The sequence below is a fragment of the Actinocorallia populi genome (assembly GCF_002995495.1).
GTDB lineage: Bacteria > Actinomycetota > Actinomycetes > Streptosporangiales > Streptosporangiaceae > Actinocorallia > Actinocorallia populi.
Window position 1 is genome coordinate 570,931 of record NZ_PVZV01000003.1, and the last position, 57,671, is coordinate 628,601.

At 72.6% G+C, this 57,671-nt stretch carries 50 protein-coding genes (2 of these 50 only partly in view); 28 read left to right on the forward strand and 22 right to left on the reverse strand.

Annotated features, from left to right (window positions below; all coding sequences use genetic code 11):
* Positions 1-511, forward strand: the final stretch of a protein-coding gene (locus tag C2865_RS15705; RefSeq protein WP_106399181.1) for a phosphoenolpyruvate carboxykinase (GTP). The gene continues 1,325 nt to the left of window position 1, outside the view; only the last 511 of its 1,836 coding nucleotides appear in the window; the start codon falls outside the window, past its left edge; the stop codon is at positions 509-511.
* A 152-nt stretch (positions 512-663) separates the two neighbouring features.
* Complete coding sequence (locus C2865_RS15710; RefSeq protein WP_157963739.1) at positions 664-1,626, forward strand: superoxide dismutase family protein; 963 nt, start codon at positions 664-666, stop codon at positions 1,624-1,626.
* Here C2865_RS15710 and C2865_RS15715 read toward each other — a convergent pair.
* The 13 genes from C2865_RS15715 to C2865_RS15775 all read right to left on the reverse strand — a co-directional run bounded on the left by C2865_RS15715 (position 1,623) and on the right by C2865_RS15775 (position 14,643).
* A complete protein-coding gene (locus tag C2865_RS15715; RefSeq protein WP_106399183.1) occupies positions 1,623-3,449 on the reverse strand; it encodes a substrate-binding and VWA domain-containing protein in 1,827 nt (608 codons plus the stop codon). The two genes, C2865_RS15710 and C2865_RS15715, sit on opposite strands and share 4 nt — an antisense overlap.
* A 131-nt stretch (positions 3,450-3,580) precedes the next feature.
* Entirely contained in the window at positions 3,581-4,720 is a 1,140-nt protein-coding gene (locus C2865_RS15720; protein WP_106399184.1) for a CaiB/BaiF CoA transferase family protein, read from the reverse strand.
* 72 nt (positions 4,721-4,792) lie between these two features.
* Positions 4,793-5,737, reverse strand: a complete 945-nt coding sequence (locus C2865_RS15725) for a hypothetical protein (protein WP_106399185.1) — start codon at positions 5,735-5,737, stop codon at positions 4,793-4,795.
* 80 nt (positions 5,738-5,817) lie between these two features.
* Positions 5,818-6,543, reverse strand: coding sequence for a response regulator transcription factor (locus C2865_RS15730; protein WP_106399186.1), 726 nt, complete (start codon positions 6,541-6,543; stop codon positions 5,818-5,820).
* Positions 6,544-6,660: 117 nt separating this feature from the next.
* Entirely contained in the window at positions 6,661-7,572 is a 912-nt protein-coding gene (locus C2865_RS15735; protein ID WP_106399187.1) for a type II secretion system F family protein, read from the reverse strand.
* Between the two features lies 1 nt (position 7,573).
* Positions 7,574-9,253, reverse strand: coding sequence for a type II secretion system F family protein (locus tag C2865_RS15740; protein ID WP_106399188.1), 1,680 nt, complete (start codon positions 9,251-9,253; stop codon positions 7,574-7,576).
* Positions 9,247-10,662 (reverse strand): TadA family conjugal transfer-associated ATPase, encoded by a 1,416-nt coding sequence (locus tag C2865_RS15745; protein WP_106399189.1) that lies wholly within the window; start codon positions 10,660-10,662, stop codon positions 9,247-9,249. Before C2865_RS15745 ends, C2865_RS15740 begins: the two co-directional genes overlap by 7 nt.
* On the reverse strand, positions 10,659-11,843 hold the full coding sequence (locus C2865_RS15750) for a CpaE/TadZ family protein (protein WP_106399190.1): 1,185 nt from the start codon (positions 11,841-11,843) through the stop codon (positions 10,659-10,661). The genes C2865_RS15745 and C2865_RS15750 overlap by 4 nt, the downstream gene beginning before the upstream one ends.
* Positions 11,844-11,855: 12 nt before the next feature.
* Positions 11,856-12,608 (reverse strand): Flp pilus assembly protein CpaB, encoded by a 753-nt coding sequence (gene cpaB, locus C2865_RS15755; RefSeq protein WP_106399191.1) that lies wholly within the window; start codon positions 12,606-12,608, stop codon positions 11,856-11,858.
* Positions 12,609-12,626: 18 nt separating this feature from the next.
* Positions 12,627-13,793, reverse strand: a complete 1,167-nt coding sequence (locus C2865_RS15760; protein ID WP_106399192.1) for a pilus assembly protein TadG-related protein — start codon at positions 13,791-13,793, stop codon at positions 12,627-12,629.
* Positions 13,781-14,182: a TadE family protein gene (locus C2865_RS15765; protein ID WP_106399193.1), complete on the reverse strand. Its 402-nt coding sequence runs from the start codon at positions 14,180-14,182 to the stop codon at positions 13,781-13,783. The genes C2865_RS15760 and C2865_RS15765 overlap by 13 nt, the downstream gene beginning before the upstream one ends.
* Positions 14,183-14,218: 36 nt before the next feature.
* Positions 14,219-14,401, reverse strand: coding sequence for a Flp family type IVb pilin (locus C2865_RS15770; protein WP_198653348.1), 183 nt, complete (start codon positions 14,399-14,401; stop codon positions 14,219-14,221).
* A 2-nt stretch (positions 14,402-14,403) separates the two neighbouring features.
* Positions 14,404-14,643 (reverse strand): Flp family type IVb pilin, encoded by a 240-nt coding sequence (locus tag C2865_RS15775; RefSeq protein ID WP_106399194.1) that lies wholly within the window; start codon positions 14,641-14,643, stop codon positions 14,404-14,406.
* 319 nt (positions 14,644-14,962) lie between these two features.
* Here C2865_RS15775 and C2865_RS15780 point away from each other — a divergent pair, with 319 nt between their 5' ends.
* The 4 genes from C2865_RS15780 (at position 14,963) to C2865_RS15795 (ending at position 18,913) form a co-directional block, all read left to right on the forward strand.
* The gene (locus tag C2865_RS15780; RefSeq protein WP_232835649.1) at positions 14,963-15,628 is read left to right on the forward strand and encodes a response regulator transcription factor; all 666 of its coding nucleotides are present in this window, start codon (positions 14,963-14,965) and stop codon (positions 15,626-15,628) included.
* Positions 15,625-17,130 carry an alpha/beta hydrolase gene (locus C2865_RS15785; protein ID WP_157963740.1) on the forward strand — a complete coding sequence of 502 codons (1,506 nt, stop codon included), beginning with the start codon at positions 15,625-15,627 and terminating at the stop codon, positions 17,128-17,130. Before C2865_RS15780 ends, C2865_RS15785 begins: the two co-directional genes overlap by 4 nt.
* Before the next feature lie 88 nt (positions 17,131-17,218).
* On the forward strand, positions 17,219-18,118 hold the full coding sequence (locus tag C2865_RS15790) for a phosphorothioated DNA-binding restriction endonuclease (protein ID WP_106399196.1): 900 nt from the start codon (positions 17,219-17,221) through the stop codon (positions 18,116-18,118).
* Positions 18,119-18,175: 57 nt separating this feature from the next.
* The gene (locus tag C2865_RS15795) at positions 18,176-18,913 is read left to right on the forward strand and encodes a M50 family metallopeptidase (RefSeq protein WP_106399197.1); all 738 of its coding nucleotides are present in this window, start codon (positions 18,176-18,178) and stop codon (positions 18,911-18,913) included.
* Between the two features lie 3 nt (positions 18,914-18,916).
* Here the strand turns inward: C2865_RS15795 and C2865_RS15800 are convergent, their stop codons facing one another.
* Positions 18,917-20,146, reverse strand: coding sequence for a DUF6777 domain-containing protein (locus C2865_RS15800; RefSeq protein WP_106399198.1), 1,230 nt, complete (start codon positions 20,144-20,146; stop codon positions 18,917-18,919).
* 101 nt (positions 20,147-20,247) lie between these two features.
* On the opposite strand from C2865_RS15800, the gene C2865_RS40005 reads away from it, so the two are divergent.
* Positions 20,248-21,609, forward strand: a complete 1,362-nt coding sequence (locus tag C2865_RS40005; RefSeq protein ID WP_198653349.1) for a serine/threonine-protein kinase — start codon at positions 20,248-20,250, stop codon at positions 21,607-21,609.
* On the opposite strand, the gene C2865_RS15810 is transcribed toward C2865_RS40005, so the two are convergent.
* The gene (locus C2865_RS15810; protein WP_106399199.1) at positions 21,606-22,595 is read right to left on the reverse strand and encodes a cation diffusion facilitator family transporter; all 990 of its coding nucleotides are present in this window, start codon (positions 22,593-22,595) and stop codon (positions 21,606-21,608) included. The genes C2865_RS40005 and C2865_RS15810 overlap by 4 nt on opposite strands.
* Positions 22,596-22,777: 182 nt before the next feature.
* Between C2865_RS15810 and C2865_RS15815 the strand changes: the two genes are divergently transcribed.
* The 17 genes from C2865_RS15815 (at position 22,778) to C2865_RS15890 (ending at position 42,405) form a co-directional block, all read left to right on the forward strand.
* On the forward strand, positions 22,778-23,749 hold the full coding sequence (locus tag C2865_RS15815) for a hypothetical protein (protein WP_106399200.1): 972 nt from the start codon (positions 22,778-22,780) through the stop codon (positions 23,747-23,749).
* Positions 23,746-23,967 (forward strand): hypothetical protein, encoded by a 222-nt coding sequence (locus C2865_RS39420; protein ID WP_157963741.1) that lies wholly within the window; start codon positions 23,746-23,748, stop codon positions 23,965-23,967. Before C2865_RS15815 ends, C2865_RS39420 begins: the two co-directional genes overlap by 4 nt.
* Entirely contained in the window at positions 23,964-25,472 is a 1,509-nt protein-coding gene (locus C2865_RS15820) for a DUF5691 domain-containing protein (protein ID WP_157963742.1), read from the forward strand. Before C2865_RS39420 ends, C2865_RS15820 begins: the two co-directional genes overlap by 4 nt.
* A 55-nt stretch (positions 25,473-25,527) precedes the next feature.
* A complete protein-coding gene (locus tag C2865_RS15825; protein ID WP_106399202.1) occupies positions 25,528-26,634 on the forward strand; it encodes an ATP-binding protein in 1,107 nt (368 codons plus the stop codon).
* Positions 26,635-26,689: 55 nt separating this feature from the next.
* Complete coding sequence (locus C2865_RS39425) at positions 26,690-29,149, forward strand: DUF5682 family protein (RefSeq protein WP_157963743.1); 2,460 nt, start codon at positions 26,690-26,692, stop codon at positions 29,147-29,149.
* A 572-nt stretch (positions 29,150-29,721) separates the two neighbouring features.
* Positions 29,722-30,810 (forward strand): VWA domain-containing protein, encoded by a 1,089-nt coding sequence (locus C2865_RS40010; protein WP_232835623.1) that lies wholly within the window; start codon positions 29,722-29,724, stop codon positions 30,808-30,810.
* 452 nt (positions 30,811-31,262) lie between these two features.
* The gene (locus tag C2865_RS15840; protein ID WP_106399204.1) at positions 31,263-32,210 is read left to right on the forward strand and encodes a diacylglycerol/lipid kinase family protein; all 948 of its coding nucleotides are present in this window, start codon (positions 31,263-31,265) and stop codon (positions 32,208-32,210) included.
* Between the two features lie 96 nt (positions 32,211-32,306).
* Entirely contained in the window at positions 32,307-33,713 is a 1,407-nt protein-coding gene (locus C2865_RS15845; protein ID WP_232835624.1) for a flavin-containing monooxygenase, read from the forward strand.
* A 9-nt stretch (positions 33,714-33,722) separates the two neighbouring features.
* On the forward strand, positions 33,723-34,481 hold the full coding sequence (locus C2865_RS15850) for an SDR family NAD(P)-dependent oxidoreductase (protein WP_106399206.1): 759 nt from the start codon (positions 33,723-33,725) through the stop codon (positions 34,479-34,481).
* A 5-nt stretch (positions 34,482-34,486) separates the two neighbouring features.
* A complete protein-coding gene (locus tag C2865_RS15855; protein ID WP_106399207.1) occupies positions 34,487-35,293 on the forward strand; it encodes a S1 family peptidase in 807 nt (268 codons plus the stop codon).
* A 26-nt stretch (positions 35,294-35,319) separates the two neighbouring features.
* Positions 35,320-35,637, forward strand: a complete 318-nt coding sequence (locus tag C2865_RS15860; protein ID WP_198653350.1) for a GroES family chaperonin — start codon at positions 35,320-35,322, stop codon at positions 35,635-35,637.
* A 162-nt stretch (positions 35,638-35,799) separates the two neighbouring features.
* On the forward strand, positions 35,800-36,585 hold the full coding sequence (locus tag C2865_RS15865; protein WP_106399208.1) for an ABC transporter ATP-binding protein: 786 nt from the start codon (positions 35,800-35,802) through the stop codon (positions 36,583-36,585).
* A complete protein-coding gene (locus C2865_RS15870) occupies positions 36,582-37,346 on the forward strand; it encodes an ABC transporter ATP-binding protein (RefSeq protein ID WP_106399209.1) in 765 nt (254 codons plus the stop codon). Before C2865_RS15865 ends, C2865_RS15870 begins: the two co-directional genes overlap by 4 nt.
* Positions 37,343-39,151 carry an AMP-dependent synthetase/ligase gene (locus C2865_RS15875; RefSeq protein ID WP_106399210.1) on the forward strand — a complete coding sequence of 603 codons (1,809 nt, stop codon included), beginning with the start codon at positions 37,343-37,345 and terminating at the stop codon, positions 39,149-39,151. Before C2865_RS15870 ends, C2865_RS15875 begins: the two co-directional genes overlap by 4 nt.
* A 29-nt stretch (positions 39,152-39,180) precedes the next feature.
* A complete protein-coding gene (locus C2865_RS15880) occupies positions 39,181-40,035 on the forward strand; it encodes a branched-chain amino acid ABC transporter permease (protein WP_269802721.1) in 855 nt (284 codons plus the stop codon).
* The gene (locus tag C2865_RS15885; protein WP_106399212.1) at positions 40,032-41,126 is read left to right on the forward strand and encodes a branched-chain amino acid ABC transporter permease; all 1,095 of its coding nucleotides are present in this window, start codon (positions 40,032-40,034) and stop codon (positions 41,124-41,126) included. Before C2865_RS15880 ends, C2865_RS15885 begins: the two co-directional genes overlap by 4 nt.
* Before the next feature lie 25 nt (positions 41,127-41,151).
* Positions 41,152-42,405 carry an ABC transporter substrate-binding protein gene (locus C2865_RS15890; protein ID WP_106399213.1) on the forward strand — a complete coding sequence of 418 codons (1,254 nt, stop codon included), beginning with the start codon at positions 41,152-41,154 and terminating at the stop codon, positions 42,403-42,405.
* 54 nt (positions 42,406-42,459) lie between these two features.
* On the opposite strand, the gene C2865_RS15895 is transcribed toward C2865_RS15890, so the two are convergent.
* The 5 genes from C2865_RS15895 to C2865_RS15915 all read right to left on the reverse strand — a co-directional run bounded on the left by C2865_RS15895 (position 42,460) and on the right by C2865_RS15915 (position 48,476).
* Positions 42,460-43,893: an aldehyde dehydrogenase gene (locus tag C2865_RS15895; protein ID WP_106399214.1), complete on the reverse strand. Its 1,434-nt coding sequence runs from the start codon at positions 43,891-43,893 to the stop codon at positions 42,460-42,462.
* 139 nt (positions 43,894-44,032) lie between these two features.
* Entirely contained in the window at positions 44,033-44,488 is a 456-nt protein-coding gene (locus C2865_RS15900) for a cytidine/deoxycytidylate deaminase family protein (RefSeq protein WP_106399215.1), read from the reverse strand.
* A complete protein-coding gene (locus C2865_RS15905; RefSeq protein ID WP_106399216.1) occupies positions 44,485-45,165 on the reverse strand; it encodes a RibD family protein in 681 nt (226 codons plus the stop codon). The genes C2865_RS15900 and C2865_RS15905 overlap by 4 nt, the downstream gene beginning before the upstream one ends.
* 37 nt (positions 45,166-45,202) lie before the next feature.
* Positions 45,203-45,862, reverse strand: coding sequence for an esterase/lipase family protein (locus C2865_RS15910; RefSeq protein ID WP_106399217.1), 660 nt, complete (start codon positions 45,860-45,862; stop codon positions 45,203-45,205).
* A 49-nt stretch (positions 45,863-45,911) separates the two neighbouring features.
* Positions 45,912-48,476: a LuxR C-terminal-related transcriptional regulator gene (locus C2865_RS15915; RefSeq protein WP_157963744.1), complete on the reverse strand. Its 2,565-nt coding sequence runs from the start codon at positions 48,474-48,476 to the stop codon at positions 45,912-45,914.
* Positions 48,477-48,685: 209 nt separating this feature from the next.
* Here C2865_RS15915 and C2865_RS15920 point away from each other — a divergent pair, with 209 nt between their 5' ends.
* From C2865_RS15920 to C2865_RS15930, 3 genes are all read left to right on the forward strand, one after another.
* Positions 48,686-49,861 carry an exonuclease SbcCD subunit D gene (locus tag C2865_RS15920; protein WP_106399390.1) on the forward strand — a complete coding sequence of 392 codons (1,176 nt, stop codon included), beginning with the start codon at positions 48,686-48,688 and terminating at the stop codon, positions 49,859-49,861.
* The gene (locus C2865_RS41425; RefSeq protein ID WP_106399219.1) at positions 49,858-52,998 is read left to right on the forward strand and encodes an AAA family ATPase; all 3,141 of its coding nucleotides are present in this window, start codon (positions 49,858-49,860) and stop codon (positions 52,996-52,998) included. Before C2865_RS15920 ends, C2865_RS41425 begins: the two co-directional genes overlap by 4 nt.
* Before the next feature lie 96 nt (positions 52,999-53,094).
* On the forward strand, positions 53,095-53,586 hold the full coding sequence (locus tag C2865_RS15930) for a nitroreductase family deazaflavin-dependent oxidoreductase (protein WP_106399220.1): 492 nt from the start codon (positions 53,095-53,097) through the stop codon (positions 53,584-53,586).
* Between the two features lie 56 nt (positions 53,587-53,642).
* On the opposite strand, the gene lon is transcribed toward C2865_RS15930, so the two are convergent.
* Positions 53,643-56,012, reverse strand: a complete 2,370-nt coding sequence (gene lon, locus C2865_RS15935; RefSeq protein WP_106399221.1) for an endopeptidase La — start codon at positions 56,010-56,012, stop codon at positions 53,643-53,645.
* A gap of 87 nt (positions 56,013-56,099) precedes the next feature.
* A complete protein-coding gene (locus tag C2865_RS15940) occupies positions 56,100-57,137 on the reverse strand; it encodes a helix-turn-helix transcriptional regulator (protein WP_106399222.1) in 1,038 nt (345 codons plus the stop codon).
* Between the two features lie 89 nt (positions 57,138-57,226).
* Here C2865_RS15940 and C2865_RS15945 point away from each other — a divergent pair, with 89 nt between their 5' ends.
* Positions 57,227-57,671, forward strand: the 5' end (the start) of a protein-coding gene (locus C2865_RS15945) for an epoxide hydrolase family protein (protein WP_106399223.1). The gene runs 692 nt beyond the window's last position; only the first 445 of its 1,137 coding nucleotides appear in the window; the start codon lies at positions 57,227-57,229; the stop codon falls past the right edge of the window.

Sequence of the window (57,671 nt, forward strand, 5' to 3'; positions counted from 1 at the left end):
CGCGTCCGAGAAGACCGCCGCCGCCGAGGGCACCGTCGGCGAGCTGCGCTACGACCCGTTCGCGATGCTCCCGTTCTGCGGCTACAACATGGGCGACTACTTCGCCCACTGGCTGAAGATGGGATCTGCCGCTGCCGCCGCCGGAAACGCTGAGAAGCTGCCGCGCATCTACTACGTCAACTGGTTCCGCAAGGACGAGGACGGCAAGTGGCTGTGGCCGGGCTTCGGCGACAACAGCCGCGTCCTCAAGTGGATCGTGGAGCGCCTCGAGGGCAAGTCCGACGCCACGAAGACCGCGATCGGCCACGTCCCGACCGCCGCCGCGCTCGACCTCGAGGGCCTGCAGATCGACGGCAAGGACCTCGACGTCCTGCTGTCGGCCGACAAGGAGACCTGGAAGCGCGAGGCCTCCCTCATGCCGGCGCACCTGGAGTCCTTCGGCGACCACCTGCCCAAGGAGCTGTGGGACGAGTACAACGCCCTGATCGCGCGTCTCAACGACGACTTCTGACCATCAGGGCCGTATAGACGGGGTCTCCGCCGACGATGCCGGAGGCCCTTTCGTCTTTGGGGAATCGATGGACGTATCCGGGTGCTGACATGGCCGCCCGGTGGAGAGATCAGTAGCGCACACCTGATCATCTTCATCCGGGAGCGAGAAACATGAAAGCACTCTGCGGCGCGGCCACGGCTCTGACCTGCGTGGGGGCGGTGGTCTCCCTGGCCGCCTCCCCCGCTGCCGCCGGGCCCGAACCGCGGACCCTCGGGCCCTCGTTCATCTACGACGACAGCTACTCCGAAGTACTGACCGCGGTGACCGTGCACGCCACCGAACGCTCCACCGGCGTGACCCTGGAGGCGTCGAACTTCCCGCCCAGCGCGTACGGCCGGACCTTCGGCGCCCACGTGCACGTCGACCGGTGCGGGCCCAGGCCCACGGACGCCGGCGCGCACTACCAGCGCAAGGGCAAGGGCTCGCTGCGGGACCGGGAGCTGTGGCTCGACTTCACCGTCGACGAACACGGCCGTGCCCATGTCCGCACCGACCGCCCCTGGGCGATCACGCCCGGCACCGCGAACGCGGTCGTCGTGCACAGCAGGCCGACCGACAAGGGCGGCGACGCCGGAGACCCCATCATGTGCACCACCGTCCCCTTCCACGGCTCCGGCCACAAGGACACGGCGGCCAAGGAGCCGAAGAAGGCGGTCGAGAAGCACACCAAGAAGGCTTCTGAGCACACGAAGAAGGCCAAGACCGCCAAGGTCGCCAAGGCCGTCAAGAAGACCGACCTCAGGACCGACAAGAAGGCACCCGCCTCGCCCGAGCCGAAGGCGGAGCACCACGCCCACGAGCACCGCGGCCACCACCAGCACGGACGCGACCACCACCACGAGGCCCGTGGCCACCACGAGCACGGCCGGGAGCACCACGAGGGCCGTGAGCACCACGAGGGCCGCGGCCACCACGAGCACGGGCGCGACCACCACGAAGGCCGCGACCACGACGACCGTGACCACGGCCACCACGGCCACTACCAGCAGTGGAACCCGGTGCGCTGGTCGCCGCTGGACGTGGTCCGCGGCCACCACGACGACCGGCGGGACCACCGGTCGTACGGCCGTTAGAAGTTCGCGGTCACGTTCGCGATGACCTCGTCGATGTCGGCGGCGTCGCTGGCGTCGTAGGAGTGGGCGTCCGTCGCCTCGGCGATCCGCTTGAGGCCCGCGTGGTCGGCTCCGCTGGAGAAGCCCACGGTGAACAGGCGGACGCCGCTCTCCTTGTCCAGCCCGCCGAGCAGGGTCTCCAGCGAGATCGAGCCGGGGTCGTCGTTGACCCCGTCGGTGAGCAGGACGACCGAGTTGATGGCTCCGTTGACCCGCTGGTCGCGGACCGTCTCGAAAGCGGCCAAGGCGGTGTCGTGCAGCCCGGTGTCGGACACCGGCTGCAGGGCGCCGACCTTGGCCTTCAGCCGTTCGCGGTTCTGCGAGACCGGCCCGATCGGCACCAGCTCCCGGTGGTCGCGCTCACCGTCGAGCCGGGTCGCGAACTCCCACAGGCCGACCCGGTCGACGCCGATGAACTGGTCCATGGCCGAGGCCAGCGAGTCCTTCGCCAGCTCCATGCGGGTCCGCCCGGTGCCGGGCACCTGCTCCTTCATCGAGCCGGAGACGTCCACCACCCACAACACGTTGGAGCGCTTGCGCAGCGACTCCCAGCCGGCCAGCGCCTTGGCCAGCACGTCGGGCGCGGGCGGGGCGATCATCCTGGCGGGCTGGTCGGGCAGCAGCCCGTTCTCCCGGGTGATGGCGGGGGCCACCCGGTTGGCGTAGCCGCGGAAGGCGTCGCGGGCGAACCGCTCCTGGGCGCCGGTGCCGCGCAGGTACTGCAGGAAGTCGGTGGCCAGGGCCCGCTTGCGCGGCTCCATGGTCTCGAGCGCGACGTAGGGGTGGTCGGAGACGATCGACCCCTCCTTGGGGTAGATCGCCACCAGCGGCACCTTGGGCGGCGCGTGCTCGCCCTCGGCGGCGGGGTCGCCCGTCGGGTTGCCCTGGTTGTAGTACCGGACGGACATCTCCTCGACGGCGACGGCCGACACGTAGTTCAGCGCCTGCCCGGCGTCGTCCGCGCGCTGCAGGCCGGACAGGAACGTCAGCGTGGTGTCGCCGTAGTGGACGATGCTGCTCTCCACGTCGCGGACGAAGGAGCGCACGTCGGGGCGGTCGAGGTCCGCGGCGGTGAGCCCGTCGTTCTCGCCGGTGGCGGCGAAGTAGGCGCCGGCCGTGGCGTTCAGCCCGGACGTCGAGTAGTTCGGGTTGGTCTTGCCGAGCTTGAACCTGCCCCATTCGGGGTGCCCGTACAGGCCCCAGCCCTTGGGGTCGCGGGCGAGCTTGAGGATGTCGGCCCAGCCGATCTGCGCCGACGGCCAGCCCATCGCCTCGGCCATCGGCCGGGGCATCGCGATGACCAGCGGGGAGACCGCCACACCGGGCGTCTCGTCGGGCACGATCCCGGTCCTGCCCGCCTCCTGGAGGCGCTGGCGCAGCAGCGCGACCCAGGTGCCGGCCGCCGGGCTCCACACGTCGGGCTGGGCCGAGCCGTCGGCTGCCGGGTTCCAGCCGCGGGCCAGCGCGGTCATCGCCTCGCCGGACGACTTGGAGACCACCGCGACCTCGACGCAGACGCCGTCGACGGTGCGGCCGCCGTACTCGGCCGCGAGGTCCTTCATCACCCCGTACTTCTCCGGCGACGACACGACGTTGAGCCGCACGCCGTCCGGGCCGCACGAGCCCGCCTTCCCCCACGGGTCCAGCACCAGCACCACGGCGCCCACCCCGATCGCGATGCCCGCCAGCAGCGCCACCAGGGCGAGGACCAGCGGCCTGCGGCGGCGCGGGGCGGGCGGGGCCGGAGGGTGGTACGGGGAGGGGGCGGGCGGGGGAGTGTACAACGGAGGCCTCCAGACCGAGGAGCGCGACGCCGGGACCTTATCGGGCTTTCCGGAGTCTGACGCCCAAAGTTATACAGCCGGTTCCCCGGAGGCTCACCTGAAACCCGCGGATCGTCCCCCCGCCCGCCCGCTCAGCGTTCGGCGACCGCCCCGGACGCCAGGAGCTCCTCCACGTCCTTGAAGCCCAGGTCGGTCAGCACCGCGCGGGTGTCCCGGCCGGGCAGGGACGGCGGTCCGGTGATCTCGCCGGGCGTACGGGAGAAGCGCGGCGCCGGAGCGGGCTGCTTGGCCCCGTAGCCGGTGTCGACGAACACCTCGCGCTCGGTGTTCCACGGGTGCTCGGTGGCCTCGAGCATGCTGAGCACCGGTGCGACGCACGCGTCGGACGGCACGAAGATCTCCGCCCACTCGTCGCGGGTCTTCGTCTTGAACCGCTCGGCGAACAGGGCGCGGTTGCGCTCCCAGTTGGCGAAGTCGTAGTGGCCCGCGTCCTCGGGCGAGACGCCGAGGCGCTCGAGGAGCACCGCGTAGAACTGCGGCTCGATCGCGCCGACGGCCATGTGCTTGCCGTCGGCGGTCTCGTACACGTCGTAGAACGGAGCGCCGGTGTCGAGGGTGTTGACGCCGCGCCGGTCCTGCCAGCTCCCCGAGGCCAGGAAGGCGTGGATGAAGGTGCTCAGGTGCGCGGTGCCGTCCACGATGGCGGCGTCGACGACCTGCCCCCTGCCGCTGGTCTTGGACTCCAGCAGCGCGGCCAGCACGCCGACGATCAGGTACATGCTGCCGCCGGCGAAGTCGCCGAGCAGGTTCAGCGGCACCTGCGGCGGGCCGCCGGCCCGGCCGATGGCGTGCAGCGCCCCGGTGATGGCGATGTAGCCGATGTCGTGGCCCGCGGTGTGGCTGAGCGGGCCCTCCTGGCCCCAGCCGGTCATCCGCCCGTACACCAGCCGCGGGTTGCGCTCCAGGCACTGCTCGGGGCCGATCCCCAGGCGCTCGGTGACGCCGGGCCGGAAGCCCTCGATCAGCACGTCGGCCTGCTCGACCAGGCGCAGGACCACCTCGCGGCCACCCTCGCTCTTGAGGTCGACCGCGACCGAGCGCTTGGACCGGTTGGTCATGTCCTTCTCCAGGGCGGGCCCCCCGGGGCCGGCGCCCGGCCTGTCGATCCGGATCACCTCGGCCCCCAGATCGGCCAGCAGCATCCCCGCGAACGGGCCGGGACCGATCCCGGCCAGCTCGACCACTCGCACTCCGGACAGCGGACCGGCCATGCGCACCCTCCTCGACTCGTCAGCTGACGAGGACAGTGTGCCATGCCGCGTAAGTGGGGACTGACATCGGGCTCAGCCCTTCAGCAGGGGGATCTCGCGCTCCGGCGCCCGTTCGCCGCGGGGGCCGCGCACCGTCCACAGGCCGTCCCTGCGGCGCCCGTCCGTCACGGACAGCTCCGTGCCCGGCTCGGCCGCGGCCAGGTAGAACCAGCGCCCGGCGGGCGAACGCCACCACAGGCCGGTCCTGCCGTCGGCGCAGTCGCGGGCCGGGAGGCTCTCCCCGCGCCACACCAGCAGGCCCTGCCGGTCGAAGCCGCCGCCGGGCAGCGGGTCGTGCCGGCACAGCAGCTCGCCGGTGCCGGCCCCGCCGGGCATCCGGCCCCGCCAGTAGCGCACCTCGTCCGGCCGGGGCGCCGGCGCGGGCGTCGCAGCGGGCGCCGCGGCGGAGGGCTCGGGGCTGCGGACGGCCGCCACGGGCACGTCGCTCTCCTGGACCACCGCGACGCCGACCAGCACGCAGGTGGCGGCGCAGGCGGCCAGGACCGGCAGCCCGGAGCGGCGGCGCCGCCCGACCCGCACGGCCGCGGCCGGCGCGACCACGCGCAGGTCCTCCATGGCGTCGATCCGCTCCAGCAGCTCCCGGCTGCCGGGGACGCCGAGGTCGGCCAGCAGCTCGCGCACCACGTGGCGGCGCATCCCGGCCACCCTGCTCAGCACGTAGGCCACCCGCTCCTCCGGCGTCAGCGCCGCCAGCGCCGCGTTCCCCGGCGGGGCCCCCCTGCGCAGCCGCGCCGCGGCCCGCAGCCGCAACCGCCGCGGCGGGCGCATCGACTGGCGGAAGACCCGGACCCGGGCCTCGGAGTGGGCCTGCGGTCCCTGGGGGCGGCGGGGGAGGTTGCGCTCGACGATCCGCCGTGCCAGGACCAGCCGTGCCTCCTGGGAACCCCCTCCGGGGAGGATCAGGTACGAGAGCCGCACCAGTTCCCGGTGGCGCCTGTGGGCTGTGCTGTCCGTCATCGTGACCTCTCTGGACTCTGCCGAATCGACGGTCAGGCTAGGAAGAGGCCAGGCGGAGGCGTGCCGAATTGGCAGTTCGTTTACCCGGCGCGGTGGCTGTCCACGGCGAAAGGTCTGGTCTTCGTGGGATTTGTGGGTCGGCTCGTCGTGTCCCGGCCCGCGGGCCTTGCCACCGGGCCGGCGGGTTCCTCGACCAGGCCCAGGCGCAGCGCGGCCATCAGCGCCTGCGCCCGGTTGGCGGCGCCGAGCTTGTCGTAGATGCGGGCGGTGTAGGTCTTGGCGGTCGAGTGGCTCAGGTGCATGCGGCGGGCCATCTCGGCGATGGACAGGCCGTGCATCATCAGCTGCAGCGTCTGCAGCTCGCGCGGGCTGAGCAGCTGCTCGCGCTCGCCGCGCCGGGCCAGCACGCCGGCCAGGCCGCTGGCGGTGAAGGAGGCGGGGGCGACGGCGGCGTGCCGGATGGCCGACAACAGCTCGGGCAGCCCGGCCGAGCGGGGGACGTGCGCGCTGGCCTTGGCGTCCATGGCGCGGAACAGCGGCGCGTCGCCGTCCGAGGAGGCCATCACCACCACGCCGGTCCCGGGGTGGCGCTCGCGGATCTCCCGGCACAGCGCGAGCCCGTCGCCGTCGGGCAGCGCGGCGGCCAGCACCACGGCGTCCGGCCGGTGCGCCGCGACCTGGGCGCGGCCCTCGGCGAGGGAGGACGCCTCGCCGACGAGTTCGAGGTCGGGGTGGTGCTCGACCACCCCGGCCAGCCCGTGACGGCAGAGCGTGCGGCCGTCGACCACGGTCAGCCGGAAACCCATCGGACCCCTTCGATCACCTTCCACGATGACAATTTCAAGATTAAACATTTCATTCGCCCGGAACGGTAGGGAATGCACCGCCGGTGATCCATCCGTGATCCCGCCGCGACCCCGCGTTCACCGCAGGCCCGAGCCGGACAGGTAGGCGATGATCCCCGGGCCCAGCAGCACCAGGAAGATCGCCGGGAACAGGCAGAAGACCACCGGGACGGTGATCTTCACCGCCAGTTTCTGCGCCCGCTCCTCGGCCCGCTGCCGCCGCTTCGTCCGCATCTCGCCGGCCTGCTCGCGCAGCACCTTGCCGATCGGGATGCCCAGGTCCGAGGCCTGCACCAGCGCGCCGACGAACGTGCGCAGCTCCGGCACCGACGAGCGGTGCGACATGGCCCGCAGCGCCTCCTCGCGGGACTTGCCGATCTGCACCTCCTGCATCACCCGGACCAGTTCGGAGGCGAGCGGCCCGGTGGTGTTCTGGCCCACCCGGGCCAGCGCCGCGTCGAAGCCCAGCCCGCTCTCCACGCTGACCACCAGCAGGTCGAGGATGTCGGGCAGGGTGCGGCCGATGCTCTCCTGCCGCTTCAGGCCCTCGTTGTACAGCAGCACGTCGGGCAGGAAGAAGCCGCCGGCGCCCAGGGACAGCACCAGCAGCGGCCCGTAGCCGGGGGTGCGGAGCATCAGCAGCAGGCCGACCGCCGCCCCGGCGACCAGCCCGCAGCCCTTGAACGACAGCAGGCGCTCGGGCGTCCAGCCGCCGGGGTTGCCCGCGCGGTCCAGCCGCTCCTGCATCCGCCCGGCCACCCCCGCCGGGGACAGCCGCAGCGCCAGCGCGCGGAACCGCCGCATCAGCGAGGACTCGCCGCCCGCCCCCGCCGGGGCCCGCCCCCGGCCGGCGTAGTCGCGCTCGATCGCGCGGACCGCGCCCGACACGCCCTTCTCCTCGTCCCGCCTGCCCGGGACCAGGGCCGTCACCAGCAGCACGAGGCCGAGGAACACCCCGGCCAGCCCGCCGTAGAGCACGCCCTCGCCCATGTCAGGCCTCGATCTTGATCATGCGGCTGATCCAGAACCAGCCGACGGCCACCGAGGCCGCACCGAACACCAGCATCAGCACTCCCATCGGGGACTCGAGCATGGGCGCCAGGTAGTCGGGCCGAAAGAGCAGCAGCCCGACGGCGAGCAGGATCGGCAGCGCGATGAGCACCTGCGCCGACATCCTGCCCTCGGCCGACAGCGCCCGGATGTGGCGGCGCAGCCGGGTGCGCTCGCGCATCGTCTCCATCGTGGTCTCGATGACGTCCGCGAGGTTGCCGCCGACCTCCCGCTGGATCCGGATCGTCATCACCACCCAGCGCAGGTCGGGGCAGTCCATGCGGTCGGCGGCCTGGTCGAGCGCGTCCTCGACGGAGACGCCGATCTTCGTCTGCGCCAGGGCGCGGGCCATCTCGACGCCCAGCGGCTGCACCTCCTGGGAGCCGAGGCGCTCCAGCGACTGCGACACGGTGAACCCCGAGCGCAGGCTGCCCGCGATCATCGCCAGCGCGTCGGGGAGCTGGTCGGCGAAGGCCTGCACCCTGCGGTCGCGCGCCTTCGCCAGCACCCCCTTGGCGATGCCCAGCGGCAGCGCCAGGCCCAGGAGCAGCGCGACCGGGAGGTTGTCGGTGAACGACCACAGGCCGACGACCGCCAGCAGGCAGGCGACGCCCCGCAGCAGCCCCCACTCGTGCGGGGCCAGGGACCAGCCCGCCTCGTCCAGCCGGGCCGCGATCTTCTCGGTCCGGCCGCTGGCCCGCACCAGCCGGCCGCTGAGCGCCAGCAGCCCGTCGAGGACGCCGCCGGGACCGCGGCCCCGGCCGCCACCCGTCCCCTCCCCGCCCCCGCCGCCCGCGCGCGGACGGTACTCCTCGATCCGGTGGGAGACATCCGAGCGCGGCGCGAAGAAGGCCTCGCCGAGCAGGTAGACCGCGACCAGGATGACCACGAAGCACAGGCCGAGCAGCGCGCCGAGGGACGGGCCCGTCCCTCCGCCGGCCGGCGCGGCCTCGGACGGCTCGGCGGGCGGCTCGGCCGGCTCCGCGGAGGCCGCGGTGGGACCGGCCGCGGGCCTCGCCCCGGGCGGAGCCGCCCCGAACAGGTCGCGGCCCGCCTCCGCCATCTGGGAGGCCAGCCGCGCGGCGTTCGAGGCCGTCCTGACGCGGCTGCCGGGCGACGCCGCCAGCCGCCGGACCACCGGTGACTTCGCGGCGGACGCGCCCACCCCGAACAGCTCCACCGCGACGCCCTTGAGCGCCACGTCCCGCGCCATCCGCGCCGGATCCGTCCGGCTCGCGGTGTCACGGCCCGCCGTGACGACCACCAGCCGCCGCTCCCCGTCCGGAGGAAGGGCCGCCAGCCCGCCGGCGACCGCGTCGAGCACCCGTCCCTGCCCGCGCAGCCCGGCCTTCTCGACCGCCGCCAGCAGGGGCGCCCGGTCCGTCGCGGGTGCCAGGGACGCCCCCGGCAGCGCCAGCCCGACCGCGACGTCCGGAGGCAGCGCGGCCACCAGCCCCGCCACGCCCCGGCGGGCGGCGCCGAGCCCCGCCTTCGTCATCGCGGGCCCGTCGTCCAGCACGATCACCACGGTGCGCTCCGGCGCCGCCGCCGCGGGCCGCGCCCCCAACGCCGGGCATGCCAGGAGCACCGCGAGGAGCACCGCGCCCACCCGGCTCACCACGGCGCCTGCTCGTGGCCGAAGGTCTCGTGGGACAGGGCGATGCCCAGGTCGCTCAGCTTGCTCAGGAAGCGCGGCCGCAGCCCGGTGGAGCGCAGCGTGCCCTGGAACCGGCCGGACTGGTCGACCCCGGCGCGCATGTCGAACAGGAACAGGTCCTGCAGGGTGATGATGTCGCCCTCCATCCCCGACACCTCGGTCACGTGGGTGATGCGGCGGGTGCCGTCCTTCAGCCGCGCCTGGTGCACGATGAGGTCGATCGCCGAGGCCATCTGCTCGCGCACCGCGCGGACCGGCAGCTCCATGCCCGACATCAGCACCATCGTCTCCAGCCGGGAGAGCACGTCGCGCGGGGCGTTGGCGTGGACGGTGGTGAGCGAGCCGTCGTGGCCGGTGTTCATCGCCTGGAGCATGTCGAGCGCGGCGCCGTCGCGGACCTCGCCGATGACGATGCGGTCGGGCCGCATCCGCAGGCAGTTGCGCACCAGGTCGCGGATGGTGACCTCGCCGCGGCCCTCGACGTTGGCAGGGCGCGCCTCCATCCTGAGCACGTGCTCCTGGCGGAGCTGGAGCTCGGCGGCGTCCTCGATGGTCACGATGCGCTCGTCGGCGGGGATGAACGACGACATCGTGTTCAGCGTGGTCGTCTTGCCCGAGCCCGTCCCGCCGCTGATGACGATGTTGAGCCGGGCCCGCACGCACGCGGCGAGCAGCTCGGCGACCTGCGGGGTCAGCGTCCCGAAGCCGACGAGGTCGTGCACGGTCAGCGGGTCGCTGGAGAACTTGCGGATGGTCAGCAGCGAGCCGTCGACGGCCACCGGCGGCACCACGGCGTTGACCCGGCTGCCGTCGGGCAGCCGGGCGTCGACCATCGGGCTCGACTCGTCGATGCGCCGCCCCACCCGGGAGACGATCTTCTCGATCACCCGGCGCAGGCTGCCCTCCCCGGCGAACGCGCCCTCGGCCAGGTGCAGCCTGCCGCCGCGCTCCACGTAGATCTGGCCGGGACCGTTGACCATGATCTCCGAGACCTCGGGGTCGTTGAGGTAGGGCTCCAGCGGGCCGAGCCCGAGGATCTCGTCGAGCACCTCCTGCTGCACCCGGCCGCGGTCCAGCAGGGTCAGCGGAGTCTGCTCCTGCTCGATGACCTCCTGCAGCGTGACGCGCACCCGCTGCTCCAGCTCGCCCTGGCTGAGGTGGGCGTCGTACAGCTTGGGCCCGAGCGCCTCCACCAGGGACTGGTGCACCCGGCGCTTGAGCCCGGCGAACGGGTCCACGGGGCGGCCCGACCTGCGGCCCGTGCGGCCCGGCGGGGAGACCGCCAGCGCCGCCCCCGGCTGGGGCGCCGCCTGCTCGGCGCCCTCCTTGATCGCGGCGTTGAGGCGGGCCAGCCGCTCCCCCAGCGTGCTCATCCGCGGCTCGCCCTGGAGCGCCGGAAGAACCCGCGCCCGGCCGGGTCGCGCACCGCCTCGTTCCCCTCGGTGACGGCCAGCGCCACCCGGCCGACGGCCTGGCTGAAGGCGTGGCCGGGGTCCTGCTGCACCAGGGGGACGCCGCGGTTGACCGAGGCGGGCACGTCCTGGCTGTGGGGCAGGAGCACGGTCGCGCGGGCGCCGATGACCTTCTCGATGTCGGCGACGGAGAGCCCCGCCTTGATGTCGGCGCGGTTGAGCAGGAACGAACGCGCCCCCGGCGGGTAGCCCAGCAGGTCGAGCATGTCCAGGGTGACCCGCAGGCCCTTGAGCGCGGTCACCTCGGGGACGACCGGCAGCAGGTGCCGGTCGGCGACGTCCATCGCGGCCAGCACGTGCTCGCTGAGCTGGGACGGGGTGTCGACGACGACGATGTCGAAGCTGCGTTTGAGCATGCCGAGCAGCTCGGTCACCAGCGGCCCGGAGATCTGCTCGGACTCCCCCGGCGAGACCGGGGCCAGCACCGTCGCCAGCCCCGACTCGTGCCGCACCAGCAGCGACTGCACGCCCGTCTCGTCCATCCGCCCGGCCATCGGCACCGCGTGCACGATCGTGCGCTGCGGGCTCAGCCGCAACGTGATCGCCACGTCGCCGAACGCCAGGTCCAGGTCGACCAGGCACACCTCGAGGCCGTCGCGCCCGGCCAGCGCCACGCCCAGGTTGGTGGCCAGGACGGTCTTGCCGCAGCCGCCCTTGGCCGCGAACATGACGACGATCCTGCCGTCGCGGCCCGGGGACGGCGGCGCCTCGGGGCGGCCCGTCCGCTGGATGCCGCGGGAGACCTCCCAGCAGCGGCGGCAGGCGTCCATCAGCGCCTGGAAGTCGCGGTCGGGCACCACCTCGCGGACACCGGCCCGCATCGCCTCGGCCATGACGCCGACGTCCACCCGGTCGCGCACCAGCACCACCCCGACCTCGGGGCGGTCGGCGCGGCGGGCGGCGGCGAAGGCGATCGCGCCGGCCAGTTCGACGTTCGGGCCGATGACCACGACCAGCTCCTCGCGGTCGGCGGCCAGCCGCTCGTCCACGGCCCGCAGGGCGCGCACGACGTGGGCGTGCTCGCGGAAACCCGCGGCCAGCCGCCGCGCCGCGGAATCGTCGGGTTCACAGATGACCGGCATGCCTCCTCCGCTTCACTTGACGATGGTGAAGTTGCTGATGCCGGGGCTCTTGACGTCGAGCTCCGAGGTCTCGGTCTGCAGGCCCATGTACAGGGCGTTGCCCTCGCCCTCCCCGGTGCCCTGGGTGGCGCCGAGGATCAGCCGCTCGGCCTGCTCCTGGGTCACCGCGAGGGTGACCAGCGACCGGTCGCCCTTGGGATTCTGCTCGGTGCCGTCGGTGCTGGCCGGGCCGACCGCCAGCACCGGCACGTCGGACATGAGGATGCGGACGCGCTGCTCGGCGCTCTCGGCGCCGCCGCGGGCCTTGACCTGCCGCAGCGAGATGAAGATGACCACGCGGCTGCCGGCCTTGGCGTAGCCGGCGACCCGCTGCGGCTCGCCCATCTCGACGGTGAGCGCGATCCTGCCCTCGGGGACGGCGAAGGCCTGGCTGGCCTCCTTCTCCTCCATCAGCGACCGGGTGATCAGCGCGCCCTCGCCGACCGCGGTGTTGACCACCAGCCCCCGGTGCTCCTCGGTGAGCCGCGAGAGCGCGTCGTCGGGGACGGCCCCGGCCGGGTAGTTGCGCAGCCGCAGGTAACCGCCGTTCTGCAGCCCGGACACCGCGGTCCCGGCGGGGATGGCGCGGGCGGCGACCAGCACGCTCACCGGGCGGCTGCGTTCGGCCGCCCGGTCGTCGGCGGCGCGCGCGTAGGCCAGCACGGCCAGGGTTCCCGCGCCCGCCAGCACCAGCGCGGCGATGATGGAGAGGAGCCGACGGTTCATGCGACCTTCATCCGTTCGTCAGCCTGCCAGCTTGAGGCCGCTCAGGCCGTAGTTCCCCTGCCCGCCGAACGGGCCCTGGACCGTGTCCTTGACGAAGTGCCCGGTCAGGCAGGGGGAGGGGGTGCAGGGCATCGGCCCCTGGCCCAGGGGCGGGTACCGGAAGCCGAAGCCGAGGAGGGTGAGGTTCACCCCGGTGATGACGAAGGGCGCGAGGCCCACCGTGTGGTAGCGCTCGAACATCAGCAGGGCCGGTTCCGAGCCGTCGTAGACGGGGACGTAGACGATGCGCGGTTCGGGTGTCGTCCCGAGGACCAGCCCGCGCAGGAACGCGAAGAGGTCGTCCACGGCGACCAGGAGCTGGCAGCCCGTGGCCAGCAGCCCCGCCGTGATCACCCCGCCCAGCTTCCCCAGGTCGAAGCCGTAGTAGTCGCGGCCGGCCTCCATCTCGTCGATGCAGGTGACCCACTGGGGGCCGATGAAGAAGCCGAGGTTGTCGTCGCCGCAGCCGGGGACCTGCTGGGAGAGGGTGACCTCGTCCTCCTCTGGAGGGTTCCAAGGGAACTGAGTGGGTTTGGCGGCCACCCTGGCGCCGTTGTCGGTGAGCGTGTTCCAGGCGCACTCCGAGACCATCATCTTGAACGCCTCGGGCACGCGCAGCGCCGCGCCCCAGGCCACCCGGGCGCAGGCGGCGACCGTGGTGCCGTCCGGTTCCCCCGCCACGGCGCGGGAGAAGACCGCGGGCAGCAGCCGCGAGCCGTCGTCCTGCCGGGTGCTGGCCTGGATCTCCAGGTAGTCGCCTTCGGCGGGCCGGTCCCCCACGCAGCCCGACAGGTTCGCCGGCGCGGGCAGGCAGTCTCCGAGCAGGGCGGCGCCGCGCTGCCTCCCGCACATCGGCAGGAGGTCCACCGCCCCGTCGGAGGCGTTGCGCTCGGCGACCGGCCGGGCGGCCGCCAGCAGCAGTTCGGGCGTGCACGGCTGGGTGCCCGCCTGCCGGGCGCAGGCGGTGACGGCGGCGAGCGCGGCGGCGTCGGCGCCGCTCTGCAGTTCCTCCCGCTCGGCGTAGATCCGCCCGACGTCGACGACGACGGCCGCCGCGCCGACCAGGATGCCGCCGGTGAGCAGGACGGCGACCAGCGGGGCCATCGAGCCGCGGTCACCGCGCAGCCGGTCCATCAGTCCTCGCATGGCGCTTCCGCCCGCCCTCCGATGTGCAGTGAGTCCCAGCCGGGGATGAAGCCCACGGCCGCCTCGGACTCGTAGCCCAGGTCCACCGCCGCGGTGCTCACCCCGCCGCCGTCCACGGGCGCGCACGGCCTGAAGCGCACCGCGCCGGGCGGCAGGTCCCGCTCCAGCAGCCGGCCGATGACCTCGCGCCCGGCCGCCGCACGCGCGGCGGGGTTGCCCTCGCTCAGCAGGTAGGTGCGCAGGCCCTGGCGCGCCGCGTTCGTCGCGGTGATCTTCTGGTTGAGCCAGAGGCCGGTGTCGATCATGCCGAAGACGACGACCAGCAGCACCGGCAGGACCAGCGCGAACTCCACCGCGGCGGCTCCGGCCTCACGTTCGGGGGGACGCACGTTCACCTCCTGCCGGGATCGTTGCGATGGCCTGGGTCACGGCGGTGTCGCCTCGGCGCTCACCTGGCCGGCCCTGCGGTCGACGAGCCCGTCCAGGCCGTCGCCCAGCGCCCTGGCCGCGCCGATGGCGGCGACCACCAGGAGCGCGCACAGCAGGGCGTATTCGACCGCCGTGGCGCCCCGGTCGCCCCGGCGGTCCCTCGCTCCGGACGGTGCCACGATCAGCCGGCGCCCTCGCCCTCGATCGGCTGCGGGTCGTTGATCTGGGTGTTGGCGTCCGTGAAGATGCCCACGATGGTCTCGCCCAGCGTGGCGACGATCGCGACGATCGCGACCGCGATGAGGGAGACGATGAGCGCGTACTCGACCGCGGTCGCCCCCCGGTCGCGCGAGGCCGCGTCGCACCGTTCCAGGAGCGTGCGACAGCCCGTCTGCAGCAGGATCACTGCCTGATTGATCATTCTCGGGGTTCCTTCCGGAAGCCGCCCGGGCGTTGTCGCCACCCGGACTCCGACAAAGGCCCAGCTTGGAGACTGTCCGGCTTTGGGGAAAGACACCTTTCGGTCTTATGCCATCACCCGAACGGATGACATGTCACCCGAAAGGAGACCTGTCAGAGACATCGGCCAAAGATCATGATCTTCTGGCGCCATATCACTTTAGCGACAGTTCACAACTACCGATGACCGGACTGTTCTGAGTGGTGTCAGGTAAACCCGTGGCTTGCGTTGAGCGTCTTTTGTCGGAGAATGGGCCCCGACCCCTGGGAGGTCCGCAGTGATGGTGCGTGTCGTGGTGGCCGACGACCACGCGTTGTGCCGGCTCGGCCTCGCCCGGCTGATCGGCGAGCAGCCCGACCTGGAACTCGCCGCCACCGCGGAGTCGGCCGCGGAGGCGCTGGACCGGGTGGAGGCCGACCGGCCGGACGTCCTGGTCACCGCGGTCTCGCTGTCCGGCGGGAACGGGCTCGAGCTGACCCGGCGGCTGCGCGGCGCCGAGCGGCTCGGCGTGGTCGTGCTCGGCGACTCCGAGGCCGAGGACACGCTGTTCCAGGCGATGGAGGCGGGCGCCAGCGCGTTCGTCACCGCCTCGGCCCCGGTCGCGCAGATGGTCGCGGCGATCCGCCACGCGGCCGTCGCACCCGGCTCGTTCACCGCGGACGGGCTGGTCGAGGCGCTGGAACGCCGGCGCAGGGACCGCGAACTGCTCACCCCGCGGGAGCGGGAGACGCTGCACCTGCTCATGCAGGGCCTGCCGATCGCCGAGATCGGCCACTACATGAACCTCAGCCCGCACACCGCCAAGACCTACACCGCCCGCATCTACGACAAGCTCGGCGTCACCAACCGCACCCAGGCGGTCATGACCGCGCTGCGGATGGGCCTGGTCAGCGCCGGCGCCGGGGGTGCCGGGACCGCCGCCTGCCGCGCCGCGAGACACCGTTGAACCGCCTGCTCCCGGCGCTGGCCCTGCTCGTCCTGCTCGGCACCGCGGCCTGCCAGTCCCGGCCCGCGCCCGCGCTGCCCGAACCGTCCCCCACCGTCGACGAGGCCGCGCTCGAGCGCTTCTACCAGCAGAAACCGCGGTGGCGGGCGTGCGAGGAGCACCGGGACCTCCGTTGCGCCGACGTCGAGGTTCCGCTGGACTACCTGGACCCGGAGGCCAGGACGCTGCAGATCGCGGTGGCCCGGCTGAAGGCCTCCGGCTCCCGGCTCGGTTCGCTGCTGGTCAACCCCGGCGGTCCGGGCGTCTCCGGCGTGAAGGCCGCGCACTCCGCGCGCGGCTCCTTCACCCCCGGGGTGCGGGAGCGCTACGACATCGTGGGCTTCGACCCGCGCGGAGTGGGCCGGAGCAACGGCATCCGGTGCCTGGACGACGACCAGCTCGACCGCTACCACGCCACCGACTCCACCCCCGACACCCGGGCGGAGCGGCGGCGCCTGCGCACGATGTCGCGCCGCTACGCCGAGGAGTGCCAGGACAAGGCGGGCTGGATCCTGCCGCACATGGGCACCGAGAACGTGGCCCGCGACCTCGACGTCCTGCGCGCCGTGCTGGGCGACGACCGGCTGAACTACTACGGGACCTCCTACGGGACGCAGCTCGGCCAGGTCTACGCGGGGCTCTTCCCCGGCAGGGTCCGCCGGATGGTGCTCGACTCGGTGATCGACTCGGCGTACTGGGCGGGCGAGGTGCAGGAGAGGCAGCTCCGCGCCCTGGACGAGGAGTTCGACCTGTTCCTCGACAGCTGCGTCCGGCACGGGTGCGCGCTGGGCCGCACCCGCCAGGAGGCGCGCGCGGCCGTGTGGAGGCTGCTCGGCCGGACCGACGAACGCCCTCTGCGCAGCCCGGACGGCCGGAAGGTGAGCGACACCGACGTCCACACGGCGTCCGTCCTGCTGGCGATGGAGCCCCGGCTGTGGAGCCAGGGCCGCCGCGCCTTCGCCGAGGCGGCGCGGGGCGAGGGCCGGACGTTCCGGCGGCTCGCCGACGCCGCGCGGGGACGCTCCCCGCGCGGGATCTACGACTCCAGCATCCCGGCCTGGATGGCGGTCACCTGTCTGGAGACCCCCGAGGACATCCGCCGGAAGCGGTCCACGGACCGGCAGATCGCCCGGATGGCGGGGAGTTCGCCGGTCTTCGCCGACGTCAACACGACCATCGCGTGCTCGTACTGGAAACCCATATCAATACCCCAGAAAGCCATCGAATCACGCGATATCGCACCGATTTTGCTGCTCAACAACACCCGCGATCCACGCACTCCCCTGAAATGGGCAGAAGCAGTGACAAAACGGTTCACCGGCGCGTTCCTCCTCGTCAACGAGGCGGTGGGGCACGGGGTCTACGGGCGCGGTTCCTGCGTGAACCGCGCCGTGGACGACTATCTGACCGGAGGAACGCTCCCCTCCGCCGCGCACTGCTCCGACAGCGGCCCCGACTACTGACCGGCCCCGGGTCAACCCGGTGGTGCCGGTGTGTACTTGTAACCTGATGGACCGGGACAATAGCCGTGAAAAGTTTTACGATTCGCCAATGGAGTGGCTGGAGCGCATCACGAGGTTGCGGCGCTGGACCCGGGGCGGCGAACGCGACCCCCACAAGGCGCTCCTGCTGCTCTACGCGATCGGGCAGCTGCAGCGCACGGGCTTCAAACCGATCCGCTTCCGCGAGGCCGAGCCCGCGCTGGACCTGCTCTTCGCCGAGTTCGGGCCGCCGAAGCCCGCGGGCCCGGCCTACCCCTTCCACCACCTGGCCACCGACGGCCTGTGGGAGGTCGCGGCGGCCGGCGGACGACCCAGCCCCGGACCCGACCGCGACCTGCTGGTCGCCGGCGACGTGCACGGCAGGCTGATGCCGGAGTTCGCCAAGGAGATGCTGGCCGACCCCGTCCTGCTGTCGCAGATCGTCCGGATCCTGCTGGACACCAACTTCGAGCCCGGACTGCACCTGGACCTGTGCTCGGCGGCCGGGCTCCTGCCCGAGGTGGCGCAGACCGCCTCGGTCGCCCGGTACCTGGAGGGCCACCTGCCCCGCGCCGAACGCGACCCCACGATCCGGCAGAAGATCCTGGTCGCCTACGACTGCCGGTGCGCGTTCTGCGGCTACGAGGGCTGGATCGGCAACAGCGTGATCGGCCTCGAGGTGGCGCGGCTGCGCTGGTGGGCCTTCGAGGGGCAGGACGACCTGACCAACTGCCTGTGCCTGTGCTCGCTGCACCACCGGTTGTTCGACAAGGGCGTGCTGGGCATCGTCCCGTCCGGCAAGATCCTGGTCTCCCGGCACTTCGTCGGCACCACCGAGGCCTCCCGGCGGATGGTGAACGAGCTGAACGGCAGCACCGCCAGCCCCCCTCAGCCGGGTTTCGCGCGGCCCGACGTCCGCAACATCGACTGGCACACCCGGCAGGTCTTCCGGGGCCCCTCCCGGATCTGAACGCCCGGACGGCGCCGCGCGTCATACCTTGAGCGCACGAAGGGCGGAATGTGAAACATGACGGAGTTCAGTGATCTGTGGGGGTCCCAGGCGGACCCCGATCTGTGGATCGTGGCGGCCGCGGCCGTGCTCGCCCTGTTCCTGGTGGCCTACGGACCCGCCTGGCGGGTGTCGCGCAACGTGGTGACCATCGCCCACGAGGGCGGCCACGCGCTCGTGGCGCTGCTCACCGGACGCAAGCTCGACGGCATCCGGCTGCACTCCGACACCTCCGGCGTCACCGTCTCCCGGGGCAGGCCCGACGGGGCGGGCATGGTGCTCACCGCGCTCGCCGGCTACGTCGCGCCGCCGCTGCTGGGACTGTTCTTCGCCTGGCTGCTGGAGGTCGGGCGGATCACCCTCATGCTGTGGTTCGCGCTGGCGCTGCTGGCCGCGATGCTGGTGCTGATCCGCAACGCCTTCGGCGTCGTGTCGGTGCTGACCACCGGCGGGATCGTCTTCGCGGTCTCCTGGTTCGCGCCGACCGACGTGCAGGCCGCCTTCGCCTACTTCGGAGCCGCCTTCCTGCTGCTGGCGGGCGCGCGGCCGGTGATCGAACTGCAGCGGCTGCGCGCCCTGCGCCAGGCGCCGAGCTCCGACGCCGACCAGCTGGCCCAGCTCACCGGGGTGCCGGGGCTGGTGTGGGTCCTCGTCTTCGGGCTGGTCGCCCTGGCCTCCCTGCTGCTCGGCGGAAAGCTGCTGCTCCCCGCCGAGCCGTTCGACGCCTCCTTCGGCTGGTGGACGTCCGCGCCCTGACGGTCAGCCGCCGGTGACCTCCGGACCGGGCTCGGGCTCGGGCTCCTCGGTCCGGGGCTGCTGGGTCTGCCGGGGCTCGGTCTGGACCTCCTGGGGCCGCGGCTGCTCGGTCTGCTGGCCGCTCTGCTGGGTCTGCGCCGGCCCGGCCGGGCCGGGGTCGGGCTCCACCGTCCCGCCGCCGGGCTCGGGCGCCTCCGCGGTGGGGCCGGGATCCTCCTCGACGGCCGCGGACGGGGCCTCTTCCGGAGTCTGCGCACCGGTCGCCGGGGAGGGATCCTCGGTGGCCTCGGTCTCCGCGGGCTCCTGCGAGGGGGACTCCGAGGAGGTCTCCCCCGGGGTCCCGGGGGCCGTCGGGGTGCCCGGCCCGAAGGACGTGCCGGGGTCCGCGGACGGGTCGGGGCCGGTGGACGTGCCGGGGCCGCCCGGTGCCGTGGGGAGGCCGCCGGGGGTCGTGGGGCCGGGGGTCTGGCCGTTCGTGGACACCGGCGGCTCGGAGCGGGCGGCGGCCGGGATCGGCTTGGCGGCGCCGTCCCGGTCTCCACCGGTCCCCACGGGACGCTCGAAGGCTGTCTCGGTCTCGGAGTCGACCAGCGTCAGGCTCTCCACCTCCTGTCCGGGGGTCTCGATCACCGTCACTTTCTCGCCACTGAACTGTGGCCACGAAGCGCCACGGAAATCACTTTCCGTCGGGTCTATTTCCTTATCGGGCGGTGTCAGGGGGTTACCGCAATTACATTTGACGACCGGCACCCCGTTGCGGTCGACCAGCACCGCGACTCCCGCCTGCAGCACGGCGGGAAGCGCGGTGGCCGTCCCCTCCCGGTACCCGTGGTTGGTGACCAGGGTGTCGACGCGCAGCACCGCGGGGGTCAGGCCCGCCACGAACCCGGGGATCTCCCCCGGGGTGATGCCCAGGACGCCCGACCACGCCTCGGCCTTCTCCGCGCCGGCCTGCAGGAACTCCACCAGCGCCGTCTTGTCGCAGGAGGCGGCCTTGCGGGTGCCGCCGTAGAGGCCGGGGGCGTCGCCCTCGACCTGACCGCCCGCCTCGGCGCGGCGGTCCACCCGCTCGTCGTCGTCGGCGTTCGCCGCCAGGGTGTAGGGATCGGGGCCGGGATCGCCGACCGCGAGCCTGGTAATGGTCTTTCCGGCCTCCCCGCAGGCCGTCACGGACATCAGCAGCAGGAAAAGGGCGGCCGTGGCCGTCCGCGTCCTGGTGACCCTCGTGCTCATGGCGAGCCCCCGTCCGGGATTGGTACTCCTCTCCAGTCTGATGTCTCATAGAGAAGAAAAGTGCACAATGACCATGAGGTTTTCGATGGGGGGACGGACGCGTGCTTCCGCTGGAACCGGGAGATCCCGAACGGCTCGGCGACTACCCGCTGCTCGGCAGGCTCGGTGAGGGCGGACAGGGCACGGTGTTCCTCGGCGAGGGCCACGGAGGCCGCGTCGCGGTCAAACTGCTGCACGCCCGGCTCAGCAACGACCCGATCGCGCGGGCGCGGTTCGTCCGGGAGCTGACGACGATCGAGCGGATCGCCGGGTTCTGCACCGCCCAGGTCCACGCCGCCGACCTCGACGGCGACCGGCCCTACATCGTCAGCGAGTACGTGCCGGGGCCGTCCCTCCAGCAGCTCGTGCGCGAGAAGGGGCCGCGCGAGGACGGGGCGCTGATGCGGCTCGCCGTCGGCACCGCCACCGCGCTGACCGCGATCCACCGGGCCGGGATCGTGCACCGCGACTTCAAGCCGCCGAACGTGCTCATGGGTCCCGACGGTCCGCGCGTCATCGACTTCGGTATCGCGCGGGCGCTCGACAACGTCGGGCACACCATGACGGGGCAGCTGGTCGGCACGCCCGCCTACATGGCGCCCGAGCAGTTCACCGAGTACGTGGTGGGACCGGCCTCCGACCTGTTCGCCTGGGGCTCGACCATGGTCTTCGCGGCGACCGGGCGCACCCCGTTCGGCAACGGCGACCTGTACGCGATGCTGAACCGGATGCGCGGGGGGAACCCGGACGTGAGCGGGCTGCCGGAGGAGCTGGTCCGCCCCGTCCTGGACTGCCTGGCCCGCGACCCGGCGGAGCGGCCCACGGCGGACGAGCTGCTGTGGCGGCTGCTGGGCGAGCGGCCGGAGATCACGCCGGCGAGGCCGTTCCCGCCGGACGGCGCCACGGTGGCGGACGAGCCGTCGACCCGGGTGGAGCCGGTGGCGGACCGGGCGCCGGTCACCGAGGTGGAGCACACGGAGGACCTCGGCGAGCCCGTCCGGGCCGCCGGACGGCGGGCGGGGCGCGGGCCGCTGCGCCGCACCGTGCCCCTCTTCCTGGGGCTGCTGCTGGTGTTCCTGGCGTCACTGCTCGACATGGCGTCCCTGTCGGTGCTCTCCAGCGGCTCCGTCACCGAGCTCCGCCAGCAGTGGGCCCTCGTGCTGTCCCTCGTCTACACCTCGCTGGCGGTCATCACGATGTTCGGGATCGTCGCGGCCTGGCGGGGCTTCGCCTCCGGCGTCTGGACGGTCATCGCGGTCCGCGTCGTCCGGGTGGCGGTGTGGCTGGCGACGCTCGGCCAGGTGCCGCCGCGCCCCGAGACCATCGTCCTGCAGGCGCTCACCCCCGTCCTGGTGATCGGGCTGCTGCTGCTGGCGCTGGCGCGCGGACGGGAGCGCGGGAGGACGGCGGCCGCCGCCGGCTAGGGGACGGCCGGGCGGGGCGCCACGACCCTCGCCATGACGTGCCGCGGGCCGTGGGCCTCGCCGCAGTGCGGGCCCTCCTCCCGCGTGTGCTCGACCTCCAGCGTGGTGTGGGTGATCTCGTAGCGTTCGCGGAGCACCCGCCTCAGGTCGCGGCGCACGGTGCGGCAGTCGCCGTCCGGATCCACCAGGACGTGCGCCGACAACGCCGGATAGCCCGACGTCACCTCCCAGACGTGCAGGTCGTGCACCTCCAGGACGCGGGGGCGGCCGGCCATGGCCCCGCCGATCTCGGCCGGGTCCATGCCCGCGGGGGCGGCCTCCATGAGCACCCGGCCCGCGTCCCGCACCAGGCCCCAGCCCGCCTTCACCATGAGCACGGCGACGACCAGCGACGCGACCGCGTCGGCGCGGTGCCAGCCGGTGAACAGCACCACGCCGCCCGCCGCGGCGGTGGCCAGGAACGCCAGCAGGTCGTTCAGGACGTGCTGGTAGGCGCCCTCGACGTTGAGGCTGGAGCGGTCGGCGCGGCTCATCAGCCAGGTCGCGGCCAGGTTGACCGCCACGCCCGCCAGCGCGGTGCCCAGCACCACGCCGCCCTGGACCTCGGGCGGGTCCAGGAGGCGGCGCGCTCCCTCGTAGGCGAAGGAGAGCGCGAGCAGCACCAGGGTGAGCCCGTTGAGCTGGGCCGACAGGATCTCGGCGCGTTTGAGGCCGTAGGTGTAGCCGCCCCTGGGCGGCGCCGCGGCGAGCCGCATCGCCACCAGTGCCAGCGCGATCGCGACGGCGTCGGTGAGCAGGTGCGCCGCGTCCGTGAGCAGCGCCAGCGAACCGGAGGCCAGGCCCGCGGCCACCTCCACCACCATGAAACCGGCGATCAGGGCGAGCGCGGCGACCAGATGCCCGCGGTCGGCCGGTACCTCCTCGCCGTGCTCGCCGTGCCTCCTCCGCCGCCCCAGACCGTGCCCGTGCCCGTGCCCCGTACCCATCGTCCCCCCTTCGGCGGGGCCAGGATAGACGGCCGCGGATTTTGTCGGGGGGCATCGCTAGATTCGATTATGTGAGCGAACGATCGGGCATCCCCGGATGGAGCAGAGAGCAGGGGCCGGCGCTTGCGCCTGACGCGTCGTCTCAGAACACCGCAGGTCAGGAGGAATCTACGGAGCTTCCGGTGGAAACCGCCGGAGCGGATCAGGCGGCCGACGAGAAGCGGAGGCAGGCCAGGGAGCGCACCGCCGAACGGCGGGCCCGCATGGTCGACGCGGGTGTCGCGGAGCTCGCGCAGTGGCTGCGCGACCAGGTGTCCCGCGGCCTGGCCGGTGCCGAGCGCGCCCCGCACACGTTGTGGGACGAGGCCGCGCGGCGGCTGGTGGACGCGCAGGCCAGGGCCCTGGCCGACCGGGTGCGGGAGCTGGCCGCCGTCCCCCGGCGCGGCGAGCGCTGGCCGTCCCGGCTGCTGGAGGAGTACGGGCTGCTGCACCTGCTGGTCCGCGCCTACCAGCGGCAGGACGGCCTGCCGCCCGGGCTGCGCGCCACCGTCCGCGCCCGGATCGGCTTCACCGCCGCCCGCGAGGACGTCCTGGCCGGGCCGCGCGTCCGCGACGACTGGTACGTCCTGGGCGTCCACGAGTCCGAGCGGGACGACCTGCGGACCCGGCGCACCTGGCTGCGCGGCCTGTCCACCGGCCGCCCCGCCCTGATCCTGGCCTACGGCGCCTCCTCCCGCCCCCTGGAACCCGTCGACCTCCCGCCCGGCACGGCAGTGGACGCCTCCCTGGCGTTCCACCCCGGCGCCCCGCCCCTGCGGGCCGTCGCCGCCGAGCTGCACGCCCCTCCCCGCCCCGCCCCGCCCCCCGGGAGCACCGTCATGGACCTCCTCGACGACCACGCCGCCGCCCTCTCCCAGGACCCCTGGCTCGACCGCTGGCCCGCCGCCCTGGCCTCGGTGCGCCTGGCCCGCTCCGACGGCCTCCACCTCGTCGACCCCGCGGGCGACTCCCTCCCGGTGAAGACCCACGACCCGTGGCGCCTGCTGTCCTTCTCCGGCGGAGCCCCCCTGACCCTCGCCGGCGAATGGACCCCCACCGGTCTGCGCCCCCTGTCCGCCTGGCACCCCACCGAAGGCTTGGTGACCCTCCCGTGACCCCCACCACCCCGCCCCCGCGCCCCCGGCCCGCCCCCCGTACCCGCACCACCTTCACCCGCCCCGGCCTGCAGGTCCTCACCGACGTGGGCCTCCACACCGGCGTGACGTCCGCCTCCCCCTCCCGTTCCGCCCTGTCCTGCGAGCCCCCGGCCCCCGCCCCGCACCCGGGCCCGGCGCACCGGACGGCGGGTTCGGACGGGGGTGGTCCACGGTGAGCGTGTGGGAGGAGCACGTGACGGCGGCGCTGCTGGGGACCCAGCGCAAGGCGGCGCCGAAGCTGGAGGAGGTGCCGCTGGCGGAGGAGGACGCGGCCGCACGGCTGCTGGACCAGGCCGGGCTGCTGGCCGTGCAGCGGCGGGCCGGGCGGCGGCCGGGAAGGGCCGAGGCCGGGAGGCTCGTCGCGCCCGCGCCGGCCGAGACGCTGCCGGTGGTCCCGGCCGCGGCCGGGAGGCGGCTGGAGCGGCTCCTCGGCGGAGACCGGCCCCGGCTGCTGCCCGAATGGCTGGGCGAGGCCGCCGCGCGCGGGTACCGGGTGCCGGCGCGCAGCCTGCCCGACCTGCTGGACAAGGGGCGGGGGGACCGGGCCGTGCGCCCCCTCATCGCGCGGACGGCCGGGCAGCGGGGAGCGTGGCTGGCGCTGCAGAACTCCGACTGGGCCTACCTGCTGACCGAGTCCGCCGCCTCCGTCGAGGCCGTCGCCGACTGGGCGGGCGGCACCCGGGCGCAGCGGGTGGCCTACCTGACGGCGCTGCGCCTGAACGACCCCGGCGCGGCGCGCGAGAAGCTCCTGGAGAGCTGGTCCCGCGAGACCGCGCCCGACCGCGCGGCGTTCCTGGCCGTCTTCGAGCACGGGCTGTCGGAGGCCGACGAGGAGTTCCTCGAGCGCTCCCTGGACGACCGCGGCAAGGACGTCCGGCAGCACGCCGCCGACCTGCTCGCCCGGCTGCCCCGCTCGGCCTACGCCCGGCGCATGGCCGGACGCGCCCAGCGGCTGCTGCGGCTGGAGAAGCGCACCGTGCGGTCCCGCAGGCGGACGCGGATCGTCGTGGAGCTCCCCGAGGAGCACGACGACGCGATGGCGCGCGACGGCATCCCGTTCCACCCGCCCGGCTCCTTCTCCCCCTCGGCGGCACGGACGGGGGTGCGCGCCGCCTGGCTGCGCGAGATCCTCGCCCGCACTCCGCTCGACAGCTGGACCGAGTCCTCGGGGCTCACCTCCGGCGAGCTGGTGGCGCTGCCCGTCGCCGACGACCTCGCCCACGACGTGCACCTGGGCTGGGCGCGGGCCGCACTGCGGCAGCGCGCCGCGGACTGGGCGCGGTCCCTGCTCGGCGACGGGGCGCTCGTCGAGGAGGCCGAGGCGCCGGCCGGGCTGCTGGAGCTACTGCCCGAGGACGAGCGGGACGCCGCCGCGGCCGAGCTCGTCCGCGCCGCCGAGGACCAGGCGCACCTGCTGCGGTTGTTGTCCCGGCTCCCCTCGCCCTGGACGGGGCCGCTGGCCGAGGCCGTCCTGGCCCTGCTGGAGTCGGTGCTCCCGGACGCCGACGCCACCCGGTTCGTCTCCCAGCTGTGCCGGCTGGCCGACGAGCGGCTCACGCCCGCCGCCGCGCCCCGGCTGCTGTCCCTGGCCGAACTGCACGGCAAGTGGCCACTGGTGGAACTCGCCGAGACCCTCCGGTTCCGGCACGACATGCTGCAGGAGCTCGCCGAGAGCCCTTGAAGGCGCCCTCGCCGCGAACCCGCCACCCCGCTCGAGAACCCCGAGGAGACCGACGATGACCGACGGCACGCCCGATGCCGCCACCGGCGTCCTGCGCCCGCACGCCGAGCAGGAGTACGCCGGCGAGCTCGCCAGGCTGGCCGAGTTGGACGAGCGGCCCCGCCCCCCGGGCTGGCGGTTGTCGCCGTGGGCCGTCACGACGTACCTGCTCGGCGGCGAGCTCCCCGACGGCACCGCCGTCACGCCCAAGTACGTGGGCCCCCGCAGGCTGATCGAGGTCGCCGTCGCCACCTTGGCGACCGACCGCGCGCTGCTCCTGCTCGGCGTCCCCGGCACCGCCAAGACCTGGGTGTCGGAGCATCTGGCCGCGGCGGTCAGCGGCGACTCGACGCTGCTGGTGCAGGGCACCGCCGGCACCCCGGAGGAGGCGATCCGCTACGGCTGGGACTACGCGCGGCTGCTCGCCGAGGGCCCGTCCGAGAAGGCGCTGGTGCCGGGCCCGCTGATGCGGGCGATGCGGCGGGGCGCGGTCGCGCGCGTCGAGGAGCTCACCCGGATCCCCTCGGACGTGCAGGACGCCCTCATCACGATCCTGTCGGAGAAGACCCTGCCGGTCCCCGAGCTGGACACCGAGGTCCAGGCCCGCCGGGGCTTCACCGTGATCGCCACCGCCAACGACCGCGACCGCGGCGTCAACGAGCTGTCCAGCGCGCTGCGCCGCCGGTTCAACACCGTGGTCCTGCCCGTCCCCGCCTCCCTGGAGGACGAGGTCGACATCGTCTCCCGGCGCGTCGCCCGGCTGGGCCGCGCACTGGAGCTCCCCGCGCCCTCGGCGGGGCTGGAGGAGATCCGGCGGGTCGTCACCGTCCTGCGCGAGCTGCGCTCGGGCCGCACCGAGGACGGCCGCACCCGGCTGAAGACGCCCAGCGGCACCCTGAGCACCGCCGAGGCGATCTCCGTCGTCACCGGCGGGCTCGCCCTGGCCGCCCACTTCGGCGACGGCGTCCTGCGCCCCGCCGACCTCGCCGCGGGCCTGCAGGGCACCGTCGTCCAGGACCCGGTCTCCGACCGCGTCGTCTGGCAGGAGTACCTGGAGACCGTCGTCCGCGACCGCCCCGGCTGGCGCGACTTCTACCGCGCCTGCCGCGAGACGCTCCCCTGACGCGCCCCGCCCGCCTCCCGTCTCCCTTCCGCCCCGCTCACCCCCGGAGGACCGCTTGACCGTCGAGGTCTTCGGCATCCGCCACCACGGCCCCGGCTCGGCCCGCGCCCTGCGCCGCGCCCTGGAGGCCTACCGCCCCGACCTCGTCCTGATCGAGGGCCCTCCCGAAGCCGACCCCCTCCTGCACCTCGCCGCCGACCCCGCCATGACCCCGCCCGTGGCGCTCCTCGCCTACACCCTCACCGCCCCCCAGCGGGCCGCCTTCTGGCCCTTCGCCTCCTTCACCCCCGAATGGACCGCCCTGCGCTACGCCCACGCCCACCGCCTCCCCGCCCGCTTCATCGACCTCCCCGCCGCCTGCACCCTCGCCGCCCCGCCCGAAGCCCCCGGAGAGCAGCACGAGCCGGAAACCGCGAAAGGCGCCTCTACCAAGGAACCCGGAGGAAGCGACGCAGGACCGTCGGAACGTGCCCGGCGGGCTTCGCTCGGCGCGACGGACGAGACGACGCAAACGGACGGCGGAGCAGGGAACGCCGCCGAACGTTCGACGCCTGCGGAAAGAGCCGCTGGAGGGCGGCAGCCCGGCGAAGAAGCAGGAAGGCCGGACGAAGGGCTGTGGGAGCGGGCCCGGCGGGACCCGCTGGGAGTGCTGGCGGAGGCCGCGGGCCACGCGGACGCGGAGCGGTGGTGGGACGACGTCGTCGAGCTGCGGGGGCAGGAGGACGTGTTCGGGGTCGTCGCCGAGGCGATGGAGGTGCTGCGGGAGGAGACGGAACGGGCCGGATCCGAGCGGGAGGAGCAGCGCGAGGCCTGGATGCGGCAGGCCGTGCGGCGTGCCGTGCGGGAGGGGTTCGAGCGGATCGCGGTGGTGTGCGGGGCATGGCATGTGCCGGCGTTGCGGGCGAAGGTTCCCGCCTCGCGGGACGCCGCGACGTTGAAGGGGCTGCCGAAGACCAAGGTGGCCATGACGTGGGTGCCTTGGACGCACGGGCGGCTGGCCCGGGAATCCGGTTACGGGGCGGGGGTGCGGTCACCGGGCTGGTACCGGCACCTGTTCGAGGCCGCCGACCGTCCGGTCGAGCGGTGGCTCACCGAGAGCGCGCGGCTGCTCCGCGAGGAGGGGCTGCCGGTCTCGTCGGCGCACGTGATCGAGGCGGTGCGGCTGGCCGAGGCCCTCGCGGCGCTGCGCGGACGGCCGCTGGCGGGGCTCGACGAGCTCACCGAGGCGACCCGCGCCGTGTTGTGCGAGGGGGCCGACCTGCCGTTGGAGCTGATCCGGCGCCGCATGGTGGTGGGCGAGGCGCTCGGATCCGTACCGGACTCCACCCCGATGGTGCCGCTCCAGCGGGATCTGCTCGCCCAGCAGAAGCGTCTGCGCCTGAAACCGTCCGCCGAGCCCCGGCAGGACGCCTTCGACCTGCGCAGGCCCGTCGACCTCGAACGCAGCCGCCTCCTGCACCGCCTGCGCGTCCTGGACGTCGCCTGGGGCTCCCCCGCCGCGGACGCCTCGAACCGGTCCCAGGGAACGTTCAAGGAGGTGTGGGTGCTCGCCTGGCATCCGGAGTTCGACGTCCGGCTGATCGAGGCGGGTGTCTGGGGGACCACCGTCCACGACGCCGCGGCCGCGCGGATCCAGGCGGAGGCCGCCGACGCGCGCGGCCTGCCCGAGCTGACCGTGCTGGCGGAACGCGCCCTTCTGGCCGGGCTGGACGAGGCGCTGCCCGCCGTCATGAGCACGCTGGCCGACCGCGCCACCGCGGACGGCGACACCGTCCGGCTCATGGAGGCGCTTCCCCCGCTGGTCCGGGCGCTGCGTTACGGCGACGTCCGCGGCACCCCGACCGGCCCGCTGCGCACCGTCGTGGACGGCCTGGTCGTCCGCATCTGCCTCGGCCTCCCCCGCGCCGCGGCGTCCCTGGACGACGACGCGGCCCGCACCCTGCTCGAACGGGTCGCCACCGTCCACGAGACCCTCGCCCTCCTCGACGAGCCACCGCACACCGCCCGCTGGCTGGACGCCCTGGCCGCCCTCACCGACTCCCCGGCCTCGCACGGCCTGCTGGAGGGCCGCCTCACCCGCCTCCTGCACGACGCGGGCCGCCTCCCCGACCTGCCCGCCCGCATGTCCCGCGCCGTCTCCCCGGGCACCCCGCCCGCCCGCACCGCCGCCTGGCTGGAGGGCCTCCTCGCCGACGGCGCCCTCCTGCTCATCCACGACGCCGCCCTCCTGGCCCTCCTCGACTCCTGGCTGGCCGCCCTTCCCGCCGAGACCTTCACCGCCGTCCTCCCCCTCCTGCGCCGCACCTTCGCCACGCACACCCCGCCCGAACGCCGCACGCTCGCCGCCCGCCTCCACCACCTCGCCGCCCCCGCCCCGCCCCCGCCCGAGGACCTCGACCCGGCCCGTGCCGCCCCCGCCGTCGCCACCGTCCTCTCCTTCCTCCCCCTCCGCCCCGGATCCCCCCCGCCCGGCCCCCTCACCCCCCGCGAACCCCCCGCCGAGGAGACCCCGTGACCGACGAGCCCCCCACGAACCCCGGGACCACCGGCCCTACCGCCGAGAACACCGGGCCGAACGCTCAAGGCCCCGGCACTCCCGCCGAAAGCACAGGACCGAGCGCTCAGCATCCCGATCTCCCCACCGGGAACACCGGGTCGAACGCTCAAGACTCCGGCACTCCCGCCGAAAGCACAGGACCGAGCACTCAAGACCCCGGCCTCCCCACCGCAAACACCGGGTCGAACGCTCAAGACCCCGGCACTCCCGCCGAAAGCACAGGACCGAGCACTCAAGACCCCGGCCTCCCCACCGCAAACACCGGGTCGAACGCTCAAGACCCCGGCACTCCCGCCGAAAGCACAGGACCGAGCACTCAAGACCCCGGCCTCCCCACCGCAAACACCGGGTCGAACGCTCAAGACCCCGGCACTCCCGCCGAAAGCACCGGGCCGAACGTCTCGGGTGCCGGGTTCTCCGCCGGGGACGTCGTCTCGGGTGGGGGGAGCGTCGCTTCCGCCGTTTCCGGGGAGGAGGGCCGTGCGGCCGCCGAAGGCGGCGAGGCGGAGAGGGCTCGGCGGTGGCGGCTGGTGCTCGGGGAGAGCGCAGGGGCGGGGGTGGTGCCGCGGGGGGCCGACAAGAAGATGGACGCGGCGCTGGACGCGCTGTACGGGGAGAAGGCCGGAAGGCGGCGCGGCGGGTTGCAGGAGTCGGCGCCGCAGGTGGCGCGGTGGCTGGGGGACATCAGGGAGTACTTTCCGGGGCCCGTGGTGCGGGTGCTGCAGCAGGACGCCATCGAGCGGCTGGATCTGGGGCGGCTGCTGCTGGAGCCGGAGATGCTCGAGGCGGTGGAGCCGGACGTGCATCTGGTCGGCGTGCTGCTGTCGTTGAACTCCGTGCTGCCGGAGCGGGCGCGGGAGACCGCCCGGGAGGTGGTGCGGCGGGTCGTCCGGGAGGTGGAGGAGCGGCTGGAGCAGCGGCTCCGGTCGGCGGTGCGCGGGGCGCTGGAGCGGTCGGCGCGGGTGCGGCGGCCCCGGCGGCAGGCGGACGTCGACTGGCGGCGCACGGTGCACGCCAACCTCCGCAACTACCTGCCGGAGCGGCGCACCGTCGTGCCCGAGCGGCTCGTGGGGTTCGGGCGGGGAACGCAGGGCGTGCGGCGGGACGTGATCCTGTGCGTGGACCAGAGCGGCTCCATGGCGCCGTCCGTGGTGTACGCGGGGATCTTCGGCGCGGCCCTCGCCTCGGTGCCGGCGCTGCGGACGTCGCTCGTCGCCTTCGACACGGCCGTGGCCGACCTCACCGACCGGCTCCACGACCCCGTCGAGGTGTTGTTCGGAACGCAGCTCGGCGGCGGCACCGACGTCCACCGCGCCCTCGCCTACTGCCAGGGCCTCGTCTCCCGCCCGTCCGAGACCGTCGTCGTCCTGGTCAGCGACCTGTACGAGGGCGGCCCGCGCGAGGAGATGCTGCGCCGCGCCGCCGCCCTCGTCCGCTCCGGCGTCCGGCTGATCACCCTGCTCGCCCTCTCCGACGACGGCGCCCCCGCCTACGACCACGAGAACGCCGCCGCCCTCACCGCCCTGGGCGTCCCCGTCTTCGCCTGCACCCCCGACCGTTTCCCCGACCTCATCGCCGCCGCCCTGGAACACCGCGACCTGACCCCCTTCACCTCCTGACCCCCCGGCCCCGCCACCCGGCCGGACGGGTCGCCACCACCCGGCCCCACGGCCGGACGGGGCACCGCCACCCGAACGCGCCACCGCCCGGACACACGGCCCACGGAGATGCCGCCACCTGAACGCGCCGCACTCGAACGCGCCACCCGAACGCGCCGCCGCCCGGCGCGCCACCCGGACGCGCCACCTGAACGCGTCGTCGTTCGAAGGGGTGGCCGACCGGAGCACCCCACCCGGACTCACGGCCGGATCGGGCACCGCCACCCGAACGCGCTCCCGCCTGGACGCGTCGTCGTCCGGAGGGGTGGTCGGGCGGGGCGGGAACCGGGGAAGGGGGCGGGTGCGGGGTGGAGACGGGGCGGGGAGGGGGCTCGGCTCCCTAGGATGGGGCCATGCGCGCGCGGGGTGTCGGCCCGGGTGCTGCCGGTACTTCTGGACGGGATGGGCGCTCGATGCGTAGCAAGGCCGAACTGGAGGAGGCGATCCGGTCGGGGGGGCGGGCCGTCCTGATCGTCAACACCCGCTCGCGGCGGGGGAGGCGCTGCTACGCGGAGGCGCTGCGGCTGCTGCTCAGGGAGGGCATCGGGTTCGTGCAGCTGCACCCGGTGAACGATCCAGCGCTGCTGCCGGAGGTCTTCGAGCGGACCATGGAGCTCAAGCCCGACCTCGTCGTGGTCGGCGGCGGGGACGGCACGCTCAAGGAGGCGGTGCGGCATCTGGCGTACCAGGACGTGGCGCTGGGGCTGCTGCCGCTGGGCACCACCAACAACTTCGCGCGCGGCCTGTGGCTGCCGCTCGACGTGCGGGGCGCGGTCGGGGTGATCGGCGGCGGCAAGGTCGCCGACGTCGACCTCGGGGAGTTCGACCCGCGGACCGGCGCGCCGCCGGAGACGTTCGCCAACATGGTCAGCCTGGGCCTGTCCGTGCACGTCGCCCGCTCCGTGCCGCACCTGCTCAAACGCTACCTCGGCCGCTTCTCCTACCTGCTGACCGCGTTGTGGAAGCTCCCGCGGCACCAGGCGTTCAAGGCCACCCTCGACATCGGCGGCGCGGTGCACGAGCTGACCACCCACCAGCTGAACATCGCCAACGGCAGCCACCACAGCGGGCGGGTCATCGCCAAGGACGCCAGCCCCGACGACCGGCTCCTGGCCGTCTACCAGCTCGGCGACCAGGTGCGGCTGCGGCTGTTGTCGGCGACCGCCCGGCACGCCCTGACGGGGCGTTTCCGCACGCTGGCCGAGCCGTCCTTCCTCACCACCAACGCCGTCGAGGTCGCCACCGACCCGCCCATGGCCGTGGACGTCGACGGCGAGCTGCGCGCCCGCACCCCCGTCAGCGTCCGGCTCCTGCCCAACGCGCTGCGCGTCCTGGTCCCCCGCGAGTTCCCCGACACCTGACCCGGCACGGCGCCCGGCCGTCCTCCCGCGGGCGCCCGCCCGACCCTGGACGGTTCGTGCGGGCCGTCACAGTATGGGTAAGTGGATACTTTTCGAGTGGCGGTCATCGGTGCGGGGTTCGGCGGGATAGGCCTGTCGATCCTGCTGAAACGGCTGGGGATCAGCCATGTGCTGCTGGACAAGGGCGCGCAGGTCGGCGGTACCTGGCGGGACAACACCTATCCGGGGGCGGCCTGCGACGTGCCGTCCCCGCTGTACTCCTTCTCCTTCGCGCGCAAGGCCGACTGGAGCCGCCGGTTCGCCGAGCAGCCCGAGATCCTCGAGTACCTGCGCCGCTGCGCGGACGAGAACGGCCTCGAGCCGAGGCTGAACACCGAGGTGCGTTCCGCCTCCTTCGAGGACGGCCGGTGGCGGCTGGAGACCTCCGGCGGCCCCGTGGCCGCCGAGGTGCTCGTCGCCGCCTGCGGCCAGCTCAACCGCCCGGCGATCCCCGACCTGCCGGGCCTGGACTCCTTCGAGGGCAGGATGTTCCACTCCGCCCGCTGGGACCACGGCCACGACCTCGCGGGCCGGAAGGTCGCCGTCGTCGGCACCGGGGCCAGCGCCGTCCAGTTCGTGCCGCGCCTGGCCGCCGAGGCCGCCCGCCTGGACGTCTACCAGCGTTCGGCGACCTGGATCATCCCCAAGCCCGACCGCCGCCACGGCCCCCTGTCCCTGCGGCTGCGCTCGGCGTTCCCCCTGCTGCAGGACATGGACCGGCTGCTGACCTACCTGCTGCTCGAATCCCGTGCCCTCGGGTTCGTCCGCTACCCCGCCCTGCTCAAGCCCATCGAGCACTCCTACCGCAGGCGCCTGCGCAAGGAGGTCGCCGACCCGGAGCTGCGCCGCAAGCTGCTCCCCGACCATCCCCTCGGCTGCAAACGCGCCCTGATCTCCGACGACTACCTGCCCGCCCTGCAGAGGCCGAACGTCGACCTCGTCACCGACCCCATCGCGGAGGTGAGGCGGAACGGCGTGGTCACCGCCGACGGCACGTTCCGCGAGGCCGACACCCTGGTCCTCGGCACGGGTTTCCGCGCGTCGGAGTTCCTCGCGCCGATGCGCGTCACCGGCCGCGACGGCCTCACCCTCGACAAGGCGTGGGCCGACGGCGCCGAGGCGCACCTCGGCCTGACCGTCCACGGCTTCCCGAACCTGTACCTGCTGTACGGGCCCAACACCAATCTGGGCCACAACAGCATCGTCTACATGCTGGAGAGCCAGTTCCGGTACATCCTCGGCTGCCTGCAGATGGGCGGCGTGCTGGAGGTGAAGAAGGAGACGCAGAACGCCTTCAACAGAGACCTCCAGGCACGCATGCGCAGGACCGTCTGGAACGCCGACTGCGACAGCTGGTACCAGACGGAGGACGGCAAACAGGTCACCAACTGGCCGGGTTTCACCTTCGCCTACCGCAGGGCCACACGGCGTCCTGACCCTCGGGATTTCATCGCGGAGCCGTAAGGTAGGCGCATGCCGACCGCACTCATCACCGGGGCGACGGCGGGCATCGGCGCCGCCTTCGCCCGCAGGATCGCCAAGGACGGGCTCGATCTGGTCCTCGTCGCGCGCAACAGGGAGAGGCTCGACGAGACGGCCGAGTCCCTTCGACAGGACTACGGCGTGGCCGTAGAGGTCCTCCCCGCCGATCTCGCCGAGGACGCCGGCATCGCCGCGGTGGAGGAGCGGTTGCGCCAGGGCGTCGACCTCCTGGTGAACAACGCGGGCTTCGGCCATCAGGGAACCTTCCTCGACGTCCCCGTGGAGGAGGAGCTGCGCATGTTGAAGGTGCACTGCGAAGCCGTCCTCCGCCTGACGTACGCCGCGCTTCCCGGGATGCGCAACCGCCGTAAGGGCGGCATCATCAACGTCTCCTCCGTAGCCGCGTTCCTCACGCGGGGGACGTACGGCGCGTCCAAGGCGTGGGTCGTCAGCTTCAGCCAGGCCATCGCCCAGGACGTGAAGGACCCGAACGTCAAGGTGATGGCGCTGTGCCCCGGCTTCGTGCACACGGAGTTCCACGAGCGCGCGAAGATGGACACCTCCGGCATCCCCGAGGCGTTGTGGCTGAACGCCGACGACGTGGTCGACGCCGCTCTCAAGGACCTGAAGAAGGGCGTGCAGGTCTCCGTGCCCGGCCCTCAGTACAAGGCGGTCGTCGGGCTCAGCAAATTCATGCCGCGCAATCTCGTCGGAAGGCTCTCTTCGCGGACCGGAAGACGGTACGACTGATCTTCATGCGAATAGCCACCCCCCTCATCGCTCTCCTCACCCTGCCCGTGGTGCTGACCGCCGCTCCGGCGTCCGCCGTCGTCGGCGGCACCGCGGTCAAGGCCTCTTCTTATCCCTGGCTGGGCGCGTTGCATTCCCAGGCGGGCTTCTTCCGGCCCGGAGGCCATCTGTGCGGCGGCGTGCTGGTGCGCGCCGACAAGGTACTGACGGTCGCGCGCTGCGCCCGCCAGTTCAAGGCCGTGCCGGATCGGCTCAACGTGACGTTCGGCCGCACGGACGTCAAGAAGAAGAACGGCACGACGTACCGCGTCAAGAAGATCTGGGTCCACCCCGGCCACCGGGTGACGGATCTCGACGGCCTGGAGGTCCCGCGCAACGATCTCGCGGTCCTCACCCTCGCCAAGAAGGTGAAGAAGATCAAGCCGGTCAAGCTGGGGAGCGTCACCGGTTCGCGGGGGTTCGTCCTCGGCTGGGGCGCCACCGGTGAGGCCAGGCCGAACAACAGCAGGCTCCGCAAGGCGGCGGTCCCCCTGGTCGGCGAGTCCGAATGCCGTTCGGCCTACGGGGACGTCCTGGACTCCGGCATGACCTGCGCGGGCTCGGGCGAGGCGGCGGCCTGCCGGTTCGACGACGGCGGCCCGCTGGTCGTGCGGGTGCGGACCACGGTGCGGTTCGGCGGCCAGACCGAGCCCCGCATGGAGGACCGGGTCGCGGGCCTGGCCTCCTGGGCCGACGGCTGCGCCCGCGAGGGCCGTCCCGGTGTCTACACCGAGGTCTCCGCGTTCCGGGACATCCTCGAGAAACGGCTTTGACCCGTCCAGTCGGTAGAATCCCTGACGTGTCCCAGCCGAAGTTCGAAGTCCAGATGCTGCACGACCGGGTAATGATCAAGCCCGAGCGGGAGGCGGAGCGCACCAGCAGCAGCGGCATCGTCATCCCCGCCACCTCCGACACCTCCAACCAGCTGGCCTGGGGCGAGGTCTGCGGCACCGGGCACCACGTGCGGACGGTCAAGGTCGGCGACCGCGTCCTGTTCCACCCCGAGGAGCAGCTCGAGGTGGAGCTGCAGGGCTCCACCTACCTCGTGATGCGCGAACGCGACCTCCACGCGGTCGCCAACGAGCGCCCGGAGCACGGCACCGGCCTCTACCTCTGACGGTCGGGACTCCGGCGGAACCGGAGTCCCGACCCAGACGATCAAGACAAAAGCCCGTCTGGATCGTTCCGTTGATTTCATTACAGAAAAGCCGACCTCCGGCCTCTTGCCGTACGCACCAACCCGAATCACTGTGATCTGCACAACACTTGGGTGGTGCGGATGCTCTCAGTGCGCAATCTCGAGGTCGTCTATCACGATGTCGCGCTGGTCCTGCGCGGCGTCAGCCTGACCGTCCCCCGGCACCGGGTGGTGGCGCTGCTGGGCGCCAACGGCGCGGGAAAGACCACGCTGCTGCGGGCCGTCTCCGGCCTCCTGGACGTGCACGACGGGCGCGTCACCAAGGGGGGCGTCGAGCTGGGGGGCCGCCCCATCCACGGACTCGGCCCCGAGCGGGTGGTGCGGCGCGGCGTCCGCCAGGTCATGGAGGGCCGGCGGATCTTCGCGGAGCTGACCGTCGAGGAGAACCTGCGGATCGGCGCGCACACCGCGCCCAGGGCCCTCGGTGACAACCTGGCGCGGGTCTACGGGCTCTTCCCCCGGCTGAAGGCGCTGGCCTCCCGCACGGCCGGCTACCTGTCCGGCGGGGAGCAGCAGATGCTCGCGGTGGGCCGGGCCCTGATGTCCGATCCGGAGCTGCTGCTGCTGGACGAGCCGAGCCTGGGCCTGGCGCCCCGGCTGGTCCAGCAGATCAAGGAGATCATCGCGCAGATCAACGACCAGGGGACGACGATCCTGCTGGTCGAGCAGAACGCGTCCATGGCGCTGTCGGTCGCCGACCACGGCTACGTCCTGGAGTCGGGCCGGATCGTCATGGACCGGCCCGCGGCCGAACTGCTGGAGGACGACGACATCCGGGAGTTCTACCTCGGCCTCGGCGCGGAGGGCGCGGCGAGGTCGTTCCGCGACGTCAAGCACTACAAGCGGCGTAAGCGGTGGTTGTCATGACCGTGCTGGAAGTCCGGGACGTGCACCTGTCGTTCGCGGGTGTGAAGGCGATCGACGGCGTCTCCTTCGACGTGGCGGAGGGGGAGCTCTTCGCCGTCATCGGCCCCAACGGCGCCGGCAAGACCTCCATCTTCAACGTCATCTCCGGCGTCTACCGGCCTCAGCGGGGCTCCGTCGTCTTCCAGGGCGAGGACCTGACGGACCTCAAACCGCACCGGAGGGCGGAGAGGGGCATCGCCCGCACCTTCCAGAACGTCGAGTTGTTCTCCGGCCTGACGGTGCTCGACAACCTCATGCTCGGCCGCCACCAGCACACGCGCTACGGTCCGCTGGCCGCGATGGCGTGGCTGGGACGCGCCCGCAGCGCCGAAGTCAGGGCGCGGGCCGCGGTCGAGGAGATCATCGACTTCCTGGAGCTCCAGCAGTGGCGGCGCCAGCTCGTGGGCCTGCTGCCTTACGGCGTGCAGAAGCGCGTCGAGCTGGGCCGCGCGCTGGCGATGGAGCCCCGCCTCCTGCTGCTGGACGAGCCGGTCGCCGGGATGAACCTGGAGGAGACCGAGGACATGGCCCGGTTCATCCTCGACATCCGGCAGGAGCTCGGCGTCGCGATGATCCTCGTCGAGCACGACATGGGCCTGGTGATGGACCTGGCCGACCGGATCCTCGCCGTCGACTTCGGGGTGCGGCTGGCGCTGGACGTTCCCGAGCGCATCCGCGACCACCCGGAGGTGGTCAAGGCCTATCTGGGGGAGACCTCATGACCCTCGTCGAACGCCTCAAGCAGCATGCCGAACAGAAACCCGGACGGGTCGCTCTCCGCGAGAAGGAGCTGGGGATCTGGCGGGAGGTGACCTGGGCCCGGTACTGGAAACAGGTGCAGATCGTCGGCCACGCCCTGCTCGCACTGGACCTGCAACCGGGTGAACGTGTGGCCGTACACGCCGACAACCGCCGTGAATGGCTCTACGCCGACCTCGGAACGGTCGCCGTACGCGGCATCACGATGGGCCTTTACCCCACCAACCCGGTGTCGGAGGTCGCGCATCTGCTCACCGACAGCGGCGCGTCCGTGCTCATAGCCGAGGACCAGGAACAAGTCGACAAGGCACTGGAGGTGGACGCCCCGGAGCTGCGTCACATCGTCTATCTGGAGCCGCGCGGTATCCAGGGCCACTACGACGACCCGCGCCTCATGTCCTGGGACGAGTTCTGCGAACTGGGCGCGGCACATCGCCAACAGTTTCCCGCCGCGATCCTCCAGCGGATGTCGGAGACCCGTCCGGACGACGTCGTCACGCTCGTCTACACGTCCGGGACGACGGGTCCGCCCAAGGGCGCGATGCTCACCCACGCCAACGTCGAGTTCGTCCTGTCCCTCGTCAAGGAAGACGGTTTCATCGACCCTCTGCCTTCGGAGAAGGACCTCATCGTCTCCTACCTCCCTCTCTGCCATATCGCCGAACGCTTCTTCACCACCTGGCTGAACGTCACGGCCGGAGTGCAGGTCAACTTCGCCGAGTCCATCGACACCGTGACGCACAACCTCCGCGAGGTGCAGCCGACGCTGTTGTTCGGCGTCCCACGCATCTGGGAGAAGGTCCTCGCCACCGTGGAGATCAGCGCGGGGAAGGCGACCTGGTTGAAACGCCGCTCCCTGCGCTTCTGGTTGCGAGTCGCCGACCGCATAGGCACGAAACTCGTGGAGACGGGCGGCGCGCACACCCTCGGTACGCGTCTGCTCTACGCGCTCGGATGGCTGCTCTGCTTCCGTTCCCTGCGTACCGCCATCGGCATGCGGCATGTGCGTTACGCGGCCTCCGGAGCCGCTCCCATCGCCCCGGAGGTGCTGAAGTTCTTCATAGGCATCGGCATCCCGATGCACGAGGTCTACGGGATGACGGAGAACTCCGGCGTGGCCACCGCCACCATCAGAGGCCGCGTCCGGCTCGGCACGGTCGGCGAACCCCGCAAGGGCGTCGATCTGCGCATCGCCGAGGACGGCGAGATCCTCACCCGCCACCCCGGCACCTTCGCGGGGTACTGGGGACTCCCTGACGCCGCCCCCGTCGACGAGGACGGCTGGCTCCACACCGGCGACCTCGGCGTCCTGGAGGACGGCTTCCTGCGCATCACCGGCCGCAAGAAGGAGATCATCATCACCGCGGGCGGCAAGAACGTGGCCTCCGCCGAGATCGAGAACTCCCTGAAGGCCTCCCCCTACGTCAAGGAGGCCCTGGTCATCGGCGACCGCCGCCCCTATCTGACGGCGCTGATCGGCATCGAGGGCGACACCGTCGGCGACTGGGCGCGGCGGCGGCGCATCCCCTACACCACCTACCGCGACCTCAGCGAGCGGCAGGAGGTCCGCACCCTGATCGGGCAGGTCGTCGAGAACGTCAACGAACGGCTGGCGCGGGTCGAGCAGATCAAGGACTTCCGGCTGCTGCCCAAGGAGCTCGGCCACGAGGAAGGCGAGCTCACCGCCACCCAGAAGGTCAAGCGCCGCGCCGTGGAGGACGCCTTCGCCGACCTCATCGCCACCCTCTACCCCGGGAGGACGTCCTGAGCGAATTCTGGCAGGCCATCGCCAGAGGCCTGGGCAACGGCTCCATCTACGCGCTGCTCGCCCTCGGCTTCGTCATCGTCTACAAATCGATGCGCGTCATCAGCTTCGCCCAGCCGGGGTTCATGCTGGCGGGCGCCGTCATCGTCACTTATCTCAGCGCGGAAGTCGGCTTCTGGGCCGCGGCGGTGCTGTCCGTGCTGGCCGTCTCCCTGCTGGCTCTGGGCGTGGAGCGGGTGGCGATACGGCCGATGGTCGGCCGTCCGGTGTTCGCGATAGCCATCATCACGCTCGGCCTGGACGTCGTCATCCGGGTGGTCGCCAACGGCTTCATCGGCCTGGACGTGCGCCAGGTGGGCGACCCGTGGAAGCTGGACACCGTCTCCGTCCTCGGCGTGGAGGTCCAGCAGCGTTATCTGGCGATGTTCGCCGCGGCTCTGCTCATGGTGGCGGCACTGTTCCTGTTCTTCCGCTACACGCGCTTCGGACTGGCGATGCGCGCGGCGTCCTTCGACCAGGAGGCGGCCCTGGCGCAGGGAGTCAGCGTCAGCGGCGTCTTCGCGGTCAGCTGGGCGATGGCCGGAGGCCTGGCGGCGGTCGCGGGCATCATGTTCGGCGCCGGCACGAGCATCGACCAGAACATCTGGATCATCGCCCTCAAGGCCCTGCCCGCCATCATCCTCGGCGGCCTGGACTCCCTGGCGGGCGCCGTCGCGGGCGGCCTGGCGATCGGCCTGTTCGAGTCCCTGGTCAGCAGCTACCAGAGCGACCACCTGCCCTGGCTGGGCGAGAACTTCGCGACCGTCAGCCCGTACGTGCTGATGCTCGCCGTCCTCCTCCTGAGACCGTACGGGTTGTTCGGCACCCGCGAGGTGGAGCGAGTATGACCAGGCCGCTGCTCTACACGTCCTACAAGCAGGACACGGCGCTGCTCGACACGCGCGCCAAGCGCCTGTCCGTGCTGGTGCTTCTAGTGGCCGCCGCCTTCGTCCCGTTGCAGGTGGCCGACGACCTTCTGCAGCTGCTGGCCGTCGGGATGGTGGCCTCGATAGGCGCGATCGGGCTGAACATCGTCAGCGGGTATGCGGGGCAGATCTCTCTCGGCCACGCGTTCTTCCTCGCGATAGGCGCGTACACGGGGGCGGCTCTTTCCGGTGATCCGGATGGCAAGGTGCTCGGTTTCGGGGTCGATTTCCTGCCCGTGTGGGTGCTGGCCTCCGGTCTGGTGGCGGCCGTCGCGGGCGTCATCGTCGCACCGCTGGCGACCCGCCTGCGCGGCTTGTACCTGGCCGTCGTCACGCTCGGGCTGGTGTTCCTGGGCGCGCACATCCTCAAGGAGTGGGATGCGCTGAGCGGCGGGCCCGGGGTGGGGCGTCCGGCGGCCGTGCCGGCGCTCTTCGGCATCCGCCTGGACGAGCCCGGGACGTTCACCAAAGAGCAGAAGATGTTCTGGCTGATGCTCGTCCTGCTGGTCGTCTTCGCCGTCCTGGCCCGCAATCTCGTGCGTTCCAGGGTCGGCCGCGCCTTCGTCGCCGTGCGCGACCGCGACCTGGCGGCCTCGGCCATCGGCATCGACGTGGGCCGCACCAAGCTGCTGGCCTTCGCCGTCTCGTCGTTCTACGCGGGTGTGGCCGGCTCCCTGCTGTACACCGTCGCCGGGTACATGGACCCGGAGTCCTTCGGCCTTGCGATGTCCATCCAGTACATCGCCATGGTCCAGATCGGCGGGATCGCCACGATCTCCGGCTCGATCATGGGCGCGATGGCGCTGACCCTGCTGCCGCGCCTCACCCGCGAGCTGCCCGCCGTCCTGCCGTTCATCAGCACCGACACCCAGGAATTCCCCAACGTGTACCAGGTGGACACCGCCCTCTACGGCGTCCTGATCATCGCCTTCCTCATCTTCGAGCCGCGCGGCATGTACGGCCTGTGGAACCGCCAGCGCGCCTACTGGAAGGCGTGGCCCTTCTCCTACTGACACCCACCCCCCTCTGGAGGAGTCCATGAAGAAGCACCTCGCGGCCCTGGCCGCCTGCGTGCTCGTCCTGTCCGGCTGCGGACGCGGCGACGAGAGCGAGGCGACGGCCCCCGGCGTCACCGACGAGGCCTGTCCCGAGGCGGTGAACAAGGACAACGGCTGCATCTACCTCGGCGTCATCTCCGACCTGACCACCGGCCCGTTCAAGGCGCTGGCCGTCTCCATCACCGACGCGCAGAAGGCGTTCTGGAAGCGCGTCAACGACAACGGCGGCATCGGCGGCTACGACGTCGACGTCACGAAGTACATCCGCGACAACCATTACTCGCCCGAGACGCACAACCAGGTCTACCAGGAGATCAAGGGGAAGGTCCTGGCGCTCGCGCAGAGCCTCGGCTCCCCCACCACGGCCGCCGTCATCGAGGACATGAAGACCAACAAGGTGCTCGCCACGCCCGCGTCCTGGACGTCGAGCTGGAACTTCGAGGATGTCATCCTGGAGTCCGGCGCGCCGTACTGCATCGAGTCGATGAACGCCGTCGACTACGCGGTGGAGGCCATCAAGCCCAAGAGCGTGATGGCCGTGTACGTGCCGGGCGACTACGGCGAGGACGCCGCGGAGGGGGCGAAGGTCGCGGCGGAGGCCCACGGGCTGTCCTTCACCGGTGTGGAGAGTCCGCCCGGACAGGAGAACCAGGGCGGTGCCATCGACGCGATCGTCAAGGCCAAGCCCGACCTCGTCATCCTCACCGCGGGCCCGACGGACGCGGCCACGGTCGTCGGCCAGGCCGCGGCGCGCGGCTACAAGGGGCGCTTCATCGGCACGGGGCCGACCTGGAACCCCGGGCTCATCGCCTCCCCTGCGGCGGACGCGCTGAAGGCGCTGTACTGGCAGTCGGCACCGTGGCTGCCGTGGCAGACCGACACTCCGGGCCACAAGGCGATGCGCGAGACGCTGAGCGGCGTGACGCCCAACGACGGCTACACGGCGGGCTGGGTGTGGTCGTACCCGTTGAAGGCCGCGTTGGAGAAGGCCGCCTCCAACGGCGAACTCACCCGTGACGGCCTGTTCAAGGCCGTCAAGCAGCTGACGAGCGTCGACTACGAGGGCATGTTGGAGAACGCCGGCAACTACGCGGGCGATCCCAACAGCGCCGTGGTGCGCTCCTCCGTCATCGCGCAGCCCGACGAGTCCGCCCCCACGAAGGTGAAGGTCATCAAGGAGCCGTTCGTGGGACCGACGGCACAGGACTACACGCTCAGCAAGCCCTGCTTCTGAGCGTGCGGAAAGGGGGCCGGACACAGGCGTCCGGCCCCCTCTTCACGCGTTCGCTCAGGCGGGACGCGGGATGGACTTGTGTTCCAGGTAGGCGTCCAGGCCCTCGGGGCCGAGTTCGCGGCCCAGGCCGGAGTTCTTGAAGCCGCCGAACGGGGTGTTGGGGTCGATGCTGTAGAGGTTGACGCCGCAGCTGCCGGTGCGGATGCGGCGGGCGACGTCGATGCCGTGCTCGACGTCGGCGGTCCACACCGAGCCGCCCAGGCCGTAGTCGCTGTCGTTGGCGATGCGGATCGCGTCTTCCTCGTCCTCGTACGGCAGGAGCGCCAGGACGGGGCCGAAGATCTCCTCGCGGGCGATGCGCATGTCGTTGGTGACGTTGCCGAAGACGGTGGGGGCGACGTACCAGCCGCGGTCGTACGGCCGCTCCAGGCCGCCGACGAGCAGCTTGGCGCCCTCGTCCTGGCCGATGCGGATGTAGTCCTCCACCCGCTCCTGCTGGCGGCGGGCCACCAGCGGGCCGATCTCGGTGGCGAAGTCGGCCGGGTCGCCCACGGCCAGGCCGCCGACCATGGTCGCCAGCGCGTCGGCGACCTCGTCGTAGCGGCTGCGGGGTGCCAGGATGCGGGTCTGCGCGGCGCAGGCCTGGCCGTTGTTCATCAGCGAGGCGAGCTTGAAGCCCTCGATGGTGGTCGCCAGGTCGGCGTCCTCGAGGATGATCGCGGCGGACTTGCCGCCCAGTTCCAGGGTGCAGCGCTTGAGCTGGCGCCCGCACACCTCGCCGATCTGGCGTCCGGCCGCGGTGGAGCCGGTGAAGGAGACCTTGTCGACGCCGGGGTGGGCCACCAGGTGCGCGCCGACCTCGCGTCCGGCGGTCACGAAGTTGACGACGCCGTCGGGGATGCCGGCCTCCTTGACCCACTCGGCGAGCAGGTAGGCGTCCAGCGGGGTCTCCGGGGAGGGCTTGGCCACCACGGTGCAGCCGGCCAGCAGCGCGGGCGCGAGCTTGAGCATCAGCGTGAACTGGGGGACGTTCCACGGATAGATCGCCGCCACGACGCCGACCGGCTCCTTGGTGACCGTCACCGGGCCCTGCATGCCCTGCCGCTCCTCCTCCCAGGTGTAGGAGGCGGCGAGATCGACGTAGTACTGCAGCACCATCTGCGGAATCGCGGACTGGGCGAACGCCGCGAACAACGCGGGCGAGCCCATCTCCGACACCACGAGGTCGGCCATCGGCTGGGAGTTGGCCGCGTAGATGGCGGACAGGCGGCCCAGCGCCTCGGCGCGCTCGGCGGGTGTCATCCGGGGCCACGGCCCGTGGTCGAAGGCCTGCCGCGCGGCCGCCACCGCCCGGTCGATGTCGGCGTTCGTGCCCTCGGGCACCCGGCCGATGACCTCTTCGGTATGCGGCGAGACGACGTCGATCGTGCCCGCGCCCGCGGGCTCGACCCACTCTCCGCCGATGAAGAAGTGGCTGTACTCCTGCAAGGGTTCCTCCAACCAGGGGGTGGACGTCGGGAGGCGGGCCGACCAAATGTTTGCTCGGCTGCTCCGTCAGCATCTCACGCGTGTTCTGATTGTCTACAAGGTCGTCTTCCTTGTCGATACAAGAGCCTAGACCCGGGTCTCAATTTATGAGGTGCGCGTTGGGCTCCCTGGCGCGGTCGGCCAGCTCCGGCAGCTCCACGACCTCCACACCGGCCTCCTCCAGCGTCTCCACCCCGTCTCCCTCGACGAACAGGACGGGCTCGCGCCAGGCGAAGACCACCCGGCGGACGCCACGCCGCAGGATCAGCCGGGCGCACGGCTCGGGGCGCGACAGCCTGCGGGCGCACGGCTCCAGCGAGCTGTAGACCGTCGCGCCGGTCAGGTCCCGCCCCGCGAGCTTGGCCAGCGCGGACTCCTCGGCGTGCACCTTCTCGTCCGTCTCGCGGGAGTGGCCGCGGGCCAGCTCGCGGCCCTCGGCGTCCACGACGACCGCCCCCACGGAGAAGGCGGTGTCCGACGGGGGGCAGGCGCGGGCCAGGTCGCAGGCCAGGGCGAGCCAGCGCAGGTCGTCATGGCGTGCTCTGTCGGTGGTCACGGGTTTCCCCTCGTGTAGCGCAGCAGTGCCACCTCGCCGATCTTGCGGACCTCGGCCAGCCGCATCGGGTGCCGGGGGCTCTGCGGGAAGACCCCGGGGTGGGTGAAGCGGGGCGCGCCCGGGTCGCCGATGAAGAACGGGGCGACCACCAGCTGCAGTTCGTCGGCGAGCCCCGCGGTGAGGAAGGCGGTGTGGAGCGCGCCGCCGCCCTCGACCATGAGCCGCCGCACCCCCCGCGCCGACAGGTCGGCCAGCAGGGCGGCCGGATCGACGCGCTCGCCCATGTCCACGACGGTGGCGGCCGCGCCCAGCCGGGCGGCCAGCTCCTCGGCGGCGGCCCCGGTGGTGTAGACGATCTTGGGCGCGGCCCCGGTGGTGAAGAACCGGGAGCGGGGGTCCAGGTCGCCGCCGCCGGTCACGGTGACCTTGACGAGGTCCTCGGGCAGGCCGCGCGAGGCCCGCTCGATCCGCCGGGAGACCGACTTGATCAGCAGCGACGGGTCGTCGTTGCGCACGGTGCCCGCCCCCACCATGATCGCGTCCACCGTGGCCCGGACCGCGTCCACCCGGTCCAGGTCCGCCGCGTTCGAGAGCGTCAGCCGCTCGTCGGTCAGGTCGTCGATGTAGCCGTCCACCGACATGGCGCAGCTGAGCAGGACATAAGGGCGAGCACTCACGGGGCCAGCGTACGTCTCCCGGGCCTCCGCCGCCCCGTCAGGCCGCCAGGAATGACCGGATCTCGGTGAGAACGGCGGTGGCCCTGAGGAGTCCCGGATGCGTCCTGCACCGCACCTCGTTGTTGGCCGCGCCGTCCAGCGCGGTGCTGGTGTAGGGGACGATGACTGCGTCGCAGGGCGAATACCAGGTGGCGTAACCGGTGGCGCCGGGAGTCTCGTCTCCCGAGGTGATCGTCTTGATGAACGGCGACTCCGGATACATCTGCCGGCACGAGACGTAGATCAGGCACGCGGCGGCTGTCTTGGTGCCGTGGTTGGCGCCCGCGAGCGACGCGAGGCGGCGGACCTTGGCCGTGCCGTCGAGCTGCCCGAGGTACCAGAGGCTGACGAGCCCGCCCATCGAGTGGTTGACGACGTCGACCTGGGAGGCGCCGGTACGGACGAGAACGTCGGCCACAAAGGCCGCCAGGCCCTGGGCGTTGATTCGGTTGTCACCATGGGAGTCGTACTCGTAGGCGAACAGTTCGGTGTCGCTGTAACCGCCCTCGCGGAAGACCGACATGGCCTTCGTCCAGTCGGAGGCGCCGCCGTCGTAGCCGTGGACGAAGACGACCGGGGTGCGCGCGGCCCGCGCGGGAGCGGGGACCGCGGCCAGTACGGCCGTCGCGGCGAGCAGGACACCGATTCTGCGGAGCATCTCTCCTCCTGGGGCCCTCCTGAGCGGGAGCGCCCTCGAAGCCTGGCGTTCAGGAGAAGAATCTGACCAGCTCGACCCGGGAACGCACCCCCAACCTGGCGAAGACGTTACGCAGATGGTGTTCGACGGTGCGGGGACTGAGCATCAGACGAGCCGCGATCTCCCTGTTGGTGGCGCCTTCCGCGGCCAGGCGGGCGATCTGCTCCTGCTGGGCGGTCAGCTCCACGGCGGGCTCGGCGTCGTGGGCGCCGGTGCTGCTCTCCCCTGCTGCACGCAGCTCGGTGCGGGCGCGCGCGGCCCATCCCGGCGCCTCGTAGTAACGGAAGGTGTGCAGGGCCCGGCGCAGATGGGTGCGGGCGTCGCTGGGACGTCTCGCACGTCTCAACCAGGCTCCGTACAGCAGCTGGGTGCGAGCCAGCTCGAACGGGGAGCCTCCCAGCCGGTGCAGTGCCAGAGCGGCGGTGAAGTTCTCCTCTGCGGCTTCGTCCTTGTCGGCCAGCAGCGCGTGGCAGCGCCGGGACAGGGCCAGACGTGCGGGGTTTGCGGTGGTCTCCGCCCAGCGGTCGAAGAGGCTCAGGGCTCCCGAGGCTGTCTCGCGCCTGTCGGACTGCACCGCCGCCTCGACGTACAACGGGGTCGTCATCACCCGTACGACCGGGTGGACGGTCATGACTTCCAGACGTACCGCGGCCTCTCCCGGACGGTCTTCGAGCAGGTCCAGAGCAGCACGGGCCCAGGAGACGTACGCTTCGGGCCGGCTGAGGCCGCGGGCGGAAGCCGTCTGGAGTGCCTGGTCGGCATGGCGTTCGGCGTTCTCCCTGTCCCCGCGCAAGGCCGAGAGCAGCGCGAGCAGGGTCAGGTGGTCGGCGGCCACGTTGCCCTGGCCCACCGTCCTCGCCAGCGCCAGTCCTTCCATGGAACGAGCCGTCGCTTCGGCGAACCGTCCGCGCCACACATCCGCTTGGGCCAGCAGGTGAAGGGCTGTGGGTTTCAGCGGGGAATGGCAGCCGTGAGCGGTGCGTACCGCGCGGCTCGCGAGTTCATGCGCGGCGGTGTCGTCACCCAGCAGCATGGCCGCCGTGGCGGCCCAGAGGTGGTCGAGGCAGCTGACGGGAAGGGTGAGCAGCTTCCGCAGCGGAGTGGTGAAGTCGACGTTCGCGAAAGCCGCAGACGTTCCCTCGAAGTGCAAGGCGAGGATTTCCGGTCCGGGCATGTCCTTCGCCTGTGCCGCGAGTTCCAGGTAGGCGAGGATGTCCCCGGCCAGGAAGGCGGCCTCTCCCGCACGGATCAAGGCGTCCAGGCTGCGTTCGGGAGGCAGGCGTTCGGCGGCGGTCTGGAAGAGGACGCGGGCGCGTCCGGGTATGCCGTCGAACAACTCGATCTTGCCTAGAAGGAACTCGGTCTCCCCCGGAGGCGCCGCCGGATCGGCTTGGGCACGGCGGATCAGGCTCCGAGCCCGCACCGGGTCGCCCGAACGCCAGAACGCCTCGGCCGCGCCGAGCAGATCCGCGGGTTCCCCGGAGAGTTCAGCGGCCCGCGTCCACAGGCCGACGGCCTCCGTGGGCTCGGCGTTCAGAGCCGCCGCACGGAGATAGGCGGCGTCGCTGGGACGGCTGGTGACGGCTGTGCGATGCCAGATACGGCGGGCGCTCTGATCTGGACGGTCGAGCACGTCCGCCAAGAGACGGTGCGCGGTCTGCCTTTCGGCCAACGGAGCGTCGGCGTACAGGATGCTGCGGATGAGAAGACTGGGGACCGTCACGTGGTCTCCGTCGACGGTGAGCAGACCCAGAGCACGGGCGGGCTCCAGCTCCGCGAGGTCCAGCCCGGCCGAGGCGGCGGTACGTGCGAGCGTGACGGTGTCCAGATGTTCGTCCACCACCGCCATCAGCAGCAGAAGGCGGGCAGTCTCCGACAGCCGGAAGAAGCGCCTGCGGTAGACCGCTCGTAGTTCACTGGCGGCCGGAAGAGTAGCTGGAGGCGGTTCCGTACCGGAGAGCTGGGCCGGAGTGAGCGCACGTCCCAATTCCAGGAGCGCACGGGGATTTCCTCCCGCCAACTCCACCAGGATCGCTTCCAGGTCCTCGGCCAGGTCCTCGGTGCACTCGCGCAGGACCTTACGGCTCGTCTCGTCGTCCAGCGGCGGCAGAGAAAGCGAAGGGATGGAGGCCAGACGGTCGCGTTCAGGGGTGAGAACGTGTTCGTTGTGCGCGGCGAAAAGGATGAGGATCGGTGTGTCCGCCACCCTGCGCGCGGTGTAGGCGAGTGCTTCCAGGGACTCGCGGTCGAGCCAGTGCGCGTCGTCCGCGACGCACAGCAGCGGGCGGTCCTCGGCCAGTCCGGCCAGGGAGCTCCTGACCTCGCGGGGATCGTCCGGGACCTCGGGCAGGATCCTGCTCAGGCCCGCGCGGGGCAGACGCGCCTCCGCCCGGATACCGGGAAGGCTGAGCACCCGGAAACCGGAACCCGCCCGGCGCGCCGCCCAACGCAGCAGGGTGCTGCGTCCGAGACCCGGCCCGCTCCGGACGGCGAGCGCTCCGCCGTGTCCGCCTCTGGTCTTGACCACCAGTTCGTCCAGCAGATCCAGTTCCCGATCGCGCCCATGGACGGTCATCGCGCACCTCCCGGAGCCGGCGCTCACTACAACACGGGCCGTCCGGCCGGTCCAGGGTCCGCAAGCGGCCCGGTGCCGCGGCACATTCCCGCTGGACGCGGAGTGTGCCGCCGCACAACGGCGGTCCATACCGATCCGGTGTCGGTGGGGCCCCGGAGACCTCATAGGACGGAAATTGTCAGTGGGGGTTGCTTAGGGTCTTGGGTGTCATGAGACTTCTGCACACCTCCGACTGGCACCTGGGACGATCCTTCCACCGGGAGGACCTCCTGCGCGCGCAGGCCGCGTTCGCCGACCACCTGCTGGAGACCGTCCGCGCAGAGCGGGTCGACTGCGTCCTGGTCTCCGGCGACGTCTACGACCGGGCGCTGCCTCCGGTCGACGCCGTCCGGCTGTACGACGACACGCTGCGGCGGCTCGCCGCGGTCACCCGGGTGGTGCTCATCTCCGGCAACCACGACTCGGCGGTGCGGCTCGGCGTGGGCTCCGGGCTGCTCGACGCCGCCGGGGTGCACGTGCGCACCGATCCGGAGTCGGTGGGCGAGCCGGTCGTGGTGGAGGACGTGGCGATCTACCCGATCCCCTACCTGGAGCCGGACTTCGTACGGACCCGGTGGCAGCTGGCGGAACGTTCGCACGCGGCGGCGCTCGCCGAGGCGATGCGACGGATCCGCGCGGACGGCACGCCCGGAGCGCGCGTCGTGCTGGCGCACGCGTTCGTGACGTCGGGGAACGTCGAGCCGGAGGAGAGCGAGAGCGAGCGCAACATCGCGGTCGGCGGGGTGTCGATGGTCCCGGCGAGCGTGTTCGACGGCATCGGCTACACGGCGCTGGGGCACCTGCACGGACGGCAGACCCTCCGCGAGGGAGTGCGCTACTCCGGGTCGCCGATCGCCTACTCCTTCTCCGAGGAGCGGCAGAAGAAGGGCTCGTGGCTGGTGGACGTGGACGCCGGAGGGCTGCGGGACGTCACGTTCGTCGAAGCTCCGGTGCCGCGGCCGATCGCGCAACTGCGGGGAACCCTCCCCGAACTGCTGTCCGATCCGCGTCACGAGGCCTACGCGGGGCACTGGCTGAAGGTGACGCTGACCGACGCCAGACGTCCGGCGGGCGCGATGGAGCGGTTGCGGGCGCGGTTCCCGCACACGCTGGTCCTGGGGTTCGAGCCCGACGCCGCGGCGGCCGAGGGCGAGCGCACCTGGTCCGAGCGGGTCAAGGAACGTTCGGGGGCCGAGCTGGCCTGCGACTTCCTGTACGAGGTCGGCGGCGAGGAGGTCCGCCCCGAGGAGCGCGCGCTGCTCGAGGACGCCTTCACCCACTGCCGCCAGGAGGAGCGCGTGCGCGTCCCGGCGCCCCGCGCCGCAGAGAAGGGGACGTCCCGATGAGGCTGCTCCGGCTGAAGGTCACCGCGTTCGGCCCTTTCTCCGGCACCGAGGAGGTCGACTTCCAGACGCTCAGCGAGGCCGGTCTCTTCCTCATCAACGGCCCCACCGGGGCGGGTAAGACGAGTGTGCTCGACGCGGTGTGCTTCGCGCTGTACGGGCAGGTCCCGGGTGCGCGCAACGCGGTGAAGCTGCTGCGCAGCGACCACGCGGCCCCCGGAGTCGCGCCCCTGGTCGAGCTGGAGGCCGACATCCGGGGCCGCCGTTTCCGCTTCACCCGCTCCCCCGCCTGGGAGCGGCCGAAGCTGCGCGGCACGGGCACCCGCATGGAGCAGTCGAAGATCCTCGTCGAGGAGTGGACGGGCGGCGAGTGGATCGGCCACACCAACCGCCTGGACGAGGCCGGCGACCTCGTCCAGCGGCTGCTGGGGATGACGGCCCCCCAGTTCAACCAGGTGGCCATGCTGCCGCAGGGCGAGTTCGCCGCCTTCCTGCGCGCCAACGCCGAGGAACGGCGCCGCGTGCTGGAGAAGCTCTTCGCCACCGAGATCTACGCCGCCGTCGAGAAGTGGCTGGCCGACGAGCGCGCCCGGACGAACCGCGAGGCCGAGGCCCTGCGGGTGGAGGCCGCCGCGACCGCCGACCGCGTCGCCGAGCTCACCGCCGCCCCGCGCCCCGACGGCTCCGCGGCCCTCCTCCTTCCCTGGGCCACCGAGCTGACGGCCCACCACAGCGACCTCCTGACGGTGACGTCCGGCCTGCTCTCCGAATCCGAGGAGCGGCTGGCCGGGGCCCGACGCCGCCACGACGAAGGCCGCACCCTGGCGTCCCTGCAGGAACGCCACGTCCAGGCCGTCCGCCGCCGCGACGCCCTGGCCTCGCGCACCGAGGAGCGCAAGGCCTGGGGCGACCGCCTCGGCCTCGCCGACCGCGCCACCCGCGTCCTGCCCTACGGCCGCGCCGTCACCGCGCGCCGCGAGGCCCTCGCCGAGGCCGAGACGCGGTCCGGCGTCCTCCGCCGCCGCATCGCACCCCTCACTCCGCCCTCCTGCCTCTGCGAAGGCCTGGACTCCCGGGACCACGCCCTGCGCTCCGGCACGGCCCGCGGCACCGTGCTCCAGGAAGGCATGGCCCGTAACGGCGTGCCCGGGGACGACGCGCTTCCCGGTGACGGCCGTCGAAATGGCGCCGTCGAGGACGGGCACGTGTGTCCGCCGCTGACGGAGGACGCGCCGTTGGAGGTGCTGCGGCGGGCCGAGCAGGTGTGGCGGGCCGAGCTGGCACGGCTGGAGGCGTTGCGGGGTCAGGAGGCCAGGCACCGCGAGGTGCTGCGGGAGCTGACCGGAGGTCGGGAGCGGGAGAGCCGCTGGACGGGTGAGGAGGAGCGGCTGCGGGTCCGGCTGGAGGAGCTGCCGGGCCGGGTCGAGGAGCAGCGCGCCGCGCTGCAGGAGGCGCGGATCCAGGCGTCGGGCGCCGAGGCGGCCGCCAAGGTCGTGGACGACGCCGAGCAGGCGGTGGAGGACGCGCGGCGGCGCGACCTGGTGGGACGCGGGCTGCAACGGGCCGAAGCGGAGCTGCGGACGGCCGTCGACCGGGCCCAGCAGGCCCGGGACAGGGTGCAGGAGCTGCGGGAGCTGCGGCTGACCGGGATGGCGGCGGCGCTCGCCGCCGACCTCGTGCCGGGCGAGCCGTGCAAGGTCTGCGGCTCGGCCGAGCACCCGGCGCCCGCCGCGGGCTCGGGCGAGGTCCCCTCCCAGGACGAGGAGCTGCGGGCCGCCCAGGAGGCCGACGCGGCGCAGCGGGCCCGCGAGGACCTCAGCGGCCGGGTCGGCGGCATGCGCGCCGAGCACGACCTGCTGCAGCAGCGCTCGGACCTGCCCGTCGAGACCCTCGCCCAGGGCCTGGACGAGGCACGGACGGCACTGGAGGCGGCCCGGAGCGCCGTCACCCGCGCCGAGACCCTCGAACGCGGGCTCAGGACCGCCGAGGCCGAGCTGGAGTCGGCGCGGCGGGCCCACTCCGACGCGGGCCGCGAGCTCGCCGAGACCAGGGCCGCGCTCAGCGCGCTGGACGGCGAGGAGGCGCGGCTGCGCGCCGAGCTGGACGCGGCGCGGGGCGGGGACTTCTCCCTCCAGGCCCGCCTCGCCCGGCTGAACGACGAGGCCGATCTGCTGACCCGCACGATCGAGGCGGGCGTCCGCGCCGCCACGGCCCGCGACGAGCTCGAGGCCGCCGGGAGGGCGCTCGCCGAGGCGGCGACGGCCGAGGGGTTCGCCTCCTCCGACGAGGCCGCCCGCGCCCGCCTGTCCCCCGACGACCGGGCCCGGCTGGAGTCCCTGGCCGGAGAGTACGACGCGGAGGCCGCGGCCGTCCGGGACCTGCTGTCCGATCCGCAGCTCACGGCCGCCGCGGCCCGTCCCGTCCCCGACCTGGCGGCCCTGGAGTCCGCGGCCGCGCGGGCCGAGCAGGCCCACACCGTCCTGGTCTCGGCCCGCGACCGCTCGGCCCACCGCCATGCCCGGCTGGCGGAGCTGCACGCCCGCCTGCGCGCCCAGCTCGCGAAGTGGGCGCCCGCCGCCGACGCCCACGAGCGCACCGCCCGGCTGGCGGGCCTGGTCAACGGACAGCCGCCCAACACCCTGCAGATGCGCCTGTCCGCCTACGTCCTGGCGGCGCGGCTCGAGCAGGTCGTCGCCGCCGCCAACGAGCGCCTCACCACCATGTCCGCGGGCCGCTACCTGCTGAAGCACACCATCGACAAGGCGGCGGGCGACACCAAGCGCGCCGCAGGCGGCCTCGGCCTGCGCGTCATCGACGGCTGGACCGGCCAGGAGCGCGACCCCGCCACCCTGTCGGGCGGCGAGTCGTTCATCTCCTCCCTCAGCCTCGCCCTGGGCCTGGCCGACGTGGTCACCGCCGAGGCGGGCGGCGCCGAGATCGCCACCCTCTTCGTCGACGAGGGCTTCGGCACCCTCGACGAGGACACCCTCGACGAGGTCATGACCGTCCTGGACTCCCTGCGCGACGGCGGCCGCGCCGTGGGCGTCGTCAGCCACGTGGCCGAGCTCCGCACCCGCATCCCCACCCAGCTGCGCCTCCGCAAGTCCCGCACCGGCTCCACGCTCTGCGTCGTCGGCTGACCCCGGCCGCTTCGGGTGGCGCGGACCGCTGAGATGACAGGCTTACTACCAAGCGTTAGTTTGTTCCTCGTCGTTCCGGTACCGCCAGGAGGGTTCATGTCCGCGCAGTCGCCCCTGATCCAGCGCGTGTTCGGGCCGGTCTTCCAGAAGGTCGCCGGTGCCCGGTGGTTCCGCAGGCTCGGGCCCGGGGTCGTGCCGAAGCTGGACCAGATGTTGCACAGAGTGACAGGGGGGCGCCTCATGCTGTCCCAGTTGCTCGTGCCGACCCTGTACCTGACCACCGTCGGCGCCAAGAGCGGCCAGGAGCGCATCACCCCGCTGCTGTGCATGCCCGAGGGCGACGGCTGGATCGTCGTGGGCAGCAACTTCGGCCGGGACAGGCACCCCGCGTGGACCGGCAACCTCCTGAAGGCGCCCGAGGCCACCGTCGAGTACGAGAAGAAGACGTACAAGGTGATCGGCACCCTCCTGGAGGGCGGGGAGCGCGCCGAAATCTGGACCCGCCTCAACGAGATCTGGCCCGTCTACACCAAGTACCAGGCCGAGGTCGACCGGGAGCTCCGCGTCTTCCGCCTCTCCCCCTGCTGACCGCGGACGAAGGAGCCCCGCCCTCGAGGGCGGGGCTCCTTCGTTCCAGGGCGCGGTCAGGCCGCGACGGTGCGGGCGGTCGCCGCCTCCAGGGCGATCCCGAGGACCTCCCGGACGTCGGTGACCGCGTGGACGGTCAGTTCGGACAGGACCTCGGCCGGGACGTCGTCCAGGTCGGGCTCGTTGCGCTTGGGGATCACCACGGTGGTGATGCCGGCGCGGTGGGCGGCGAGGAGCTTCTGCTTGACGCCGCCGATGGGCAGGACGCGGCCCGTCAGGGAGACCTCGCCGGTCATGGCGACGTCGGCGCGGACGGGGCGGCCCGACAGGAGGGACGCCAGGGCCGTGGTCATCGTGACGCCCGCCGACGGGCCGTCCTTGGGGACGGCGCCCGCGGGGACGTGGACGTGCACGCCGCGGTTCTTCAGGTCGCCGACCGGCAGTTCCAGCTCGGCGCCGCGGGAGCGCAGGTAGGACAGGGCGATCCTGGCGGACTCCTTCATGACGTCGCCGAGCTGGCCGGTGAGCGTCACGCCGGTGTCACCGGTCTCGGCGTCGGCCAGAGACGCCTCGACGTACAGGACGTCGCCTCCCGTGCCCGTGACGGCCAGGCCGGTCGCCACGCCGGGAACGGCGGTGCGCCGCTCGGACTCCTTCAGGGAGACCTCCGGGGTGAACCGGGGGCGGCCCAGGTACGGCACGAGGTCCTCGACGGTGACGGGCAGCTCCGCCTCGCCGAGCGCGTCCTTCGCCGTGGCCTTGCGCAGCACGCGGGCGATGGCCCGCTCCAGCGAGCGCACGCCCGCCTCGCGGGTGTACTCGCCGGCGATGAGCCGCAGCGACTCCTCGGGCAGGACGACGTCGCCCTCCTCCAGGCCCGCCTTCTCCAGCTGCCGGGGCAGCAGGTGGTCGCGGGCGATGACGACCTTCTCGGCCTCGGTGTAGCCGTCGAGCGTCACCAGCTCCATCCGGTCCAGCAGCGGGCCCGGGATGGTCTCCAGCGAGTTGGCGGTCGCCAGGAACAGCACGTCCGACAGGTCCAGCTCGACCTCGAGGTAGTGGTCGCGGAACGTGTGGTTCTGCGCCGGGTCGAGCACCTCCAGCAGCGCGGCCGTCGGGTCGCCCCGGTAGTCGGCGCCGACCTTGTCGATCTCGTCGAGCAGGACGACCGGGTTCATCGAGCCGGCCTCCTTGACGGCGCGCACGATCCGGCCGGGCAGCGCGCCGACGTACGTGCGGCGGTGGCCGCGGATCTCGGCCTCGTCGCGCACGCCGCCGAGCGCCACGCGCACGAACGAACGCCCCATCGCGCGGGCTATGGACTCGCCCAGCGACGTCTTGCCGACTCCGGGCGGACCCGCGAGGGCCAGAACGGCACCGGAACGGCGTCCTCCGACGGCGCCCAGGCCGCGTTCGGCACGCCGCTTGCGCACGGCCAGGTACTCGATGATGCGTTCCTTGACGTCGTCGAGGCCCGCGTGGTCGGCGTCCAGCACCTCACGTGCGCCCGCGATGTCGTAGGAGTCCTCGGTGCGCTCGTTCCACGGCATCTCCAGGACGGTGTCGAGCCAGGTGCGGATCCAGCCGCCCTCGGGTGAGGCCTCGCTGGAGCGTTCGAGCTTGTCGACCTCCTTGAGCGCCGCCTTCTCCACCTTCTCCGGCAGGTCCGCGGCCTCGATGCGCGCCCGGTAGTCCTCCTCCTCGCCATCGCCCTCGGCGTCGCCGTTGAGCTCGGCGAGCTCCTTGCGGACGGCCCTCAGCTGCTGCTTGAGCAGGAACTCGCGCTGCTGCTTGTCGATGCCCTCCTGGACGTCCTTGCGGATGGTCTCGGCGACGTCCAGCTCGGCCAGGTGGTCGCGGGCCCAGCCGATCACGAGGTCGAGCCGCTCGAGCACGTCGACGGTCTCCAGCAGCTGGATCTTCTGCTCGACCGTGATGTACGGCGCGTACCCGGCCTGGTCGGCCAGGACCGAGGGGTCGTCGATCTGCTGGATGATGTCCACGAGCTGCCAGGAGCCCCGGTGCTGGAGGATCGCCTGGACCAGCCCCTTGTACTCCTTGGCGGGCTTCTCCGCGCCGGCGGCCTCGGGGATCTCCACGACGGTCCCCTCGACCCACAGCGCCGCGCCCGGCCCGGTCGTCCCGGTGCCGATCCGCACCCGCGAGACGGCCCGCACCACGGCCCCTTGCTCCCCGCCGGGCAGCCGCCCTTCCTGCTCCACCACGCCGAGCACGCCGATCGCCGGGTACTTCCCGTCGCTCCGGGGCACCAGCAGCACCCGGGGCTTGCCGCCCCGTCCCGCCGCCCGCGCGGCCTCGATCGCCGCCCGGACCTCCCCGTCGCCCAGTTCCAGCGGAACCACCATGCCGGGCAGCACGACCGCGTCGTCCAGCGGCAGCACCGGCACCGTCAGCTTCTCGCTCATTCCACTCCCCAGTCACGATTCTTGAGTCACTAGCACTCAAGAAAACGCAGCGAGGTTTCATTCCCTCCCCTCGTTCGCTCACAGCGATCACCCGAAATCGGACTTCTCACCCGGCGGCAGGGCGGAAGACCCGCTGTCCGCGGCTTCCCCCGCAGGGGCGTGGGGAACGGGCGCGGCCGCGTGGGCGGCACGGGAGGACAGTTCGGCGAGGTAGGTGCGGAGTTGCGGAGGGTCGTGGACCTCGAAGGGGCAGCCGAGGATGAGCAGTTTCGCCGCCAGCCATTCCAGGGTGTCGGCGGGGCCGTGCAGGCGGCAGGTGCGTTCGTCGATCCGCTGGAAGGCGTCGGCGGGGAGGCCGAGCCGGCGGGACGCCTCGGACGCGGGAAGGTGGAGAGTCGCCGAGACCTCGTAGGTGGGGGCCGTCGAGTACAGCTTGCGGGTGACGAAGGCGGCGGCGTCCTCGTCCGGCGGCACGCGTGAGGGTACCCGGACGCCGGTGGGGTGCGGTTCGCTGACGCGGTCGGTGCGGAAGACCCGCCAGTCGTCGCGGTCGTTGTCGTAGGCCAGCAGGTACCAGTGACGGCCGGAGGCGACGAGGCGGCACGGCTCGACCAGGCGCCTGGTGAGGGTGCCGTCGGCGGCCTCGTAGGCGAATCTGAGCCGTTCCTGGGCCGCCGTGGCTCCGGCGAGCACCACCAGGATCTCCGGGTCGACGCGGGACTCGTCGCCGTTGAGCACCGACACGGTCGCGGCCCCCAGCGTGTTGACGCGGTGCCTCAACCGGGGCGGCAGGACCTGTTCCAGCTTGGCCAGCGCGCGTACCGACGCCTCGTCGATGCCGTCCACCGGATGGGAGGCCGCCGCGCGCAGTCCCACGGCGATCGCCACCGCCTCCTCGTCGTCCAGAAGAAGCGGCGGCATGGCCTTGCCCGCGACGAGCCGGTACCCGCCGGTCGTTCCCATCGTCGCCTGCACCGGGTATCCCAGGTCGCGCAGCCGGTCGACGTCGCGGCGGACCGTGCGGGGGCTGACCTCCAGCCGTTCGGCCAGTTCGCTGCCCGGCCATTCGCGCGGGGTCTGCAGGAGGGACAACAACGTGAGCAGCCGGGCGGAGGTGGTGTTCATGGAATCCATCATGCAAGCCGATCTAGGACAGAAGCCGACCTAGATCACTCCTACTGTCGACAACGTCAGCACGAACGGCGAGGAGAACCATGAACGACGAGATCCGCCCCTTCCGCATCGACATCCCCCAGGCGGACCTGGACGACCTGCGCGACCGGCTGGCCCGCACCCGCTGGTCCCGCGAACTGCCCGGCGAGGGCTGGAGCCGCGGCGTCCCCGTCGCCTACCTCAGGGAGCTCGCCGACCACTGGCGCGACGGGTACGACTGGCGCCGGCAGGAGGAGCGGCTGAACGGCTTCCCGCAGTTCCTCACCGAGATCGAGGGCCAGGACCTGCACTTCCTGCACGTCCGCTCCGCCGAGCCGGACGCACTGCCGCTCGTCCTCCTGCACGGCTGGCCGAACTCCTTCGTGGAGTTCACCGACCTCATCGGCCGGCTCACCGACCCCGCCGCGCACGGCGGCGACCCGTCCCAGGCGTTCCACGTCGTCGTCCCGTCGGTCCCGGGCTTCGGCTTCTCCGCGCCGCCGCGCG

What these genes read in the sequence shown, in the direction of transcription:
- C2865_RS15710 (WP_157963739.1), top strand. Translation starts at nt 664, where the DNA reads ATGAAAGCACTCTGCGGCGCGGCCACGGCTCTGACCTGCGTGGGGGCG.
- C2865_RS15720 (WP_106399184.1), bottom strand. Translation starts at nt 4,720, where the DNA reads ATGGCCGGTCCGCTGTCCGGAGTGCGAGTGGTCGAGCTGGCCGGGATC.
- C2865_RS15725 (WP_106399185.1), bottom strand. Translation starts at nt 5,737, where the DNA reads ATGACGGACAGCACAGCCCACAGGCGCCACCGGGAACTGGTGCGGCTC.
- C2865_RS15730 (WP_106399186.1), bottom strand. Translation starts at nt 6,543, where the DNA reads ATGGGTTTCCGGCTGACCGTGGTCGACGGCCGCACGCTCTGCCGTCAC.
- C2865_RS15735 (WP_106399187.1), bottom strand. Translation starts at nt 7,572, where the DNA reads ATGGGCGAGGGCGTGCTCTACGGCGGGCTGGCCGGGGTGTTCCTCGGC.
- C2865_RS15745 (WP_106399189.1), bottom strand. Translation starts at nt 10,662, where the DNA reads ATGAGCACGCTGGGGGAGCGGCTGGCCCGCCTCAACGCCGCGATCAAG.
- C2865_RS15750 (WP_106399190.1), bottom strand. Translation starts at nt 11,843, where the DNA reads ATGCCGGTCATCTGTGAACCCGACGATTCCGCGGCGCGGCGGCTGGCC.
- cpaB (WP_106399191.1), bottom strand. Translation starts at nt 12,608, where the DNA reads ATGAACCGTCGGCTCCTCTCCATCATCGCCGCGCTGGTGCTGGCGGGC.
- C2865_RS15760 (WP_106399192.1), bottom strand. Translation starts at nt 13,793, where the DNA reads ATGCGAGGACTGATGGACCGGCTGCGCGGTGACCGCGGCTCGATGGCC.
- C2865_RS15775 (WP_106399194.1), bottom strand. Translation starts at nt 14,643, where the DNA reads ATGATCAATCAGGCAGTGATCCTGCTGCAGACGGGCTGTCGCACGCTC.
- C2865_RS15780 (WP_232835649.1), top strand. Translation starts at nt 14,963, where the DNA reads ATGGTGCGTGTCGTGGTGGCCGACGACCACGCGTTGTGCCGGCTCGGC.
- C2865_RS15790 (WP_106399196.1), top strand. Translation starts at nt 17,219, where the DNA reads ATGGAGTGGCTGGAGCGCATCACGAGGTTGCGGCGCTGGACCCGGGGC.
- C2865_RS15795 (WP_106399197.1), top strand. Translation starts at nt 18,176, where the DNA reads ATGACGGAGTTCAGTGATCTGTGGGGGTCCCAGGCGGACCCCGATCTG.
- C2865_RS15800 (WP_106399198.1), bottom strand. Translation starts at nt 20,146, where the DNA reads ATGAGCACGAGGGTCACCAGGACGCGGACGGCCACGGCCGCCCTTTTC.
- C2865_RS15810 (WP_106399199.1), bottom strand. Translation starts at nt 22,595, where the DNA reads ATGGGTACGGGGCACGGGCACGGGCACGGTCTGGGGCGGCGGAGGAGG.
- C2865_RS15825 (WP_106399202.1), top strand. Translation starts at nt 25,528, where the DNA reads ATGACCGACGGCACGCCCGATGCCGCCACCGGCGTCCTGCGCCCGCAC.
- C2865_RS15840 (WP_106399204.1), top strand. Translation starts at nt 31,263, where the DNA reads ATGCGTAGCAAGGCCGAACTGGAGGAGGCGATCCGGTCGGGGGGGCGG.
- C2865_RS15850 (WP_106399206.1), top strand. Translation starts at nt 33,723, where the DNA reads ATGCCGACCGCACTCATCACCGGGGCGACGGCGGGCATCGGCGCCGCC.
- C2865_RS15855 (WP_106399207.1), top strand. Translation starts at nt 34,487, where the DNA reads ATGCGAATAGCCACCCCCCTCATCGCTCTCCTCACCCTGCCCGTGGTG.
- C2865_RS15865 (WP_106399208.1), top strand. Translation starts at nt 35,800, where the DNA reads ATGCTCTCAGTGCGCAATCTCGAGGTCGTCTATCACGATGTCGCGCTG.
- C2865_RS15870 (WP_106399209.1), top strand. Translation starts at nt 36,582, where the DNA reads ATGACCGTGCTGGAAGTCCGGGACGTGCACCTGTCGTTCGCGGGTGTG.
- C2865_RS15875 (WP_106399210.1), top strand. Translation starts at nt 37,343, where the DNA reads ATGACCCTCGTCGAACGCCTCAAGCAGCATGCCGAACAGAAACCCGGA.
- C2865_RS15885 (WP_106399212.1), top strand. Translation starts at nt 40,032, where the DNA reads ATGACCAGGCCGCTGCTCTACACGTCCTACAAGCAGGACACGGCGCTG.
- C2865_RS15890 (WP_106399213.1), top strand. Translation starts at nt 41,152, where the DNA reads ATGAAGAAGCACCTCGCGGCCCTGGCCGCCTGCGTGCTCGTCCTGTCC.
- C2865_RS15910 (WP_106399217.1), bottom strand. Translation starts at nt 45,862, where the DNA reads ATGCTCCGCAGAATCGGTGTCCTGCTCGCCGCGACGGCCGTACTGGCC.
- C2865_RS15915 (WP_157963744.1), bottom strand. Translation starts at nt 48,476, where the DNA reads ATGACCGTCCATGGGCGCGATCGGGAACTGGATCTGCTGGACGAACTG.
- C2865_RS15920 (WP_106399390.1), top strand. Translation starts at nt 48,686, where the DNA reads ATGAGACTTCTGCACACCTCCGACTGGCACCTGGGACGATCCTTCCAC.
- C2865_RS41425 (WP_106399219.1), top strand. Translation starts at nt 49,858, where the DNA reads ATGAGGCTGCTCCGGCTGAAGGTCACCGCGTTCGGCCCTTTCTCCGGC.
- C2865_RS15930 (WP_106399220.1), top strand. Translation starts at nt 53,095, where the DNA reads ATGTCCGCGCAGTCGCCCCTGATCCAGCGCGTGTTCGGGCCGGTCTTC.
- lon (WP_106399221.1), bottom strand. Translation starts at nt 56,012, where the DNA reads ATGAGCGAGAAGCTGACGGTGCCGGTGCTGCCGCTGGACGACGCGGTC.
- C2865_RS15940 (WP_106399222.1), bottom strand. Translation starts at nt 57,137, where the DNA reads ATGAACACCACCTCCGCCCGGCTGCTCACGTTGTTGTCCCTCCTGCAG.